The sequence below is a fragment of the Nocardioides dubius genome, assembly GCF_039528155.1.
Taxonomy (GTDB): Bacteria; Actinomycetota; Actinomycetes; order Propionibacteriales; family Nocardioidaceae; genus Nocardioides; species Nocardioides dubius.
In genome coordinates this window covers 66,646-122,426 of the sequence record NZ_BAAALG010000006.1, presented here as the reverse complement: position 1 = coordinate 122,426, position 55,781 = coordinate 66,646, and the positions used below count along the sequence as shown (strand labels likewise).

The window sequence follows — 55,781 nt, the reverse complement described above, 5'->3', positions numbered from 1 at the left end:
GTTGTCGGGTCTGATCCGGGCCGGTCGCCCGGCAGCGGAGCTGCTGGTCGGTGAGAAGCGCCCCGAGCGTGCCGCCGAGCTGATCGATCGGTACGGCGTCCGCGTCGTCGACAACCTGGAGGCCGCGCGCGCCGCCGACACCGTCGCCCTGGTGGTCAAGCCGCAGGACATGGGCGCCGTGCTGGCCGAGATCGCCGGCGTGCTGCGCCCCGGCCAGCTGCTGGTCTCGCTGGCTGCCGGCATCACCACCGCCTTCATCGAGGAGCACGTGCCGACCGGTGTCGCCGTGGTCCGGGTGATGCCGAACACGCCGGCCCTGGTGGACGCGGGGATGGCGGCGATCTCGCCCGGCAGCCACTGCGACGACGAGCACCTCGACGTCGCCGAGTCGCTGCTCTCCGCCACCGGCAAGGTGCTGCGGGTCCCCGAGCACCAGATGGACGCCGTCACCGCGATCTCCGGCTCCGGTCCGGCGTATGTCTTCTACGTGGTCGAGTCGATGATCGAGGCGGGCGTCCACCTCGGCCTGCCGCGGGCGATCTCCACCGAGCTCGTGGTGCAGACCCTGGTCGGGTCGGGGAAGATGCTCGCCGAGACGGGCACCCACCCCACCGTGCTGCGCGAGCAGGTCACCTCCCCGGCAGGCACCACCGCCGCTGCTCTGCGCGAGCTCGAGGTTCACTCGGTGCGCGCTGCCTTCCTGGCGGCGATGGAGGCCGCCCGGGATCGCTCACAGGAGCTCGCCGGCTCCTGAGCCCGCACGCGCGCGAGCACGCGCGGGGTTCGTGGACAGGACCAGGAAGTCCCCGTGCGTGCCGTAGCCGGCGACCCGGCCTGCGGTCGGGGTGCCGTCGAAGGTCAGCATCAGCCAGCCGTCGTCGACCTCGAGCAGGGTCGGCCAGGGCAGGTTGCTGGGGTAGAGGGCGACCAGGGTGCCGACCTCGCGCATCGTCAGGTCGAAGACGGGGAACCGGCGACGAAGCGCCGGAGCGCTGTCCGGGCCGTCGCTCGCCAGCACCCGCCACTCGTCGTCCAGGCGCAGGATCTGGGTGCCCTCGCTGGCCGTCCGGCCCTCGGCCTCGCCGAGCAATTCCCAGTCTGACAAGGCGTCCGGCCGTCGCGCGCGCAACAGCGCGGGCCCGAAGACGAAGAACTCCGAGGCGACCACGAGGGCGAGATGCCAGTGGCCGTCGATCAGGGTGAGGTGCGGGTCCCAGGCCCCGACGCCGCGCACCGCGTCGTCGAGGTCGAGGGGCACGGTGGGCACCACGTGCTCGCCCGCGAGCAGGTCCGCCTCGCTGCTGCCCCAGGCGATGCCGACGTCGTCGTGGTCGAAGTCGCCCCAGGTGCTGGTCGCCAGCAGCCAGCGATCACGGTGCCGCACCAGGTGCACCGCATGGTCGCCGTGCACCGCGCCGTCCCGCTCGAACCACAGGGTGGCGCGGTGCTCCAGCCGATGGCTGAGCGGGTCGAAGGCCCAGACGCCGCAGTGCGCGGTGCCGAAGAACCCGGGCCCGGCATGGGTGAGGGTGAGGAAGGCCCAGCCGTCGCGGGTGAACGGGGTGCCGTCGTCGTGGGTCACCAGATGCAGGTCGCGGACGCCGAGCTGGCCGAAGCGACCCTGGGCGCGGATGGCTGCGTTGCTGTGCACCCGGAGCGCGTCGCCGAGCTCCGCCGGCAGCGGGGCACGGGCCCGAGCGGTCCAGGCGCGGCCGTCGTGGGTGAGCACCGTCGCCTGGTCGCCGGTCACGGTGACGCCGACGCGCACCGCCGAGTGCGGGGACCGGCCGCTGCGCCGGCTGCGATGCGTCGTGCGCACTCCGTCGGCGTCGACCAGGTCGAGTCCGGTGTGCCCGGTCTCGAGGTCGTGCCAGCCCTCGATCCGATGCGCGCCGTCGGTGAAGCCGGCCACCACGGTCGCGGAGCCCTCGCAGGCGACCTCGACGGCGTGGCAGCGCGGGCGAGGGTCGGCGCCGGGTGGCAGATCGGCCACCAACTGCAGCGGCCGCGAGCGGTGCACCCGGTGGAACGGGCCTGGCAGCACCTAGCCTCCGATGTCGGACGTGGGGCCGGGATCCGCGCCGGCCGGGGCGGGCGCCAGCCGCTCCTCGGGGCTGTTGGGCAGGAACTGGGCAGCGATCACCGGCCACGCGGCGTCGATCAGCTCGACCAGGGGGATCCGCCGGGCCCGCTGTACGTGGGGCTTCTCCAGCTCGCGGGCGACGAAGCGCATGATGAAGCGCCGCAGCTCGCCGTCCAGGCCCGAGACCCGTTGCAGGACAGCGGATCGCACCTTCTCGGTGCTCACCTGCAGGTGGATCTCCTGCTCCGTCGGCGGGCGGATGTCCCAGACGATGGTGAGCGGGTCCTCGAGGTGCATGGTGACGGTGAGCGGCAGCACGACGTCGGCCAGGAAGCGCATCGAGTCGACGCTCAGGTGCAGGTCGAAGACGACCGAGACCGGCACGAAGATCTGGTACCCGGGGACGTCGCCTTCGAGAGGGTGACCGTAGGAGGGCTTGTAGGTGCCGGTGGCGGTGGCCTTGGCCAGCTTGCGCCCGGGGCCGGCGCCGATCGGTCCGAGCGCGAAGGTGTCGCCGAGGACCCGGTCGATGGACTGGGTGACGCGATCCTTGTGCAGGATCAGGCGCATGAAGTCCGGGCCGAACCGGCTGAAGTCGGTGCGGTCGCCGGTCTCCGGGCTGGTCTCCGGCAAGGGTTGGGTCACAACGCCGACCCTAACCGACCTGCGGGTGCTGGCTGGGGCGAAATGACTCCGGGGCCGTGGACGATGTCCACGGCCCCGGAGGAGGGTGGCCAGGGGCGGGGTCGAACCGCCGACCTACCGATTTTCAGTCGGTCGCTCGTACCAACTGAGCTACCTGGCCGCGCCGCGCAGAACCATACCCCAGCAGGGGTCTGGGTGCGAAACCGTGGGGCTTTGGCACCCGGTGCGCGTGGCCCTTATGCTGTGCGAGCACGAACGGGCGGCCTCGGCCGGCCGGGAGAGCAGGCCCCCATCGTCTAGTGGCCTAGGACGTCGCCCTTTCACGGCGGTAGCACGGGTTCGAATCCCGTTGGGGGTGCTGGAACCAGCGCAGCAAGACCCCGATTTGGGAATCACCCGGGGTCGTGGGTTAAGGTTCTACCGCTTCGGAACGGAGCAAACGCAACAAAGCAAGGCCCCGTAGCGCAGTTGGTTAGCGCGCCGCCCTGTCACGGCGGAGGCCGCGGGTTCGAGTCCCGTCGGGGTCGCAGATGAGGTCCGGCAGAGAGATCTGCCGGGCCTCGCGTCATTTCCGGGTTGTGTGCTCACGTAGGTTCGGCTCTGTGATCGAGATGGAGCGCGCCGAGTTCGAGGAGCTCGTGGACCGAGCCCTCGACCAGATCCCCGACGAGATCGCGGCCCTGGTCGAGAACGTGGTGGTCCTGGTCGAGGACGACGCCCCCGCTCACGATCCCGATCTGCTCGGTCTGTACGACGGCGTCGCCCTCACCGAGCGCTCGGCTAACCATGCGCTGGAGCTGCCGGACCGGATCTTCATCTACCGCAACCCGCTGCTGGACTACTGCCACGACGCGGCGGACCTCGAGGAGCAGGTGACGATCACGGTGGTGCACGAGATCGCCCACCACTTCGGCATCGACGACGCCCGGCTGCACGAGCTGGGCTACGCCTAGCCGGACGCTAGTGGTGCCCGGGCTGGTTCGCGACCGGTGAGCGCGGGCAGGAAGTCGGCAGGTCGCCGGCCGGCTGCCGGACCAGCTCGGTGAAGAGCCAGCGCTGGAGGGCGGCCTGGTCCGCGGTGGTGGCCAGGGTCAGCATCCGCTCGTTGCGGCAGAAGGCGTCCGCCAGCTCCAGGACGTCGATCATCCGGCTCATCATCGCCGGGGCGCTGGCGGAGATCGAGACGGTGAGGTCGAGGACCCGGGGGTCGTCCTCGGTGGCGCCGTCCAGGAGCTCCAGGCCGCGGGCCTTGCTCCACTCCTCGCCGAAGGTGCCGAACAGGTCCGAGAGCACCCGGGCGGTGGGGTAGGCCGCGGCGTGGGCGAGCGCGAGCAGCCGCAGCTCGCGGCTGAGGTCGCGGAAGTGGCGGGCCCAGGCGGCGAAGCGGCCGACCGGCAGCCCGAGCAGGTGGACCTGGTGGCCGTCCCCGGGCGCCACCTTCGGGTGCTGCAACGCGGAGGCCTCGTAGACCTCGCCGAAGACGCTCGGGTCCTCGGCGAGCGTGGTGGCCGGCTCGAACCAGACCGTCTTGCCGTCGCGCTGCAGATAGGCGCCCCAGGCGCTCGAGCACATCGCCACCATGCCCAGGCCGCGCCCGATCGTGGAGAGCAGCTCGTCGTCGTCACCCATCCGGGGGTTGGGCACCGGCGGCTTTGCCGAGCCGTCGGAGACCTCGATGCGGGGGTGCAGGCGGGTGCCGCGGATCCGCAGCCCGATCGGCGGCTCGGCGTGCAGCAACGCGTTGGTGACCAACTCGGAGACACCGATCTCCGCGCACTCGATGAGGTCCTCGCGACCGAGCTCCTGGCACGCCTGGGATACCCAGCGCCGCGCGTCCTGGACGGACCGGGGGTTGGGCTCCAGCGTCAGTGTCGGCTTGGTCAGCGGCAATCCAGCTCTCCTGCACGCGGCCTAGGTGCAGCCATGTTGTGCCAGTTCGGAACGTCCATACCCCGATCTGCGCCAGGTGAAACATCGATTTTTCCGGGAACCGGCGGACCGCAGGTCCCGATTCCACTCAGCGGACACGAAGTGGGATCATGGAGGGGACAACCGGTACCAGGAAAGGCCCCCAGGGGATGTCAACCGACAAGCAGAACAGGCACCAAGTCGTCGTCATCGGGTCCGGCTTCGGCGGACTCTTCGTCACCAAGGCGCTCAAGCGCGCCGACGTCGACGTGACGATGGTCGCCAAGACCACGCACCACCTGTTCCAGCCCCTGCTCTACCAGGTCGCCACCGGCATCCTGTCCCAGGGCGAGATCGCTCCGCCCACCCGCGAGGTGCTGGCTCGCCAGAAGAACGCGCAGGTCCTGCTCGGCGAGGTCACCGCGATCGACCTCGAGTCGCGCACCGTGACCCACAACGTGCTGGGCCGCGAGACGGTCACCTCCTACGACTCCCTCGTGGTCGCCGCCGGTGCCAGCCAGTCCTACTTCGGCAACGACCACTTCGCCGAGTTCGCGCCCGGCATGAAGAGCATCGACGACGCGCTCGAGCTGCGCGGCCGGATCTTCGGCGCCTTCGAGATGGCCGAGAACGCCGCGTCGCGTGGCGAGCCCACCGACCACCTGCTCACCTTCGTGGTGGTCGGCGCCGGCCCGACCGGCGTGGAGATGGCCGGTCAGATCGCCGAGCTCGCCCACAAGACGCTGCGCAAGGACTTCCGTGCCATCGACACCCGCGACTCGCGGGTGATCCTGCTCGACGCCGCGCCCCAGGTGCTGCCTCCCTTCGGTGCCAAGCTGGGCGCCAAGGCGAAGGCCGAGCTGGAGAAGATCGGCGTCGAGGTCCAGCTCGGTGCGATGGTGACCGCCGTCGACGAGCGTGGCCTGGAGGTCAAGGAGAAGGACGGCAGCGTCCGCCGGATCGACTCGGTGGCGAAGATCTGGGCCGCCGGCGTGCAGGCCAACCCGCTGGGTCGCACCCTCTCGGAGCAGACCGGCGCGCCGCTGGACCGGGCCGGCCGGATCGCCGTCAACCCGGACCTGACGCTGCCGGGGCACCCCGAGGTCTTCGTCCTCGGCGACATGATCAGCCTCGACCACCTGCCCGGTGTCGCGCAGGTCGCCATCCAGGGTGGCAAGTTCGCTGCCCGGGAGATCGACAACCGCCTCAACGGCAAGGCGCCGCAGGGCCCCTTCAAGTACTTCGACAAGGGCTCGATGGCGATCATCAGCAAGTTCCGCGCTGTCGCCAGCGTGGGCAAGCTGAAGCTCAGCGGCTTCGTGGCCTGGCTGATGTGGCTGGCGGTGCACCTGATGTACCTGACCGGCTTCAAGAGCCGGATCGGTGCGCTGCTCAGCTGGGCGATCACCTTCATCGGCAACGACCGCTCCGAGCGGACCGTCACCGAGCAGCAGATCTTCGCCCGGGTCGCCCTGGAGCGTCTCGACGGCGGAACCCGCGAGCTGGTCAGCGATCCCGGCGAGATGGACGCCATCATCGAGGCGCGCCGCGCCGAGTTGGAGGCCGTTGCCGAGGAGGAGTCGCGGCTCACCGACACCGGTGCCCGCGGCGTCCCGGACGAGAAGGCTCCCGAGGGCCAGTCCGAGGCATCCGCCACCTCCTGAGGCGCCCGCCCTTTCCCGATAGTCCCTGACGTTCGGCCCCTGAAATCGAGGATTTCAGGGGCCGAACGTTCGTCAGCGACGCCGCAGTGGCGCCAAGCCGCGACTTGCGGCCGGGCTCACTCGAAGCGGGTCGGGGTCTGGCTCTGCTCCCGCGCCCAGCGCGGCAGGATGAAGAGGCCCTCGGCCTCGACGGTGACGCCCTCGGCGTCCTTGAGGTGACCCTTCACCGTGGTCTTGTAGCCCTCGACCTTCTCGATCCAGGCCTCGCCGTGCAGGTCGCCCAACGGCGTGCCGCGGCGGTAGCGCAGGGTGAGCGTGCCGGTCATGCCGGGAGCTCCGCCCGCGGCGGCTGCCTCACCCGCCAACTGGTCGAGGATCAGGGCGCTGACACCGCCGTGGACGAGGCCGGGCGGGCCCTCGTAGGCAGCGCCGAGATGGAAGTCGGACCAGGCACGACCCTCCGGCTCCTGGGTGATCACCAGGGGCGGCGCGATCGCGTTGCGCAGGCCGATGACCGCATTGCCCTGGGCGCGGACGTCGCCGGAGCCGGCCCGGTTGACGCCGAACGAGCCCTCCATCTGGCTGACCCGCAGGCGGGCGACGAGGCGGTCGATCTCCTCGCGCACGGCGATCAGCTCGGGGTCGTCGACCGTGCTGCGGATGACGGCGTCGACCAGGTCACGGGTGGAGGCCGCGAGCCCGCCGCGGACGGCGAGCTCCCGCTCCACCTCCTCGGGCGAGCGGGGGTCCTCTTCAGTTGTGTCGAACATGCCAGCACTCTAGGCGGCGCTCGGACCTCCGGTGAGCTGCGGTACCGCTCGGTGAGGCCCGCACCGCAGGCGGCTCACTGTCCGTGGTGCCGGCGGTCGGAGTCGGTGGCCCGGCGGCGAGCCTCGGCGCGGCAGACCTCCAGGACCGGCATGAACTCCCGGCCGTCGACCATGGTGGAGTCGATCACGAAGGCGCGCATGCTCTTGCGGTGGATGCTGACCTTCCAGTTGCGCCGTCCCGGGGTGCCGGTGGCGACCAGGTCGGTGTAGGGGCTGGTCAGGTCGAAGCGGTGGTGACTGTCCTTGCTCCGCACCTCGAGCGTGCCGTGCTCGATCTTGACCCGCGGCGGCGCGGCGGTCGAGTGCGCGCTCCACAGGATCAGCATCAGCACCCCGCAGAACGCGGCGATCGCGATCTCGGTGATGCCGCGGCTGTCGTAGGCCAGGTAGCCGGTGCCGATGGTGGCGACGACGCTGAGGAAGAGGAACATCGCCAGCAGGTGCTGGGTCGAGCGCTGCGGGTCGAACTCGACCAGCGCGGGGACGCCGCTGCCCACCGTGAGCGGGCGCTCCGGCGGGCGATGCTTGCGGGGCAGGTCGCCGTCGTCATGCGGCTGGGGGGAGTGGGGCTCCGGCGTTCGGCGCTCCTGCGGCGGCACGGGCGTCGCCGGCACGGGCTTCGCCGGGCGGGTGGTGGCAGCCGGGGGCGTGACGGGGGCCTCGGGTGCGGCGGGCTTGACCGTCGAGGCCGGGGACGCCGTGGTCGGAGCGGGCGCGGTGCCGCCCTCGGCGCGTAGGACCGCCTCCAGAGCGATCGCCATGATCGCGTCGTCCGCGGCCGGGTTGGGCGGCGGTGCGTCGACCTTGGCGCGTCGCTTGCCGGCCTGCACCGGCTTCGGCGCCTCCGCATCTGTGGTGATGTCGGCCGCCGGGTCGGGCCCGGCCGAGTGGGCGCCACCCTGGCGGGGCGGGTCCAACGACGGCGTGGTCGCGGCGGGCTCGGCAGCCGTTTCCGTCGTACTCGGGGCGGGCATTCCGTGCGCGTCGCGCAGCGGTGCCAACACGTCGACGGGTGCGTCGAGGGGCTTCTTCGGCGGGCTGGCGACGGAGTCGCGCAACGAGGCGAAGACGTCGACCCCGGCAGGGATCTCCGGTGCGTCGAAGGTGGCCGGCGTGGTCGGTGTCGGTGTGGCGGGCCCTTGGGATGCGGTGGTGAGGGACGCCAGTGGGTCGATGGGGGGAGTCGGTGCTGGATTGGCTGGTGTCTCGGCGGGCGGTGCGGCAGGGGTGGCGAGGGTTGCCAGCGGGTCGATACGGGGAGCCGGTCGCGGCGGGAGCTGCGGTTCGCCCAATGCAGCCGGCGGGGCAGCAGGAACCGGTGCGATGACAGGCTCCGTGACCGGAGCCTCGGCCACGGGCTGCTCCTCCGCGCGCGCGGTCTGCGGCGCGGGAGCGGGCTCCGGCTCGCCACCACGTCGGCTGCGCACCATCCGGGCCAGTCGCTCGGCTCGCTCGTCCCGCTCGGGCACGGAGCCGGCGACCGCGAGTGCTGCGTCGGGCACCACGGGGACGGCCTCCGCCGGGGCGACTTCTGCGGGTGCGACCTCTGCCGGTGCGATCGGAGCGAGGGCAGCGGACTCCGCGCCCTGCGTGGCGTCGGCGTGCTCCGATTCCGGCGCCTCTGCGCCGGCGACCGCCCGGTCGGGCTCGGCGTGCGTCGGGGTCTGCTCGCCACCCGATGCGGCGTCGCGCTCGGCGTCGCGCTCGGCCACGTATGCAACCGGGGTGATCGGCTCCTGCGCCGGCGTGGCGATCCTGGCCGATGCATCGTCGTCCGGTGCAGGGAGGGGCGCGGGCTCGGAGACCAACGACTCCAGCCCCGCGATCCGGGTGTCGAGGGGGTCGAACCCTGCTTCCTTGCGGCGCGCCCGCAACCCGGCAAGGGAGAGCCGGCCCGCAGGCTGCTCCACCGGCGAGGCCGCAGCGGCCACGTCAGCGAGATCGACAACGGGCGCGGCGCTGGAGGACGGGACCGGCTCATCGGTGTGCGGCCTCGTGCGCTGCGCGTCCGCGGGCTCAGGGTGCTCGGTGACCCGTGCCGCGACGACGTCGTCGGAAGGAGGGGTCGCGCTCTGCGTGCTGGGGGCATCGCCGAGTGCGCCGAGGATCTCGGCAGCGAAGTCGCGGGGCTGGCCGCCGCGCGCCGCGCGACGCTCGGCGAGGCGGGAGAGCGCCGAGCGGGGGCCGTCGCCACGGGTCCGAGCGGGCGCAGACTGCACGGTGCCCGGCGGCTCCTCATGCGGGCTCGCCGACGTGTGCCCCTCGGCAGCCGCGTCGTCGTCCGCCGTGCGGGTGGCGAGCCAACGATCGATCAGGCCGCTTCGTGGCGTTCCCTCTGCTGCCGAAGCCTGCTCCTCCATATGCAGCAAACTACGCAACTTCCCTGTTCGTTACGCATGAACTCGGAAAAGGATCACCCGGGGCACGGGTGCCGCGCGGTGCTGCCCGGCCGGCGCAGGCCCGCTACCGGCGCTGCCGCAGCGGTGGGGGAGGCAGGTGGTAGGCCCTGTGGGACTCGAACCCACAACCAACGGATTAAAAGTCCGGAGCTCTGCCAATTGAGCTAAGGGCCCACCCGGGAGCCTAGCCCGCCGTCGCGCTCGGCGGGGGCGAGGGTCGTCGAACTCCGGCGCGGCGGCCCCGGTGGCAGCCAGAACCTGCCAGGTGGCAGGCCGAAACACTCATTAACGCAGAAGTTCCACAGGGTTCACTTCCGCAGATGGTTCCCTTTGAGCCCGAAGTTGGTAGTGTCTGGCGTGCAACGGTGCAAGTTCCAGCAAGGCTGACGCCCCAGGGAGTTTGTGATCCAAAGGCGTTTCTTCTCGTGGGATGTCTCACTAGTCGGAGCGACGTGTCACCGCATCTGTTGTGGGGCCGTCGAAGTGGCGGCCTCTCGCCCCGATTAAGGAGTAACGAGCAATGGCTCAGGGCACCGTGAAGTGGTTCAACGCTGAGAAGGGCTTCGGCTTCATCGCGCAGGAGGACGGCGGCGACGACGTCTTCGTGCACTACTCGGCGATTCAGACCCAGGGCTACAAGTCCCTGGACGAGAACCAGAAGGTCGAGTTCGACGTCACCCAGGGCCCGAAGGGCCCGCAGGCGGAGAACGTTCGCCCGGTCTGATCGGCTTTTGCTGATCGACATCCCGAACGAGGGCCAGCTGGCCTGACTTCAGCGGAGGTCCCAGTCCACACGGACTGGGACCTTCGTGGCATTTCTGGGTCATTTTCCGCTCCAGGGGTTTGGAGCTGGGTGGCCCGGGGGATGATGGGGATGCAGGTGCGCCTCAGGGGTGGAGGTGCCCGGCAGCCAGGCGAGATTCGGGGGAGGAGGAGTGTCGTGCAGGACCAGTTCGATGTGACCCTCGAGGACGGCGAGCTCCTCGTAGAGGTCGAGATGACCGCCAACCTCATCGTCGCCGCCAGTGAGTCCGACGGGCCTCTGTCGCAGGAGCAGATCGACGCCATCCTGGGCGTCACGCCCGTACGCCCCCCGGAGCCGCGGGACGACGTCGAGGCCGATCCCGGCCCCTCCGCGTAGCCGCGCGGGCATGTCGCGAACCGCCCGATGGACCCGCAGTTGGGCGACACGCCGCAAGACGCCCTAGCATGTTCGCGTTCTTCTCCTCCTCATCAGGAGTTCTCCGTGGCTTTCCGCTTTCGACCGGTAGACGCTTCGTTCTACGACCTCTTCTCAGAATCGGCGCAGCACCTCGTCCGGGGAGCAGAACTGCTCGCCGAGATGCTGTCCGACACCTCTGACCGGCCCACAGTCGCAGCTGCGATGCGTGACGCCGAGCACGCGGCTGACGAGACCACCCACGCCATCGTGCGCCGGGTGAACAGCACCTTCGTGACGCCCTTCGACCGTGAGGACATCTACGACCTCGCCTCCGGCCTTGACGACGTCATGGACGAGATGGACGAGGCCGTCGACCTGATCCTGCTCTACGAGGTCGGCACGCTGCCGGCGGAGCTCTCCGCGCAGGTGGAGGTGCTCCAGCGCTGTGCGGAGCTCACCGCCGAGGCGATGCCTCGTCTGCAGGCGATGCAGTCGCTCGACGAGTACTGGATCGAGATCAACCGCCTCGAGAACACCGGTGACAAGTCGCACCGACGGATCCTGGCGAGCCTCTTCAGCGGCAAGTACGAGGCGCTGGAGGTGCTGAAGCTCAAGGACATCACCGAGGCGCTCGAGGGCGCCATCGACGCGTTCGAGACGGTGGCCAACATCGTCGAGCAGATCGCCGTCAAGGAGTCCTGAGTCCGTGGAACTCGCGATCGTCATCGCGGTTGTCGTCGTTGCCCTCGTCTTCGACTACACCAACGGCTTCCACGACGCCGCCAACGCAATTGCGACGTCGGTCTCCACGCGGGCGCTGACCCCGCGGGTGGCCCTGCTGATGGCAGCGGTGATGAACTTCATCGGTGCCTTCCTCGGCCAGGAGGTCGCCAACACGGTCGGCTCGGTGATCACGCCAGGTGACGGCACGCACGGCCTGGTGATCGTGATGGCCGGCCTGTTGGGCGCCATCGCCTGGAACATGATCACCTGGTACTACGGTCTGCCGTCGTCGTCCTCGCACGCACTGATCGGCGGCCTGGTCGGCTCGGCCGTCGCTGCCGGGGTGACTGTGAAGTGGGACGTCATCGTGGAGAAGGTCGTCATCCCGATGATCTTCTCGCCGCTCTTCGGCTTCGCTGCTGCGTTCTTGCTGATGCTGGCGATCATGTGGATCTTCCGCCGCGCCAACCCACACAAGGCGCAGCGCACCTTCCGGATGCTGCAGACGGTCTCCGCGGCCGGCATGGCGCTGGGTCACGGCCTGCAGGACGCCCAGAAGACGATGGGCGTCATCGTGCTGGCGTTGATCGCGGGTGGCTTCCACTCGGCGGACAGCGACTCGATCCCGTTCTGGGTCGTGGTCTCCGCGGCCGGTGCGATCTCGCTGGGTACCTACTCCGGCGGTTGGCGGATCATGCGCACCCTCGGTCGCCGGATCATCCACCTGGACCCGGCACGTGGCTTCGCCTCCGAGGCGGTGGCGGCGGGTGTCCTGTACACGACGGCCTTCGCCTTCCACGCTCCGATCTCGACCACCCACACGATCACCTCCGCGGTGATGGGCGCCGGTGCCACCAAGCGGTTCTCCGCGGTGCGCTGGGGCGTCGCGAAGTCGATCGTGACCGCCTGGGTGCTCACCTTCCCGGCAGCCGGTGCCGTGGCCGCAGTGGCCTACTACCTGTGCCACTTCTTCCTCGAGGTCATCTGATCCTCACCGATCGTCCCTAACGTTCTGGTCGTTCAGCCGCCGTCGCGGCAACCAAAACGTTAGGGACGACGCTGATTTGAAGGCGGACGTCGGCTGCCTGTGGATAGCCGGCCGAAGGGCGCGTCGGTCGGTCAGCATGAGGCATGACCACCTCGCCGCTCCCCAACCCGTCGACGGCGGGTGGCAGCGGGCCGTGGCGGGCACCGGCCCCCGGACTTCGCGCCTGTGCACTGCCGGGACCGAGCTGGGCCGGCACGTTGACCCTGCCGGTCCGAGTCGACCCTACGGGGCGCTCCGGACCCACCCGGGCCCAGTCACGCGGACCGCTGTGGCGTTGCAGCTCGCGCGGCCGCTATGTCCCGCGAAGTGTCGACGCTGCCCGCCCCGAGCAGCGGATCCTTGAGGCGTCGATGACCCTGCGCTCCGGCGCCGGCGTCACCGGCTGGGCAGCGCTGCGCTGGCTCGGCGGACGTTGGTTCACCGGTCGTGGACCGGATGGGTTCTCCCTGCTGCCGGTTCCGATCGCCAGTGCCTTGCACATGCGGCAGCAACGGGGAACGCAGGTGACCCAGGAACGCATCTCACCGCGCGATCTCACCGTCCATGAAGGCGTGGTTCTGACGACGGCGGTGCGGTCGGTCTTCCAGGGGATGCGGGCAGCGAGCACCGACCTGGACGCAGCGATCGTGGCCGAGATGGCGATGTTCAACGACCTGGTGAGCCGCGACGAGCTGACCAGGTACGTGCTCGCCCACGGCCGATTCCACGGGATCGCGCGAGCGCGCTCCTGCCTCGCGTGCCTCGACGAGAACTCCTGGTCGCCCCAAGAGGTCCGGATGAGGTGGATCTGGCTTGCAGCGGAACTGCCGAGGCCACTGTGCAATACGCCGGTCTTCACCCGCGACGGGCACCTGGTCGGTGTGCCCGACCTGTTGGACGAGGAAGCGGGGCTCATCGGCGAGTACGACGGTGCGCATCACCTCGATGTCGCACAGCGCCGGCGCGACATCCAACGAGAGGCGGAGTTCCGGCGTCTGGGGCTTGAGTACGTGACGATGGTGGCCGGCGAGGACCCGGCACGGGTGGCGGACCGGTTGCGCGCCGCACGCGCACGCTGTGCCCACCGCGCGCCGTCAGCGAGAGCGTGGAGCCTCGAGCCGCCGTCGTGGTGGATCCAAACCGACTCGGTGGTCGCGCGTCGCGAGCTCTACGGCACCCGTCACGAGCATCGCCTCGGCCACCGTCGGATCATCTGACCTCTGGGCTCCGGGCTCCTCGCCGTTGAATTGCAATCGTCCCTAACGTTTTGGCTGTGCCGGACGCGTATCGGCAGCCAAAACGTTAGGGACGATCCGCCGCCCCACGGAGACGCGGCAAGGGGAGGGTCAGCCGAAGCGGCCCGAGATGTAGGCCTCGGTGGACTCGTTGTCGGGATTGGAGAACATCTTCTTGGTGGGGTTGAACTCGACCAGGTGGCCGGGCTCGCCGACGGCCTTGAGGTTGAAGAAGCCGGTGTCGTCGGAGACGCGGGCGGCTTGCTGCATGTTGTGGGTGACGATCACGATCGTGTAGTCGGACTTGAGCTCGTGGATCAGGTCCTCCACCGCCGCGGTCGAGATCGGGTCGAGGGCCGAGCAGGGCTCGTCCATCAGCAGCACCTGCGGCTCCACGGCGATCGCGCGGGCGATGCAGAGTCGCTGCTGCTGGCCGCCGGAGAGGCCCATGCCGGGCTTGCCGAGACGGTCCTTGACCTCGTTCCACAGGTTCGCGCCGCGCAGCGACTTCTCCACGATGGCGTCGGCCTCGGACTTTTTCATCCGCTTCGAGTTCAACCGGTTGCCGGCCAGCACGTTCTCGTAGATCGACATCGTCGGGAACGGGTTGGGCCGCTGGAAGACCATGCCGATCTCACGACGGACCGCGACCGGGTCGATGCCCGGGTCGTAGAGCGACTGGCCGTCGACGACGACCTTGCCCTCGACCCGCGCCCCCGGGATCACCTCGTGCATCCGGTTCAGCGAGCGCAGGAAGGTGGACTTGCCGCAGCCGGACGGCCCGATGAAGGCGGTCACCGCGCGGGCCCGGATCGTCATGTTGACGTCCTGGACGGCGAGGAAGTCGCCGTAGTAGATGTTCAGGTCGGAGACGTCGATGCTCTTTGCCATGTCAGTTGCTTTCCTTGTGGTGCCGCGCGCTCAACGCTTGGTCTTGGGGGCGAAGAACCGGCCGACGGCGCGAGCCAGGAGGTTCAGGAACAGGACGAGGACGATCAGGACCAGGGCGGCGCCCCAGGCCCGCTCTTGGCCGAACTCGGGCGGAACCCCGGGCTGCATGTAGCTGTAGTAGATGAAGACCGGCAGCGAGGCCATCCGCTCCGAGAAGGCGTCGAAGTTCACCGAGTCGGTCTTGCCGGCGATGATCAGCAGGGGAGCGGTCTCGCCGGCGACCCGGGCGATGGCGAGGGTCACGCCGGTGATGATGCCGCCCAGCGACGTCGGCAGCACCACCTTGGTCACCGTGCGCCACTTCGGGACGCCGAGTGCGTAGGAGGCCTCGCGGAGCTCGTGCGGCACCAGCTTCAGCATCTCCTCGGTGGCGCGCACCACGATCGGGATCATCAGCACGGCGAGTGCGACCGAGCCGCCGAAGCCCATCCGGACGCCGGGCCCGAAGAAGAGCACGAACAGCGCGTAGGCGAAGAGGCCGGCGACGATCGAGGGGATGCCGGTCATCACGTCGACCAGGAAGGTGATGATCCGGGCCGGGAGCCGGTTGTTGCCGTACTCGACGAGGTAGATCGCCGTCATCACGCCGATCGGCACCGAGATCACGGTGGCCCAGGCGGTGATGATCAGCGTGCCGACGATGGCGTGGTAGATGCCGCCACCCTCGCCGACGACGTTGCGCATGCTGTAGGTCAGGAACTCCGCGCTCAGCGCGGGAGCTCCGTTCTCCACGACCTGCCAGATCAGGGTGACCAGCGGGATCAGCGCGATCCCGAACGTCGACCAGATCAGGATCGTGGCGAGGCGGTCCTTGCTGCGGCGTGCGCCCTCGACGCCGCGCGACCAGGCCGGCAGCACGATGGCGAACAGGAGCACGGTGACGAAGGCGGCTGCGTACAGGCCCCAGCCCGCGAGCAGGCTGACCAGCCCGGCCACCGAGCCCGAGATCAGCAGCGCGATCAGCGGTGCCCACTTGGGCAGCTGCGGCGCGACCAGGGGCAGGGCCGTGTAGGTCTTCTCCGGAGCGGTCTCAACGGCGTTCATGGCAGATCAGCCCTTCACCTGGCCGCGGCCCGCGATCCAGCGGCCGAGGAAGTTCACCAGGAACGTGACGACGAACAGCACCAGGCCGCTGAAGATCAGCACGTTGACGGAGATCCCGGAGGCCTCCGGGAACTTCAACGCGATGTTCGCGGCGATGGTGGAGGGGTTCTGGGTGGAGATCAGGTTGAAGGTCACCACACCGGTGGCCGAGAGCACCATCGCGATCGCCATGGTCTCGCCCAGGGCGCGACCCAGGCCGAGCAGCACGGCGGAGATGACGCCGGAGCGACCGTAGGGGAAGACCGTCATCCGGATCATCTCCCAGCGGGTGGCACCGAGCGCCAGGGCGGCCTCCTGGTGCAGCGTCGGCGTCTGCAGGAAGACCTCGCGGCTGATCGAGGTGATGATCGGTAGCGCCATCACCGCCAGCACGATGGCGGCGGTGAGGATGGTGCGGCCGGAGGTGGCCGGACCCTCGAAGAAAGGCAGAAAGCCCAGACGCTCCTGGAGCGTCTGGTAGAAGGGCAACACCTTCGGAGCGAGGAACTGGATGCCCCACAGTCCGTAGACCACGCTGGGCACCGCGGCCAGCAGGTCGATCAGCCCGCCGACGATCCCGGCCACCCGCCGCGGCGCGTAGTGGGAGATCACCAGCGCGACGCCGATCGCCAGCGGCGCGGCCATCAGCATGGCCAGGGCCGCGGCCAGCAGCGTGCCGAAGAGCAGCGGCCAGACGTAGACGATGATGTTCGACTCGCCGATCTCCTCGGGGCTCGCCGTGATCGCCGGCCAGCCCTCCAGGGTCAAGAAGATCGCGACGCCGGCAAGGGCGACCAGGATGGTGAAGGCCGCTCCGGTGGCGAGGCCGGCGAAGATCGTGTCGCCTGGCCGACGGGCCGAACGGGTGCTCTGTTCGGCGCTGCTCTGGGTAGTGCTCACGTGAGTTGACTCCTAGGACCCGCGTAGGGGCGAGGCACCTGCCCCGCCCCTACGCGCTTGGTCACTTGGCCGAGATGGCAGAGATGATCTTGGTGGCCTCGTCGGACAGCGTCGCGGAGAGCGGCGCCGAGCCGGCGTTCTCAGCTGCGGTCTTCTGGCCCTCGCTGCTGACGACGTAGGTCAGGTAGCCCTTGACCAGGTCGGCCGTGGCGGCGTCCTCGTAGGTCTGGCAGGCCAGCAGGTAGGAGGTCAGCACGATCGGGTAGACGCCGGCCTCCTGGGTCTTGTGATCGAGGTCGACCGCCATGTCGACGGCCGGGCGACCCTCGACGCGGGGCGAGACCTCGAGGATCTTCGCGGCGGCCTCGGGGCTCGGCGCGACGAACTCCGTGCCGACCTGGACCTTGACGGTGCCGAGGTCGCCGGCCTGGCTGGCGTCGGCGTAGCCGATGCTGTTCGGGTTGTCGGTGACCGCGCTGATCACGCCCGAGGTGCCGGTGGCGCCCTCGCCGTGCTTGATCGGCCAGGTCTCGACCTCGCCGTGCGGCCAGGCGTCGGGGGCGACCACGCTCAGGTAGTGGGTGAAGTTCTCGGTGGTGCCCGAGTCGTCGGCGCGGTGCACGGCGTTGATGTCAGCGTCCGGCAGCTTGACGCCCTCGTTGAGGTCGGCGATCGCCTGGTCGTTCCACTTGGCGATCTTGCCGTTGAAGATCTGGCTGATCACGTCGGCGCTCAGGTTGAGCTCGTCGACGCCGTCGATGTTGAAGACGACGGCGATCGGGCTGACGTAGGCCGGGACCTCGATCGGGTCGGCGCCACAGTTGGCCGCCGCGTCGGTGAGCTCCTGGTCCGCGAGGTAGGAGTCAGAGCCGGCGAAGGCGAAGCCGCCGGAGATGAAGCTCTCCCGGCCACCGCCCGAGCCGACCGGGTCGTAGTTGACCGTGACGCCGGAGCCGTTGGCGCTCTGGAAGCCGGCGCGCCATGCGGTCTGCGCGGCCTCCTGCGAGCTGGCGCCGCCACCGTTGAGCGTGCCGGACAGGCCGCTGTCGCCGCCGGTGTCCCCGTTGTCCTCGTTCGCGGCACCGCAGGCGGCGGTCAGCGAGATGGCCGCGATCGCGGCCACGGCCGGAGCGACGCCCCGGCGGAAAGAAGTGCGCTTCACTTCGTACTCCTGGTTCTTTGATCACTTGTCGATCCTGAAACTAGGAAGGCCAAGTGACCGAACCTGGCGGCCTTGGTGAACGGATGGTGAACGTCATTTGGCGCTTTGGTCACCGGACGGCGGAGATGCGACGGCCATCACGTGAACGACGGCGTGACGGGGTTGACCCCGGCTGTTAACGCACCCACCAGATCTCGGTGGCCACGACCTTGCCCTCGCGGTGGTGGACGACGAGCATCTCGCCGGGCTCCAGGCCCGGGTCGGGCACGTCGAGTGCCTTGAACACGTCGGGGAGCACGGGCCGGTGGCTGCACAGCACCGTGCGGCGGCCGTCCTCCAGGAGTCGCGCCACCACGTCGCCGACCGAGGCAGCAGTGGCCTCCTCCTCGCTGAGCGCGGGCACCGTGTGGATGGTGCGGTCGGTGGCGTCGGCGTAGGGAACCAGGGTGGTGACACAGCGCGTGCTCGGCGAGGAGACGAGCCGCCTGACGTCGTAGGAGGCGAGCAGCGGCACCGCCCGCTTGGCCTGGGCGTCGCCGGCCACCAGCAGGGGCCGGAAGCGATCGTCGCTGCGCCACCGCGATCGCGAGCGCGCGCGGGCGTGGCGGAGCACGACCAGGGTGTGGGTCTTCGCCGCGCGCCCAACCGCCTCCTCGAGCGTCTCCCGGTCACGGGAGTGGGTGAGCAGGTCGGCGGCCTCGGCGAAGCCGACCCAGCGGACCGCGTCGATCTCGGCGTTGGCCTGGTAGCCGGAGACGTCGGTGCTGCCGACCGCTCGCCCGACCCAGTAGTGCACCAGCTTGTCGCGACCGTTGACGAAGTAGTGCTGGCGCCCCAAGGGGCGGCCGAGCCGGATGTCGAGCCCGGTCTCCTCGCCCACCTCGCGCACCGCGCAGGCCGTGACGTGTTCGCCGCGATCCAGTTTCCCCTTGGGAAAGGACCAGTCGTCGTAGCGCGGACGGTGCACCAGCAGTACCTCGCCCGGCTTCCGGACGACGACTGCGCCTGCGGCAATGATCTCGGCCTGCGGCATACGGCTAGTCTCACATCACCCATCGACCTCCAGGAGCATGGCCCGTGAAGTTTCTCCAGACGCGCGCGCGGCGGTGGACCCTCGTCGTGGTGGTCGTGGCACTGCTCGCAGCCGCCGCCGGCGTGGCCTGGTGGATGTGGCCGCGCCCGACCACGTTGCAGGAGGCCGCCCGGCTGCTGCCGGCCGACATGCAGCGGGTGAGCTTCACCGACTGGGCGGCGATCCGTGCGGAGCAGGGCGTCGACGATGTCAGCGGCGAGGCAGGGGAGGCGCTGGTGGCCGAGGCCCTGGACGCCGAGCTGACCAACTCCGCGCTGGCGCCGTCGTCGGCGATGTTGGAGCAGGGCCTGGGCCTCAATCCGCTCGCGGCGCAGTGGGAGGTGCTGGGGCAGTCGAAGGCCGGTCAGGTGGTGATCCTGCGCACCGACGAGAGCCTGGCCGCAGTTCGTACCGCGATCACCGAGCTCGGCTTCTCCGAGCCGGACGACGACGCCACCTCCGGTGGGGTCTGGCAGGGCGGCCCGGACGCGATCGCGGAGGTCAGTGGGCTGGCCACCTACGAGCTCTCCCACCTGGCCTTCCTCGACGACGAGGGCCTGTTGCTGGGCTCGGACTCCCCGGATTTCCTGGCCACCGCGGTCGAGGTGGCGCAAGGCGACGAGGACGGGCTCGACCAGGACGACCTGATGGCGGCTGCCGGTGAGCCGTTGACGGCGACCGTGCTGCTCGGTGAGCAGGCCTGCGGTGAGCTGAGCATGGCGAAGGCCGATGCCAGTGCGCGGGCGGAGACCCGTCGGCTGGTCGAGGAGGTGGGCGGCGTCTCGCCGCTGACCGGCTATCTGGTGGCGATCGGGCCGGGCGGCGATCTCACCGTCGGCTTCGGCTTCGAGGACGACGAGCAGGCGGCCGACGACAAGGGCCCCCGCTCGGCGCTGGCCAAGGCGGAGGACCCGGGCCAGTTGCTCGCCTATCCGGAGGTCTTCGCCTTCGACTCCGCCGAGGTCGACGGCAGCGTGCTGGCGATCCGAGGAGAGCTGCAGCCGGACGCCTTCCCGCTCTCCGCCCTCGCCGCTGGACCGGTCCTGCTCGCCACCTGCTGAAACCTCCGGGCTAGCGGCGGCGGTGGCTGGCGATCAGCAGGGACTGCAGGTGCTGGGTGCCCGGGGTGCGGGTCCAGGTGCCGTCGGCGTCGAGCTCCCAGGCATCGGTCTCGGGGTCGAAGGCGCGGTCGAAGAGCTCCTCGAGGTCGCTGACCAGCTCGGGGCGCGGCAGCCGCACCAGCACCTCGACCCGGCGGTCCAGGTTGCGGTGCATCATGTCGGCCGAGCCGATCCAGGCCACCGGCTCGCCACCGCCGGCGAACCAGAAGATCCGGCTGTGCTCGAGGAAGCGGCCGAGCACCGAGCGCACGGTGATCGTCTCCGACAGGCCCGGCACGCCCGGTCGCAGCGAGCAGATCCCGCGGACCAGGAGTCGTACCGACACCCCCGCCCGCGAGGCCAGGTAGAGCGCGTCGATCACGGCCTCGTCGACCACGGAGTTCGCCTTGATCCAGACCGCCGCAGGCCGGCCCTCGCGGTGGTGGGCGATCTCGGCGTGGATCTGGGCGATCAGGCCGTCGCGGACCGAGTCGGGTGCCACCAGCAGTTGGTCGTAGGAGGCGTTGCGCGAGTAGCCGGAGAGATTGTTGAACAGGTGCGCGACGTCCTCGCCGATCACCTGGTCGCTGGTCAGCAGGCCGAGGTCCTCGTAGCTGCGTGCCGTCTTGGGGTTGTAGTTGCCGGTGCCGATGTGGGTGTAGCGGCGGATGCCCTCGGGCTCGTCGCGCACCACCATCGCCAGCTTGCAGTGCGTCTTCAGCCCGACCTGCCCGTAGACCACGTGGCAGCCGGCGTGCTCCAGCTTGCGCGCCCAGCGGATGTTGTTGGTCTCGTCGAAGCGGGCCTTGATCTCCACGATCACCAGCACCTGCTTGCCGGCCTCGGCGGCGTCGATCAGGGCGTCGATGATCGGCGAGTCGCCGGAGGTGCGGTAGAGCGTCTGCTTGATCGCCAGCACGTGCGGGTCCGCCGCGGCCTGCTCGATGAAGCGCTGCACCGACGTCGCGAACGAGTCGTAGGGGTGGTGCAGCAGCACGTCGTTGCGGCGCACCGACTTGAAGACGTCGACCGGGCTCGCCGACTCCACCGGAGCGAGCAGCGGATGGGTGGTCGGCACGAACGCGTCGTACTTGAGGTCGTCACGGTCCAGATCGGCGATGTCGTGCAGCCCGCGCAGGTCGAGCGGACCGGGCAGGCGCACCACCTCGCCCTCGGTGACCCCGAGCTCGTTGACCAGCAGCTCCAGCACCTCGGGATCGATCGACTCCTCGACCTCGAGCCGCACCGGCGGCCCGAACTTGCGGCGCAGCAGCCCCTTCTCCAAGGCGGCGAGGAGGTTCTCCGCGTCGTCCTCCTCGACCTCCAGGTCCTCGTTGCGGGTGACCCGGAAGGTGTGCGTCTTGAGCACCTCCATGCCGGGGAAGAGCCGCTTGAGGTGCTCGCCGATCACGTCCTCCAGCGGCACGAAGCGCTGGTTGCCCAGGGCGACGAAGCGGTTGAAGTTCGAGGGCACCTTGACCCGGGCGAAGTGCTCCTTGCCGGTGCGCGGGTTGCGGACCAGAACCGCGATGTTCAGCGACAGCCCGGAGATGTAGGGGAACGGGTGCGCCGGGTCGACCGCAAGCGGGGTGAGCACCGGGAAGACCCGTTCCTTGAACAGCCGCTTGCAGTACTTCTGCTCCTCGCGGTCGAGCTCGTCCCAGCGCAGCAGCTCGATCCCCTCCTGGCGCAGCGAGGGAACGACGTCGTCGCTGAAGACGGCGGCATGCCGGCTCATCAGCTCCGAGGTGGTCTGCCAGATGGTGTCGAGGACCTCACGAGGCCGTTGCCCCGACGCCGTGCGGACCGCGACCCCGGCCGCGATCCGGCGCTTGAGGCCGGCGACGCGGACCATGAAGAACTCGTCCAGGTTGCTGGCGAAGATGGCCAGGAACCGGGTCCGCTCCAGGAGCGGGAGGGCGGTGTCCTCCGCGAGCTCCAGCACGCGCTGGTTGAAGCGCAGCCAGGAGAGCTCGCGGTCGGCGAACCGGTCGGCGAACGCCTCGAGGTCGGCCACGTCGGCGGCGGCGGCCAGGTACGGCGGGTCGACGTCGAAGGTGTCGGTGTGCACGGACAGCACGTCGTCGCTCGGCCCCTCGGAGAAGGGATCGACGGCGTGAGTGGGCAGGCCCTCGGCGCTCATGGCGGTCAGTGTGGCACCTGGTGGTGAACAGCAGGTGACGTCCAGCGGTGGTGGGCGGGCCGGAGTAGGGTCGCCTCATGTCGACAGCCGGAGCAGTTGCCGCTCGAGCCCACCGGGTCCAACAGGCCGCGGAGCGTGGCGCCGTCCGGGCGCTGTTCGCTCTGCCGGAGCGCGCCAAGCGGCTGCTGGCCGGTGCACCGGTGGTCATCGACGGGCAGACCCTGGACGTGAGCACCCAGCTGCTGCTGCGGGTGCAGCGGCTCAGCCGCAAGCCCGGCGCGGAGACCTTCCCGATCCCGCAGGGGCGGGTGGTCCTCGCCGAGCAGAGCGAGCTGCTGGGCGAGGCGTTCGCGATGGGCGCGATCAGCGACACCGAGGCGGGCGGCGTGCCGGTCCGGGTCTACGTGCCGCGTGAGCTGCTGGACGCCGCGGCCCGGCCGACCCTGGTCTTCATCCACGGCGGCGGCTTCATCTACGGCGACCGGCACTCCACCCACGACAGCGTCTGCCGGTTCCTGGCCGACCGGGCCGGCGTCCAGGTGATCTCGGTCGACTACCGACTCGCTCCGGAGGCGCCGTTCCCGGCTGCCTTCGAGGACTCGCTGGCGGTCTACCGAGCCGTGCTCGGCGACCCCGAGCAGTGGCGCGTGGACGCCGACCGGATGGCGGTCGGGGGTGACTCCGCCGGTGGCAACCTGTCCGCAGCACTCGCCCTCGCCGCTGCTCGCGAGGGGCTGCCGCTCGCGTTCCAGCTGCTGATCTACCCGGTCACCGACTCGTTCGGCGAGAGCGCCAGCCGCCAGCTCTTCGGTCGGGGCTTCTTCCTCACCCACGAGTTCATGGACCTGGCGATCGACGCCTACGTCCCAGATCACGCGCTGCGCCCGGACCCGCGGGTGCACCTGCTCGGCGCCGAGATCCCGGACGGCGTCGCCCCCGCTCTGGTCGTCACTGCCGGGTTCGACCCGCTGCGGGATGAGGGCGAGGCGTACGCACGCCGGCTGGTCGAGGCCGGCGTCGACGTCGAGCTGCGCCGTGAGACCGGTCTGATCCACGGTTTCCTGAACTGGCTGGGCGCACCGTGTGCGGCGCGCGACGCGGTCGGCGTGATGGCCGAGCAGCTCTCTGCGGCGTTGAAGCGGTGACCACAGCAGCCTTGGCACAGTGGTTCGATCAGCGCACCCGGCGGTGGCAGGAGTGGACGCTCCCGCAGCTGCTGGCTGCGAAGGGTGACACGAAGGTCAGTCTCGTGGTGCCGGCGCGCAACGAGGCAGCCACCGTCGGCGACGTCGTCTCGCGGGTGCGGGATGCGCTGGTCGACACCGTGCAGCTCCTCGACGAGGTCGTGGTGATCGACTCGGACTCCACCGACGACACCTTCTCGGTGGCCAGCGACGCCGGCGCCCGGGTGCATCGGGCCGCCGAGATCAGGCCGGACCTGGGCTCCTTCCCCGGCAAGGGCGAGGCGATGTGGAAGTCGCTCTTCGTGACCACCGGCGACATCGTCGTCTTCATGGACGCCGACCTGCTCGACTGGGACACCCACTTCGTCCCGGGCCTGCTCGGGCCGTTGCTGACCGACCCGGGCGTCGAGCTGGTGAAGGGCTTCTACGAGCGCCCGCTGCTCACCGCCAAGGCGCTGCCCGACGGCGGCGCCTACGAGGGCGGTCGGGTCACCGAGCTGGTCGCCCGGCCGTTGATCGCGCTGCACTTTCCGGAGCTGGCAGGGCTGGTGCAGCCGCTGGCCGGCGAGTGGGCGATCCGCCGCGAGCTCTTCGCCTCGCTCTCGGTGCCGACCGGCTACGCGGTCGAGCTGGCGGCGTTGGTCGACACCCTGCGGCTGCGCGGCGCCGACGCGATCGCCCAGGTCGACCTCGGCCGGCGAGCGCACCGGCACCAGGCCCTGCGCGACCTGGGCGGGATGGCCGCCCAGATCCTTGCCGCGGCGCATACCCGGGCGGGCGGACCCCTCCGTGCGGATGATGGACTCTCCCTGCGTCAGTTCCGCTCGGACGCCTCCGGCTCGGTGCCGGTGGACCGGTTAGTGCCGACCAACGAGCGGCCCCCGGCGCGGGACTATCTGGAAGGAGCCCGATGACCCTGAAGCTGGGTCGCCACGAGTTCGACGACCAGCAGACGTTGATGATGGCGATCGTCAACCGCACGCCGGACTCCTTCTACGACAAGGGCGCCACCTGGGCCGAGGACAAGGCCTTCGACCGGGTGACGCAGGTCGTCGAGCAGGGTGCCGAGATCGTCGACATCGGCGGGATCAAGGCGGCACCGGGCGTCGAGATCGACGCCGCCGAGGAGATCCGCCGGGTGGGCTCGTTCGTGGGCCGGGTGCGCGCCGCGTTCCCGGACCTGGTGATCTCGGTCGACACCTGGCGCGCCGAGGTGGGCCGGGTGGTCTGCGCCGAGGGCGCGGACCTGCTCAACGACGCCTGGGGCGGCGCGGACCCAGAGCTGGTCGACGTGGCCGCCGAGTACGGCGCCGCGATCGTCTGCACGCACACCGGCGGGGTGAGGGTGCGGACCCGTCCGCACCGGATCGAGTACGCCGACGTCGTCGCCTCGGCGATCACCGACACCGTTGCGTACGCCGAGCGGGCACTGGCCGCTGGCGTGGACCGGCGCTCGATCATCATCGATCCCGCGCATGACTTCGGGAAGAACTCCTTCCACTCCCTGGAACTGACCCAGCGCCTGGACGAGATGGTGGCGACCGGCTGGCCGGTGCTGGTCTCCCTTTCCAACAAGGACTTCGTGGGTGAGGCGCTCGACCTCCCGGTCGGCGAGCGGCTGCTCGGCACCCTGGCGGCGAGCGCGATCAGCGCCTGGCACGGGGCTCGGATCTACCGGGTGCACGAGGTGGTCGAGACCCGCCAGGTGGTCGACATGGCGAACGTGATCGCCGGCCGGCTGGCGCCGAAGCGAGCGATTCGAGGACTCTCATGAAGGTCGCCGTCGTGGCCGGGGCACCGGCGCTGCTGGCGCAGTACGCGGGTCGCGTAGACCCGATCGCCGAGGTCCGCGAGGCGTGCCTGGCAGCGGTCGGCTGGCTGTGCGCCGACGCCGACGCGGTGCGCGTGGTCGCCCGGCCCGCCGATCAGGCTGAGCGTGCGCACGGCATCGAGGTCGGCTACCAGGAGCGGGTGGCCCGTGAGCTGTTGGCCGGCTTCGCGGGAACGGTCGAGGTCGTCACGCCTGAGGCATTCGTGCTGGACGCGAGGCCGACGCTGCTCGTGGCAGACGGCTCCGCCCGGCGCGGCGAGAAGGCGCCCGGCCACCTCGACGAGCGCAGCTTCGCCGTCGACGAGGCGATCGAGCGGTCCCTGAAGGCAGGCGATCCGACCGACCTCGCCCTACTGGACCTCACCCTGGCCGAGGAGCTGTTGATCGCCGGGGCACCCGCGCTGCGGCGTCTCGGCGAGCTCGACCCGCAGGTGCGCAGCGCCGAGCTGGACTACGCGGGCGACCCGTTCGGCGTCCGCTACTGGGTGGCGCGCTGGGAGATCGGCTGACGGATCTCGCAGCGGCCGATCTCCCCTGAGCGGGCGACTATGTCGCGGATCCCGTTCGAGCCGTAGCCGGACGCCGGGTGTCGGTGTCCGGTCCGGCCGCGGCGGACGGTCGCTGACCGGCGAGAACGCCGCCCAGGACCAGTGCCATGCCGAGCGCCTGGACCGCGCCGAACGGCTCGGCGGCGAAGGCGACCCCGAGTGCGGTGCCGACCACCGGGTTCACCAACCCGATCAGGGCGACCGCGCCGGCCGGCATCAGCTGGAGACCACGGAACCAGCACACGTAGGCGACGCCGGTGCCGACGATCGCGATCCAGGCCAGGCCCCCGACGGCCGGAGCGTCCAGCGCGGGCGGGGCCCCTTCGACGATCAGCGCCACCGGGGTCAGCACGAGGCCGCCGACCACCAGCTGCCAGGAGGTCAGGGTGATCATGTCGACCGGCGGCGTCCACTTCTTGACCAGGGTGAAGCCGAGGGCCGCCACGGTGACCGAGGCGAACGCCGCGAAGAGTCCGACGGGGTCGGTGCCATCGGGATTGCGCAGCACCAGCAGGGTGACGCCGGCCAGCCCGACGAGGGCCGCGCCGACCCGGACGGCGGTGGGACGCTCGGCGATCAGCGGCCATGCCAGCGCCATCACCACCAGTGGCAGCAGGGCCTGGATGGTGGCGGCCAGACCGCCGGGCAGGTGGTAGGCCGAGAGGAAGATGAGCGGGAAGAAGAGGCCGAAGTTGAGCAGGCCGAGAGTGATCGCCTTGAGCCGCCATCCCGGCGGCGGCAGCTGGCGACGCCAGGCGAGCAGCACCAGGCCGGCGGGCAGAGCGCGAACGGCGGCGGCGAAGAGCGGGCGGTCCGGGGGCAGCCACTGCTCAGTGACCAGATAGGTCGTGCCCCAGGCCGCCGGAGCGATCATCGTGATGAGCACGTTGCGCGTCGAGATTCCTTCCATGGAAGCAATAATGCCTTCCTGGGAAGGTATATTCCTGATCTGTGGACCAGGACCGCGTGGATCGCATCATCGAGCAGTGGCAGCGCGAGCGCCCCGACCTCGACGTCTCGCCCCTGGGCGCGATCGGTCGCCTGCACCGTGTGGGTGCCCAGTTGGAGCGCGAGCTGCTGCCGATCTTCGCCGAGGAGGGCCTCGGCCAGGGCGACTTCGACGTCCTGGCCACGCTGCGGCGCGCCGGCGAGCCGTACGAGGCGACGCCGAGCCGGATCGCCGCGACCAGCATGATCACCTCGGGCGCGGCGACCAAGCGGATTGCGCGCCTGGAGCGGGCCGGGCTGGTGACGCGTCGCGCCTCCGAGTCGGATGGCCGTGTTCAGGTGATCGGGCTGACGCCCGAGGGCAGGGAGCTCATGGACCGCCTCGTCGAGCGCCATGTGGCCAATGAGCATCGCCTGGTGGGGATGCTGGAGCCCGCCGACCGCGAGCACCTCGCCCGCATCCTGCGCTCGTGGGCGTTGGCGCTGGGCGACGGCGAGGGCTGAGCGCTCAGATCGCGCAGGCCTCGGCGGTCAACCGAAGCTGACGGCGCTTGTGGGCGATCGCCTCGGCGGTGAAGACGATCAGCGCCGCCCAGACCAGGGCGAAGCCGATCCAGCGGGCGGTCGGCATGCTCTCGTCGAAGATCCAGACCCCGATCGCGAACTGCAGGATCGGCGCGAGGTACTGCAGCAGGCCGAGGGTGACCAGTGGCAGGCGGGTGGCGGCGCCGCCGAAGCAGAGCAGCGGCACGGCGGTCACAATGCCGGTGCCGACCAGCAGCAGCGCGTGCAACGTTCCCTCGGTGCCGAAGTGGTTCTCGCCCTGTGCGCTCAGCCAGGCGACGTAGCCGAGGGCGATCGGGGCGAGGGCCAGGGTCTCGAAGGTGAGCGTCTCGACCGCGCCGGCGTTGGCCTGCTTCTTGGCCAGGCCGTAGGTGCCGAAGCTGAGCGCGAGCACGATCGCGACCCACGGTGGACGGCCGTAGTCGATGGTCAGCACGATCACGGCCGCTGCGGCCACGCCGAGCGCCCACCACTGCAGGGAGCGCATCCCCTCCCCGAGGACCAGCACGCCCATCAGCACGGTGACCAGCGGGTTGATGAAGTACCCGAGTGAGGTCTCCACGACATGACCGTGATTGACCGCCCAGATGAAGGTGCTCCAGTTGACCGCGATCACCACGGCGGCGACCAGCAGCAGGTAGCGGGTGCGCGCGACCCGCCAGAGCCGGACGACGGCCGGCCACTTGCGCATCAGCAGGACGACGGCACCCATCGCCAGCATCGACCACAGCACCCGGTGGGCCAGGATCTCGATCGCACCGGCCGGCTCCAGCAGCGGCCAGTAGAGGGGGAAGAGGCCCCACATCACGTAGGCGGCCACGCCCAGGAGCAGTCCGCGCTTCTCATCAGCCACGCTCAGCAGCGTACGCCCCGGCCGCCACCGGTTTTTGCATCGAAGTTTGTGTACACGGCAAGGTTTAGCCGGTGGGGCCGCGCGGTACAAGGAGTGCGGACTTCACACCCATCGTCAGCCCGTGGGGGGCTGCTGACTACCCCGAGGAATCACTATGAGTATCAAGCGTTTCGTCACCGGCGCGGTTGCCGCCGGTCTGCTCGGCCTCACGCCGATCGCCCTGGCCGCTGCACCGGCCCAGGCTGCCACTCCGTCGGCCACCGCCATCGCCGGCCAGATCTCCAAGAGCAAGACCGAGTACGGCGACTCCTTCTACATCAGCGGCAACGTGCAGTCCGAGTTCGGCTACCCGACCGGCACGCTGACCCTGTCGCGCAAGCTTGCCGGCGAGTCGTCCTACAAGGTCGTCGGCACCGACACCTCGCCGGGCTACTTCTGGTTCGACCTCAAGGCCGCGGGCAACGCCACCTACGTGCTCTCGTTCAGCGGTGGCAGCGACTCCCAGTACGACTACCAGCCGTCGTCGATCTCGACCAAGCAGTCCGTCTTCCGCAAGGTGACGGTCAAGACCAACAGCCGCACCATGACCGCCAAGGGCAAGGTCACGCCGAGCTTCGGCAAGAAGAAGATCCTCGTCCAGATCAAGAAGGGCGGCTGGAAGACCTTCAAGCGGGTCAAGACCGACAAGGCCGGCAAGTACTCGGTCCGCCTGCCCGGAAAGCGCGGCAAGGGCAACAAGTACCGCCTCGTCATCAAGGCCGACAAGCGCTTCGTGACGAACAACTACCACACGATCACCTCGCGCATCTACTGACGCGAATGAGCGAAGCGCCCGACCGGATCTCCGGTCGGGCGCTTCTGCTTTGCCGCTCGATGTGACCTCAGCGCGCTGTTTCGGTGGTTTTGTGAGCGCTGAGGTCACATTGGGGTTAGACGGTCCAGGTGTCGTTGCCGTTGATGAGGGCTTGGAGGCGGGCCTTGGCGTCGGTGGGGTTGTCGCCTTGGGCGGTGCGGACCTGGGCGCGGGCCTCGTCGTCGTAGGTGGGGCGTTCGACCTGGCGGAAGATGCCGATGGGGCTCTGGTGGAGGTAGCCGGCGTCGGTGAGGCGGCTGATCGCGAACGCGGTGGAGGGGTCGGGGTTGTGTGCGTCGTGGGTGAGGATCGCCTCGGTGGCGACGTCGGCGACGGGGACGACCTCGATGGCTCCGGTGGTGGTGCGGATCAGGGCCTTGTCCCCGAGGCCGGTGTCGGCGTCGCGGGGGCCGAAGGTGATCGGCTCGCCGTGCACGAGCGGGATGATCGCGTCGGCCTTGGTGTCCGGGGACTTGATGGCGTCGAAGGCGCCGTCGTTGAAGATCGGGCAGTTCTGGTAGATCTCGACCAGGGAGGTGCCGCGGTGGGCGGCGGCTGCGGTGAGCACGGAGGTGAGGTGCTTGCGGTCGCTGTCGATGGTGCGGGCGACGAAGGTGGCCTCGGCGCCCAGGGCCAGGGAGACCGGGTTGAACGGGTGGTCCAGGGATCCCATGGGGGAGGTCTTGGTGACCTTGCCGGTCTCGCTGGTGGGGGAGTACTGGCCCTTGGTGAGGCCGTAGATGCGGTTGTTGAACAGCAGGATCGTCATGTTGACGTTGCGGCGCAGGGCGTGGATGAGGTGGTTGCCGCCGATGGACAGCGCGTCGCCGTCGCCGGTGACGACGAAGACGTGGAGGTCTTCTCTAGCGGTGGCCAGGCCGGTCGCGATGGACGGTGCGCGGCCGTGGATGGAGTGCATGCCGTAGGTGTCGAGGTAGTAGGGGAACCTCGAGGAGCAGCCGATGCCGGAGATGAAGACGACGTTCTCGCGGCGGATGTTGAGCTCGGGCAGGAACCCCTGGACGGCCTTGAGGACGGCGTAGTCGCCGCAGCCGGGGCACCAGCGGACCTCCTGGTCGGAGGTGAAGTCCTTGCCGGTGAGCTTCTCGCCTTCGGCGAGGGTCGGCACGCCGTCGGTGCCGCGCAGGGTGGGGAGACCGAGATCGGTGCTCACGAGATCGCCTCCTGGCTGTTCTGGGTGAGGTCCACGCTGATGCCCTCGGCTTCGGCGACGAGGTCGCCGATGGCGTGGGCGAGGTCGGCTGCTTTGAGGGGCAGGCCGCGGACTTGGTTGTAGCCCTGGGCGTCGACGAGGTATTTGGCGCGCAGCAGCATCGAGAGTTGGCCGAGGTTCATCTCGGGGACGAGGACCTTGTCGTAGCGCTTGAGGATGTCGCCGAGGTCCTTGGGGAACGGGTTGAGGTGCCGCAGGTGGGTCTGGGCGACCTTGTAGCCGGCCTTGCGGACCCGGCGCACACCGGCACCGATCGGGCCGTAGGTGGAGCCCCACCCGATGACGAGCACCTTGGCGTCGCCGGTGGGGTCGTCGACCTCGAGCGGGGGCAGGGAGTCGGCGATGGCGTCGATCTTGGCCTGGCGGGTGCGGACCATGTGATCGTGGTTGGCGGGGTCGTAGGAGATGTTCCCGTGACCGGCGCCCTTCTCCAGGCCACCGATGCGGTGCTCGAGACCCTTGGTGCCGGGGATCGCCCAGGGCCGGGCCAGCGTCTCGGGGTCGCGGGCGTAGGGCTCGAACTCGGCGCCGCTCTTCCCCTCAGCTGCGAGGGTGTCGAGGGTGGTGAAGTTGGGGTCGATGAGCGGGAGGTCGTCGATGGCGGGGATCGACCAGGGCTCGGAGCCGTTGGCGAGGTAGCCGTCGGAGAGCAGCATGACGGGGGTGCGGTAGGTGATCGCGATCCGGGCGGCCTCGACGGCGGCGTTGAAGCAGTCGCCGGGGGTGGCGGGTGCGACGATCGGGACCGGGGATTCGCCGTTGCGTCCGTACATGGCCTGGAGCAGGTCGGATTGTTCGGTCTTGGTGGGCAGTCCGGTGGAGGGGCCGCCGCGTTGCACGTTGACCACCAGCAGCGGCAGCTCGGTCATCACCGCGAGGCCGATGGCTTCGCCCTTGAGTGCGACGCCGGGGCCGGAGGTGGTGGTGACGCCGAGCTGGCCGGCGAAGGAGGCGCCGATGGCGGAGCCGACGCCGGCGATCTCGTCTTCGGCTTGGAAGGTGGTGACGCCGAAGGACTTGTGCTTGGACAGCTCGTGGAGGATGTCGGTGGCCGGGGTGATCGGGTAGGAGCCGAGGAACACCGGGAGGCCGGAGCGGACGCCGGCGGCGACCAGGCCGTAGGACAGGGCGAGGTTGCCGGTGATGTTGCGGTAGGTGCCGGCCGGCATGACGGCGGGCTTGACCTCGTATTGGACGGCGAAGGTCTCGGTGGTCTCGCCGTAGTTCCAGCCGGTCTTGAAGGCGGTGATGTTGGCGTCGCGGATGGCGGGTGCCTTGGCGAACTTCTTGGACAAGAAGTCGATGGTGGTCTCGGTGGGGCGTCCGTACATCCACGACAGCAGCCCGAGGGCGAACATGTTCTTGGCGCGGGCGGCGTCCTTGCGGGAGAGCCCGAACTCTGCCACCGATGCGACCGTCATGCCGGTCAGGTCGACCGGTTGGACGTTGTAGTCGCCGAGCATGTCGTTGGCGTCGCCCAGCAGGTCGAGGGGGTTGACGTCGTAGCCGGCCTTGTCGAGGTTGCGCTTGGAGAAGTCGTGGGTGTCGACGATGATCGTGGCGCCCTTGGGCAGGTCGCCGAGGTTGGCCTTCAACGCGGCGGGGTTCATCGCGACCAGCACGTCGGGGGCATCGCCGGCGGTGAGGATGTCGTGGTCGGCGAAGTGGACCTGGAACGACGAGACGCCGGGGATGGTGCCCTGGGGGGCGCGGATCTCGGCGGGGAAGTTCGGCAGCGTGACGAGGTCGTTGCCGAACGCCGCTGACTCCTGGGTGAACCGATCACCGGTGAGCTGCATGCCGTCACCGGAGTCGCCAGCGAAACGGATGATCACTCGGTCGAGCTGCTTGACCTGCTTGGTCACCGCCACAACCTTCTTCCTGCGCAGATGGATGTCAAACGTACTGAGGGTATGTCAAAAGTGGAACCTGTTCCACTTTTTCGTCGAACCGGCCCGAGGTCGCGCCTTCTCCCGCGGGAGCCGAGCTGCAGTCCTCAAATATACGGATTTCTTCTCTCCCATTCTGGACCCGCCCTGGTCGGGCCGCACGCCGGGGTGCGCCATGCGGACAGTTCGCGGCTGTGATCGGGGCCACATCTCGATAAATGCAGTCTTTTTCGCTAAAGTCGGCTAATCTCCTCGACATTAACGAGAAACGCCCTCGGGGGAGGGTGGGAAAGAGTGGTCATGAGGAACAAGTTCAAGGCAGCTGTGGTGGCATCGCTTCTTGGTGCGCTGACCTTGGCCGGTTGCAGCAGTGCAGGCGGCAGCGATGATGACAAGACGATCAACCTGGTGGGCTTCGCGGTTCCGCAGGCCGCCAACGAGGCGATCGAAGACGCCTTCCGGGAGACCGACGAGGGCGACGGCGTCAAGGTGTCCGGCTCGTACGGCGCCTCCGGTGAGCAGAGCCGCAAGGTCGCGGACACCAAGGGCAAGGACGTCGACTACGTCCACTTCTCCCTGGAGTCCGACGTCACCCGCCTGGTCGACGCCGGCCTCGTCGCCGAGGACTGGAACGCCGGCGCCAACAAGGGCATCGTCTCCGCGTCGATCGCGGTCATCGCCGTCGAGAAGGGCAACCCCCTCGGCATCAAGGGCTGGGAGGACCTGACCCGCAAGGACGTCAAGGTGATCACCGCCGACCCCGCCTCCTCGGGCGCGGCGCGTTGGAACATCCTGGCGCTCTACACCTACGCCAAGCAGCAGGGACTCTCCGAGGCTGAGGCCGATGAGTACCTGAAGAAGGTCTTCGGCAACGTCACCTCCTGGGCCGCCAGCGGTCGTGAGGCCACCGAGGCGTTCAAGAAGGGCGTCGGCAACGTGCTGATCACCTACGAGAACGAGGCGATCCTGGCCAAGCAGAACGGCGAGGAGCTCGACTACATCGTCCCCGACCACTCCTTCCTGATCGAGAACCCGGGTGCCGTGCTCAAGGACGCCGACCCGGTTGCGACCGACTGGCTCGACTTCGTGCTCAGCGACGCCGGTCAGACGGAGTTCGTGAAGAAGGGCTTCCGGCCCGTCGGTGACCTCGACATCTCCGGCATCCAGGTCGACGGCGCCAACGACCCGAGCAACCCGTTCCCGGTTCCGGCCTCGCTCGACACCATCACCGACCTCGGCGGCTGGAAGGCCGTCGCCGACGAGTGGTTCGGCAAGGACGGCGTCAAGCTGCGCTTCGACAAGCTGTATGCCGAGGCAACTGCAAAGTGACGACTGAGGTTGTCACACCCCCTGGAGGACCGACGCGCAAGCGCCGGTCCTCCGGTGGCTTGTTCCGGCTCTCGGCAGCCTCGGGCCTCGGCCTGGGGCTGGGCGTGCTCTGGTTCAGCGTCCTGGTCCTGATCCCGCTGGCAGCCGTCGTTGGCGCGGCAGCGGCAGGTGGCTGGGGCGCGTTCTTCGACACGCTCACCGAGCAGCAGACCTTCAACGCGCTGAAGCTGACGGTCTTCCAGGCCTTCGGCGTCACCGTCGTCAACGCCTTCGTCGGCACCCTGGTCGCCTGGGTGCTGGTGCGAGACGACTTCGTCGGCAAGCGACTCCTGGACATCGTCATCGACATCCCGTTCGCGTTGCCCACGATCGTCGCCGGTCTGGTCCTGCTGAGCCTCTACGGTCCCGACAGCCCTGTCGGGATCAACATCGTGAACACCCGCGAGGGCATCTTCCTCGCGCTGCTGTTCGTGACCCTCCCGTTCGTGGTCCGCACCGTGCAGCCGGTGCTCCTGGAGATGGAGGCCGAGGCCGAGGAGGCGGCGGCTTCCCTCGGCGCCTCGCGGTTCACCACCTTCCGGCGGATCATCCTGCCCAGCCTGGTGCCTGCGATCACCGCCGGCTCCTCGCTCGGCTTCGCGCGAGCGATCTCCGAGTTCGGCTCGCTGGTGCTGATCTCCGGCAACACGCCCAACCAGACCGAGGTCGCCTCGCTGAAGATCCTCAAGTTCCTGGAGAGCGACAACCAGGCCGGGGCCGCCGCGGTCGCCGTCCTGCTGCTGTTGGTCGCGGTCGTGGTGATCGTCGCGCTGGACGTCTTCTCGAGAAGGGTGGCGCGCCGTGCCTGACGTCAAGCAGATCCGTCGCCAGAAGGGGCCGGTCACGTACCTGCTCCGGATCTTCGTGATCACCTATCTCTTCGTCCTGGTGGTGTGGCCGCTCAGCGAGGTGGTCAAGCTGACCTTCGCCCCGGTGGAGGCCAACGCCGAGGGTGGGTTCGCCGCGTTCTGGGAGCGCCTCCAGGACCCGGCCGTCACCTACGCCTTCGGCCTCACCCTGACCTGCGCCTTCTGGGCGGTGCTGATCAACCTGGTCTTCGGCGTCGGGATCTCGCTGCTCCTGGTGCGGTACGAGTTCCCGGGACGCCGGATCCTGTCGGTGCTGGTGGACCTGCCGATGTCCGTCTCCCCGGTCGTCGTCGGCCTGGCGCTGGTGCTCGCCTACTCGAGCGGCTCCGGCTGGTTCGGCGAGTCCCTGGAGTCGGTCGGCATCTTCATCATCGGCTCCACGCCGGGGATGATCATGGCCACCGCCTTCGTCAGCCTGCCGCTGGTGATCCGCGAGATCATCCCGGTGCTGGAGGAGATCGGCACCGACGCCGAGGTTGCCGCGAGCAGCCTGGGCGCCAACGCCTGGCAGACCTTCCGCCGGATCACGCTGCCGAGCATCAAGTGGGCGATCGCCTACGGCGTCGTGCTCAGCCTGGCCCGGTCGCTCGGCGAGTTCGGCGCGGTGAAGATCGTCAGCCCCGGCGCCGAGTTCCGTGGCGAGACCGCCACCCTCCTCATCCAGAACCGCTATACCGGCTATGACGAGTCGACCGCGTACGCAGCAGCCTTCGTGCTGGTGCTCGCCGCCGTCCTCGCGCTGGTGGTGGTGACCTTCATCCGCCGTCCGGAGGACCGCACATGAGCATCGAAGTGACAGGGATCAACAAGAAGTTCGGCGACTTCGTCGCCTTGGAGGACATCAACGTCTCGCTGCCCACGGGCCAGCTGACGGCGCTGCTCGGGCCCTCGGGCGGCGGCAAGTCCACGCTGCTGCGGATCATCGCGGGTCTCGACTCGGCGGACTCCGGTGCGGTGAGCATCGAGGGCGTCGACGCGACCTCGCTGCCGCCGCAGAAGCGCAACGTGGGCTTCGTCTTCCAGCACTACGCCGTCTTCAAGCACATGACGGTGGCGAAGAACGTCGCCTTCGGCCTGGAGATCCGCAAGCGGCCCAAGGCCGAGATCGCCGAGCGGGTGAACGAGCTGCTGAAGCTGGTGCACCTGGAGCAGTTCGCCAAGCGCCTGCCCTCGCAGCTCTCCGGCGGCCAGCGCCAGCGGCTGGCGTTGGCGCGTGCGCTCGCCGTCGAGCCGTCGGTGCTGCTGCTCGACGAGCCGTTCGGTGCGCTGGACGCCAAGGTCCGCAAGGAGCTGCGCGACTGGCTGCGCCGGCTGCACGACGAGGTGCACGTGACCACGGTCTTCGTCACCCACGACCAGGAGGAGGCGTTGGAGGTCGCCGACCAGATCGTGGTGATCAACCAGGGCCGTGTGGAGCAGATCGGCACGCCCGACGAGCTCTACGACGAGCCGGCGAACGACTTCGTGATGTCGTTCCTCGGCGAGGTGACCTCGCTGTCGGGTCGGCTCGTGCGCCCGCACGACATCGCGGTCAGCACCACCCCGGCCCTCCCCGAATCGGTCGAGGGGCAGGTCAGTCGCCTGCTGCGCGTCGGGTTCGAGGTGCGCGCCACGGTGCTCACCGACGAGGGCGAGACGGTCAGCGCCACGATGACCCGGACCCAAGCCCGGGCCCTCGGCCTGCGCGAGGGGCAGAGCGTCTGGCTCGACGCCGTCCCCGGCGCCACCACGGTTTCGCCTCCTGGACGTCGGGTCGCCGCCGGCCTGTAGGCAGCTGGCGCACGCTCGGCTGCTGACGGCATCATGTGCCGAGATCGGCCCCCGAGGCAGTTGCTTCGGGGGCCGATCGGTGTCTCGGTGCGACGATGTTGACGGCCACGCGGCGGCCACTGACGGCACCACGGGATAGGACTGAATGGCGGCCAGCAGACGCGACGCTGGAGAACGAAGAGTCCCTGACGCAGTCGACGTTATTTTCGCCTCAGTCGCGAAACAGCAGGTGCGTTGGCCGACCGCCGACCGGATCGATCACCTGGAAACCGCCCCGCCGAGCACCCTCTGCGGACGTGTATCGATACTCGAGCTGCTGGAGCCGCACTCCGTAGCGATCCTTGATCTCGCGGTAGCGCTCATGCGGATGAACGTTCCATCCGAGGTCCCCGCAGTACTCGGTGCATGCGATGGGGAACAACACGGCAGATGCCAAGATGTCAGCGATCTGCAACGGGACATGCGTATCACTGTGCCCGAAGACTGGCGACTCGACTAGGTGGGGATACGCGCTGCCCCCGGTTCGGTACCTACGCGTCGTGATACCCATGACGCTCGGCACGTTCTTCACCTTGGTGCGAGCATCCAAGATCATCATGCCGGGGGTATCGGCTGCGGCGAGCTGCGCTTGGAAGGTCTCAGCCATCTCGGCGATCGCCCGGCTGTAGACGGCACGGTCAGTTTTTGGCTTCGGCGCGTCCGGGACCTTGACGACGATCTTCCCTACAAGTTGACACCCATGTTTTTCGAGCAGTGCGAAGATCTTGTCGAGAACTCGATGAGCGCGGCGCCGATGGTTGCGCCCTGCGGTTGGCCGGTGGAAGTCCTTGCGAAGGGTGGAACCCTTCATCTCGAACTCGATGAGGTCGCTGAGCATTGCCGAGTCGCGATGCAGTGAGGGGTTGAGTTCCTTCTTCAACTGGAGGAAGTCCCAGGTCAGCTCGGCTACGTTCGAGGAGGCGACCGTCAGCCCCACGAGGACAAAGACCGGCGTCGAGTTTGGGATTGAGACCCTCAGCGCCTCCGCGTCGCCTGACTCATCGATGTAGCACAGGTGCACGCGGTCTCCAAGAAACAACTATGGCCGCCCAACGGGCGGCCATAGGACTTGTTGCACCGCGTGCAACGTTCGCGTCACTGACGCAAGACCAAGGAAACCATGTGGGAGCGAAAAGTTCAATGTGGACCAGAAGATACATGCATGTAGTTCTTGGACGAGGCACGTCCGCCAGCGTTTCGACCACTGTACGCGGTGCAGGCATGGCGTCGGAGGCCCGTTCCTCCCGGATCGCGACCGACGCCATGTGCATCCCGCAACGATCCGGACCAAGTCGTTGCCGGGCGCGTATGGCCCGGGAGGTACCGGAAGGCTTGCCTTCCCGAAGCGATGGATGGGCCCAACGCTGGCGGCGACGGCGAAACGACAGAAGGCGTTCCGGCACCGCTTCGCCTGTGGCCCGGTCGCGGCCGGCTGTGACGTCGTGACGGTTTCAGCGGCCGTAGGGAACGGCGGCCCGACGATCACGCTGTCGATGTATAGCCACCTACGGCCCACTGCCGAGCATAAGATCAAGGGCCGCCCAACTGAACTGATCCGCGCATCCTTGCCGGATTTGCGGACGGACTCGTTGCGGGCTGGGCGGCCCAGCGAACCCCTTGTTGGCGATAACAGGAAGTGTCAGCGGTAGTTCGTGAACTGGACGGCGAAGTCGTAGTCCTGGGACTTCACCAGCTGCTGGACGGCCTGGAGGTCGTCGCGCTTCTTGGAGGAGACGCGGAGCTCGTCGCCCTGGATCTGGGCCTTGACGCCCTTGGGGCCCTCGTCGCGGATCAGCTTGGAGATCTTCTTGGCGTCCTCGGAGGTGATGCCCTCCTTGAGGCTCACGGTGATCTTGGAGACCTGGCCGGACTGGCGGGGCTCGCTGGCGTCCACGATCTTCAGGCTCTGGTTGCGCTTGACCAGCTTGCCCTGGAACACGTCCAGCACGGCCGAGGCGCGGTCGTCGGCGGAGGCCTCGATCTCGATCACGGCCTCGCCGTTCCACTCGATCTTCGCGCCGGTGCCCTTGAAGTCGAACCGGGTGGCGATCTCGCGGGCGGTCTGGCCCAGTGCGTTGTCGACCTCCTGGCGATCGATCTTGCTCACGATGTCGAACGACGAGTCAGCCATGGGTACTCCTTCTTCCTCGCCCGGTCAGTAGCGGGCAAGCGGTTCGGTTCGGTTCGGCGCCCTCGGTTTTCGCCTCGGGCGGCCACTGCGCTATTGTTGCTGCTTGCTACGGCCCGGCCAAGCCGGGGGTGGCGTGCGGCAGATTGCCCGAGCGGCCAATGGGAGCGGACTGTAAATCCGTCGGGAAACCTTCGAAGGTTCGAATCCTTCATCTGCCACACAGAGCCGGCCTGTGAACTGCGAGAGCAGGGAGCAGGCCGGTTCGCATTTGCGCCCTGACTGATCGCCGAACACCCGGCGAGAGACAATGGCGCAGGCAGACGGAGGGAACACAGGTGGACGGCGAGACGCGCGAGCTGCGCTATCCGCTGGGACAGGCCCGGGCGTTCGTGGTCTGGGCGCTGGCGCTGGCCGTCTACGTGATGGCGGTCTTCCACCGCACCTCGCTGGGCGTCGCCGGCCTGCTCGCCACCGACCGCTTCGAGATCTCCAACTCCGAGCTCGCCGCCTTCACCGTGCTGCAGCTGCTGGTCTATGCGGCGATGCAGGTGCCGGTCGGGGTGATGCTGGACCGCTACGGCCCGCGCGTGCTCCTGGTGGCGGGTGGCGTCCTGATGAGCCTCGGGCAGCTCGCCTTCGCCGTCGTCGAGGGGTTCGGGCCGGCTCTGGTCGCTCGCGGCGTGGTCGGCGCCGGCGACGCGATGATCTTCGCCAGCGTGATCCGGCTGGCGAACTGGTGGTTCACCCCGCGTCAGGTGCCGATGGTCGTTCAGGTCACCGGGATGGTGGGCCAGCTCGGCTCGGTGCTGGCCTCGGTGCCGCTGACCCTGCTGCTGCGCGAGTACGGCTGGAGTCGCACCTTCGCCACCGCCGCCACGGTGGGCCTGGTGATCCTGATCGGCGTGCTGCTGGTGGTGCGCGACTCGCCCTACCTCGAGCGGCAGGTCAGCGAGATCGACCTCGGCGCGCTGGTGCGCTCGCTGCCCGGGGTGTGGCGCAGCCCCGGCACCCAGGTGGGCTTCTGGGCGCACTTCACCTCCCAGTTCGGCGTCAACTGCTTCGCCCTGCTGTGGGGCTTCCCGTTCCTCGTCGAGGGTCAAGGACTCTCCGAGGAGACGGCGTCCACCGTGCTGTTGGTGATGGTCGCCTCGGTGCTCGTCGTGGGCATCGTGATCGCCAAGCTGATCGAGCGCTTCCCCTTCTACCGCTCGCTGCTGGTCTTCGCGGTGGTGGTCGCGATCGCGACCGTGTGGGCCGTCGTCCTGCTCTGGCCCGGGCAGAGCCCGCTGTGGCTGCTGTTGGTGATGGGCGTGGTGACGGCGGTCGGCGGGCCCGCGTCGATGGTCGCCTTCGACGTCGCCCGCACCTTCACCTCGCCGCAGGCGGTGGGCCGGGTGACCGGGGTGGTCAACGTGGGTGGCTACCTGGCCACCCTGCTGGTGACGGCGCTGATCGGCCTGATCCTCGACCTGCATGCGCGCGACGGCTCGACCCGGACCCTCGTCGACTTCAAGCTGGCGATGTCGGTTCAGTTCCTGTTCTGGATCGGCGGCAGCGTGCAGATGCTGCGCTGGCGCCGCCGGGCGATCATCGCGCTGAACCAGGACGACGACACGCACGTTCCGCGGCTGCGCCAGGGCGATCAGGTCTCCGCGCCGCTGATCTGAGGATCTGTCCCGAAGGGCTAGATTGCTGAGATGGGCGATCAGTCAGTGCCGGCGAACACCCGGCAGATCGAGGAGTCGGTGGTCACCGACTTCAGCGATCGGATGAGCTATGGCGGCTACCTGGACCTGGCCACGCTGCTCGCGGCACAACGCCCGCTGTCGCAGCCCGAGCATCACGACGAGCTGCTCTTCATCGTCCAGCACCAGACCACCGAGCTCTGGCTGAAGCTGGTGCTGCACGAGCTCACCGATGCCTGCGCCCGGCTGCGCGCCGACGACCTGGGGCACGCGCTGAAGAACATCGCCCGGGTCAAGCACGTGCAGAAGACCCTTGCCGAGCAGTGGTCGGTGCTGGCCACGCTGACCCCCAGCGAGTACGCCGAGTTCCGCGGCGTGCTGGGCAACTCCAGCGGGTTCCAGTCCTGGCAGTACCGCGCCGTCGAGTTCACTCTGGGCAACAAGAACGCCGCCATGCTCAAGGTCTTCGAGGCCGATCCGCAGGCGCATGCGGTGGTTGCCGAGGCGCTGGACCAGCCGTCGCTCTACGACGAGTTCCTGCGCTACCTGGCCCGCGCCGGCTATCCGGTGCCGGCCTCGGTGCTGGAGCGCGACGTGCGCACCGCCTGGTCCTTCCATGAGGAGCTGGTGCCGGTCTTCGCCGCCATCTACGCCGACACCGCGCAGCACTGGGCGGCGTACGAGACCTGCGAGGAGCTGGTCGACCTGGAGGACAACTTCCAGCTGTGGCGCTTCCGGCACCTGAAGACGGTGGAGCGGATCATCGGGCTCAAGCCCGGCACCGGAGGAAGCAGCGGTGCTCCCTTCCTCCGGCGCGCGCTCGAGCTGACCTTCTTCCCCGAGCTCTACGCGGTGCGCACCGCGCTGTGAGCCGTCGGCCTCAGCCGAACTCCGCCCGGACGGCGTCCGTGTGCGCACCCAGCTCCGGGCCGGCGCTGCGGATGGTTCCCGGGGTTCCGGTGAAGCGCGGCACCACGCTCGGCATCGGCATCGGCTCCGGGTAGCCGGGCGCCTCGATCCGGGTCACCATCTCCCGGGCCCGGTACTGCTCGTCGGCGACGATGTCGGCCGGGGTGAAGATCCGGCCGCGCGGGATCTCGTAGCGGTCGATGGCGGCCTCCACGGCCTCGCTGGGCAGGTGCGAGGTCCACTCCTCGATCAGGGCGTCGAGTGCGACCGCATTCACTCCTCGCGCCTGGTGGGTGGCGAACCGCTCGTCCTCGATCAGCTCGGGCCGGCCCATCGCCTCGGCCAGGCGACGGAAGAGGGAGTCGCTGTTCGCGGCGATCAGGACCTCGACGCCGTCCTGGGTCGAGTAGACGTTGGACGGCGCGACGCCGGGCAGGGTGCTGCCCGCGCGCTGCTTGCTGATCCCGCCGACCTCCCAGTCGGCGACCAGGGACTCGGTGAGGGCGAAGACGCTCTCGTAGAGCGCGACGTCGACCTCCTGGCCCTTGCCGGTGCGGTGCCGCTCGTTGAGCGCTGCCATCGCCCCGCTGACCGCGAAGAGCGCCGCCGTCGAGTCGCCGAGGCTGATCCCGGCCCGGACCGGCGGACGGTCGCCGAAGCCCATCAGTGCCCGCAGCCCGCCCATCGCCTCGGCGACGCTGCCGAAGCCGCGGTCGCTCGCCCGCGGACCGTCCTGGCCGAAGCCGGAGACGTGCACCATGATCAGGCCGGGGTTCTCCGCTGCCAGGGAGGCGTAGTCGAGCCCCCAGCCCTGCATCCGGCCGGGCGCGAAGTTCTCCAGCACGATGTCGGCCTGCGCGCAGATCGAGCGGGCCAGGGCGCGGTCGGCCTCGGCCTTGAGGTCGAGGACCACCGACTCCTTGTTGCGCGCGATCGCCGGCCACCAGAGGCTCTTGCCGTCCTGGAGCACGCCCCAGGTGCGCATCGGGTCACCGGTCGGCGGCTCGATCTTGATCACCCGCGCGCCGTAGTCGCCGAGCAGCTGGCCCGCGAACGGCCCCGCGATGAAGCCGCCGAGCTCGACCACCGTGACCCCGTCCAGGGGCCCCCGGCTCATCGCCGGCCCCCGGCGGGGGAGTGGTCAGTGCGTGGCGCCGTTGCCGTAGACCGTGCGGTACCAGATCGCGCTGAGGATGTCGACGGCCGAGTCGTCGTCAGGAGTCTCGACATCCTCATCGCCTCCCGCCGCGAGCCAGACCCAGCAGAAGCCCTCGAGCATCGAGACGATCGCCGACGCCAGCTGCCGCTCGGGCAGCCCGGGGTTGTGCCCGGCCCGCTCCGCGTTGTGCAGCGTGGTGATCACCTCGCGGATGCCTGCCCCGCGGATCCGTCGCCACCGCGCCGTGTAGGCGTCGTCGCGCATCGACATCTGGAAGACGCCGATCAGCTCCGGCAGGTACTTGCGATACGAGTTCCAGTAGGTGCGCACCGCGCCGCGGATGTCCTGCTCCGGGTCGCCGGTCTGTGCAAGCAGCGAGCCCTTGAGCACCTCGTCGGTGAACTCCTCGAGCAGCGCCTCGAGCAGCTGCTCCTTGTTCTCGTAGTAGTTGTAGAACGATCCCGCCGAGCGGCCGGCCGCCGCTGCGATGTCCGAGATCTTGGCGTTGAAGTAGCCCACTTCGGCGAACGTCGTGCGCGCGGCTTGCAGGAACGCTGCCTCGGTCCGCTGGCCCTTGGAGGTTCCGGACATGCTGATTCGCCCTTTCGTGGGGTTGGGAGGCTCGGGTGGCCGATGAGGCCGCTGACGAGTCTTGTCGCCGCATGAGCATATTCATTTCCTCCTGGGGGGTTGCGCAAACTCAATTCTGAATCTAACGTCAGAATCAAGTTTTCGGAACCCCCAGACCTGAGGAGAGATCGGCATGGCGATGATGAACGGGGCCCAGTACCTGGCGTCCTTGCAGGACGGACGGCGCATCTTCGCCGAGGGCGAGGAGATCAAGGTCCTGGCCGAGCACCCCCAGTTCGCCAAGTCGTTGCGCCTGGTCGCGGAGGGCTACGACGCCCACTACCAGCCCGGCGCCGACGCCAGCGGCCCGTACTTCAAGATCCCGCGCAGCAAGGAGCAGCTCAAGGAGCTGCTGACCGAGCTGATGGAGTGGGACATGGTCACCGTGACCACCAGCCAGGGCCTGCTCGCGCTGCTCACCGCAGCGGCTCGGATGCGCGAGGACCTGCCGGAGTACGCGGAGCGGATCGAGCGGTACTTCGCCTACTGCCAGGAGAACGACCTGCGGTGCGTGCAGGCGATCACGGACGCCAAGGGCGACCGCAAGTTCTCGCCCGGCAAGCAGAGCGACGAGGACTCCTACACCCACATCGTCGAGCGCCGCGAGGACGGCATCGTGATCCGCGGCGCCAAGCTGCACATCTCTTCGGCCGCGGTCAGCCACGAGCTCGTGGTGATGCCGACCAAGGCGATGAAGGAGGGCGAGGAGCAGTACGCCGTCGCCTGCGCGATCCCGGTCAACGCCCCCGGCGTCAAGATCGTCAACACCAGCTACGCGCCGCGCGAGCGGATCGAGGACTTCCCGGCCAGCAGCGAGCACAACATGCCCGAGGGCTTCATCATCCTCGACGACGTCTTCGTGCCCAACGAGCGGATCTTCCTGGCCGGCGAGACCAAGCACTCGCCGACCTTCGCCCACGCACTCGGCCTGTGGGAGCGGCTCGGCGGCACCGCCCACATGGCGGAGTTCGGCGACACGCTGGTCGGCCTGGCCCAGCTCATCGCCGAGGCCAACGGCACCGAGAAGATCGTGCACATCAAGGAGAAGATCGCCGAGATGGTGATCTACTCCACCCTCGTGCGCTCCGGCCTCGAGGCGGCGATCGCCAACGCCGCCCCCAGCCCGGAGGGCTGGTACTTCCCCAGCGAGCTGTACACCAACGCGGCCAAGCACTACGCGGCCTCCGAGTACGGCCTGATGACGCGGCACCTGCACGACATCGGCGGCGGCTCGATCGTCACCGCTCCCTCGATCGCGGACCTGGAGAACGAGGAGGTGGGCCCGGCGATCCGCAAGTACATGTCCGGCAAGGACGGGATCGACGGCGAGTACCGGCTGCGGCTGTTCCACGCCATCCGCGACTTCACCGCGGACGCCTACGGCGGTTGGCAGCTGGTCACCATGATCCAGTCCGGCGGCGGCCTCTACGCCCAGCGGATCGTGGCCCGCAAGCACTACGACATGGAGAACGCCAAGGCGCTCGGGCGGAAGCTCGCGGGGCTGGCATGACCACTCTGGCCGTCCCCACGGACCTGGCGGCGTTCGCCGATCACGTCCGCGAGCAGCTCCAGGCGCTGGCGCCGGCGTTCGTCGGCGAGCCCTCGGCGCTCGAGGACGACGACCGGATCGCCTCCGTCGAGGAGCTCCGCGACGGGCACGAGGAGGAGGTCGCGCAGGTCCGTGCCCTGCAGGCGGCCCTCTTCGACGCCGGCATCGCCTGGCCGAGCGGACCCGTCGAGCTCGGCGGGCTGGGCCTGACGCCGGCCCACGACGCCGTGCTCGAGGCCGGCCTCTCCGACCTCGGCTTCCCGGGCCGCGACGCGCTCTTCGTCGGTCTCAACATCGTCGCGCCGGCGCTGCGCCACCACGCCCAGCCGCAGGTCCGCGAGGCCGAGCTGGTCGCGCTGTACCGCGGCGACAAGATCGGCTGCCAGCTCTTCTCCGAGCCGGGCTCCGGCTCCGACCTGGCCAGCGTCTCCACCAAGGCGGTGCGCGACGGCGACGACTGGGTGCTCACCGGCCAGAAGGTGTGGACCTCGATGGGGCACCTGGCCGACGTCGGCGAGGCCCTGGTGCGCACCGACCCGACCGTGGCCAAGCACGCGGGCCTGACGATGTTCCTCGTCGACATGCACGCGCCGGGCGTGACCGTGCGGCCGATCCGACAGATGACCGGCGGTGCGGCGTTCAACGAGGTCTTCCTCGACGGCGTCCGGGTGCCCGACAGCCACCGGATCGGCGAGCTGGGCCAGGGCTGGCGGGTGGCCAACACCAGCCTGGGCTCGGAGCGCTCCACGATGAGCGGTGCCTCCGGGCCGCTGACGCCCTACGTGCTGGAGCGGCTGACCGCGCTGGTGCGCCGGCTCGAGTCCGAGAGCGACCCGGTGCACCAGCCGCAGATCGCGCGCACGGTCGCTGCGGTCACCGCGATGCGCGCGGCCGCCGGCCTGAGCGCGGGCTCCTGGACCCACCAGCTCGAGCCGGTCGCGGGATCGGTGCTCAAGATGCTGATGGTCCGCGCGCTCGACGAGATCGTCCGGCTGGTCCAGGCGGTCCTCGGCGAGCGGCTCGCGGTCGACCACGGCGAGCCGGACACCTTCGCGTGGTCCGAGTTCGTGCTCGGCGTGCCCGCGCTGCACCTGGCCGGCGGCACCGACGAGATCCAGCGCAACGTGATCGCGCAGCGGGGCCTCGGGCTGCCGCGTCGCTGAACCTGGGCCCGGTCCGCACCGCGACCACGGCCCGTCCACCACCCACCCTGAGTTGTAAGGAGCCGCACCATGGAATCGTTCGTCCAGCTCCGTAGCGGTCGGACGCCTCGCCAGATCCACCGCGACGTCGAGGACCTGAAGGACGACGAGCTGGGGCGCTTCGGCTTCAGCGGCCGCGTCGCCCACCTGTACCGCAAGAACGACCCCACCAAGTTCCGCCTCGAGGGCGATCTGGGCGGCGTCGACACCGACACCTTCGCGCTCTCCCCGAGTGACGAGAGCGACCCCAGCGGTGAGCCGCTGCTGATGTTCTTCAACGACGACTGCCGGATCCTGCTCAGCAAGCGGGCCGAGGCGGCACCGCACTGGAGCCGCAACGTCGACGGCGACGAGCTGGCCTTCGTGCACCAGGGCAGCGGCTACTTCGAGACTGAGTTCGGCCGGCTGCCCTACCGCACCGGCGACTGGGTCTACCTGCCCAAGTCCTGCACCTACCGGCAGGTGCCCGCGGAGCGCACGCATCTGCTGATCGTCGAGGCCACCGACGACTTCCGGGTGCCCCGCGACGCCTACCTGGGCCGGTTCTTCCCCTTCGACTCCTCGCTGATCGCGATCCCCGAGGCGGAGGCGTTCCCCGAGGACGGGCGCGAGGAGTACGAGGTCAGGTTCAAGCAGCGCAGCGGCCAGACCCGCCTGTTCTATGGGTTCCACCCCCTCGACGTCGAAGGGTGGAAGGGCGACAATTTCCCCTTCACCTTCAACATCGAGGACTACGACGTGCTCGGCTCCGACGACGTCCACCTGCCGCCCACGGTGCACCTGTTCATGGAGGCCACCGGCGTCTACGTGATGAACTTCCTGCCCCGCCCGGCCGAGGGGAAGCAGGGCGTCGAGCGGATCCCCTGGTACCACCGCAACGTCGACTACGACGAGATCGCGTTCTACCACGGCGGCAGCGTCTTCGGCATCGACATGCCTGCCGGGCTGATCAGTCACGCACCACAGGGGTTGCACCACGGCATCCCCGAGCGCGCCCGTGAGCGCGCCCGTCGTCGTCACGACGAGGACAAGACCGTGGAATGGAAGGTCATCGCCATCGACACCCGACGTCGACTCACCGCCACTGCCGCCATGTCGGCAGCGGTCCAGGTCGAGGTCCCCGAGGAGGTCCGGGTATGAGCACGAAGCACGCGTATGAGCGGATCCCCTATCTGGTGGTCTTCGCGGACAACTCCGCGTTCCGCGACACCTACGGCGGCGTCACCGAGGACGTCGTCCTGGAGAGCTATCTCCTGCGGCCCACGGATCACTCCTCCGACACGGTGATCGTCTTCATGCACCCGATCGGCGGCGGCGCCTACCTGCCGATGAGCAACGCACTGCCGCGCGCCGGGCATCACGTGATCTACGCGAACTCCCGCTACCGCGGGCAGGACTACGGCCTGATCATGGAGAAGGTCGTCCAGGACCTCGGTGCGGTGATCTCGGACGCCCGCGAGCGCCTGGGCTACAAGAACGTGATCCTGGCCGGCTGGAGCGGGGGCGGCTCGCTCTCGCTCTACTACCAGCAGCAGGCGCAGCACGCCACGGTCACCTCGACGCCCGCCGGCGACGGCCCCAACCTCACCGAGCTGGACCTGCCGCCCGCCGACGGGATGATGCTGCTGGCCGCCCACGTGAGCCGGGCCGGCACGCTGACCGAGTGGATGGACCCGTCGATCCTCGACGAGAGCGACCCGACCAAGCGCGACCCCGAGCTCGACATCTACAACCCCGACAACCCCAACCAGCCGCCGTACTCGCCTGAGTTCATCGAGCGCTACCGGGCGGCGCAGATCGAGCGGAACCGCAAGATCACCCGCTGGGTCAAGGAGCAGCTGGCCGAGTACAAGGCCAACGGCGAGCCGTTGATGGAGCGCGGCTTCGTGGTGCACGGCACGATGGCCGACCCGCGCTGGCTGGACCCCACCCTCGACCCCAACGATCGGGTGCCGGGACGCTGCTACCTGGGCGATCCGCGGATCGTGAACATGGGACCGGTCGGCCTGGCCCGCTTCTCCACGCTGCGCAGCTGGCTGTCGCAGTGGAGCTGGGACGACGCCCACGGTGACGGCCCGGTCTGCGCGGCCGACCTGAAGGTGCCGACCCTGGTGATCGGCAACTCCGCGGACGACGCCTGCACCCCGAGCCACACCCAGCGGCTCTTCGACGGTGTCGGGCACCCGGACAAGGAGCTGCACACCATCGAGGGCGCGACCCACTACTACTCGGGCAAGGCGCAGGTGCCGTACCTCAACCAGGCCGTCGACGTGATCACCGAGTGGCTGGCGGCCCGTGGGTGGGCAGCACGGTGACCTCCGAGCTCACCGCGCCGATGCCGCCGGTCCTGCTGGAGCAGGTGTTGCGCAGCAACGCCCGCCAGATGCCGGACCATGTGGCCGTGGTCGGCACTCAGGTCCCGGTGACCTGGGCGCAGCTCGACGCCGGCGCCGACCGGGTGGCCGGGATCATCGCGGACACCGGCGGAGCCGGCTCCCAGGTGGCCTTCTTCGGTGCCAACGACTTCGGCTACCCGATGGTGCTGGTGGGTGCCCATCGCCAGCGCTCCGCGCTGGTGGGTATCAACTGGCGCCTGCCGGACGAGTCGATCCGCGCCTCCTGCCAGCAGGTCGGCGTGACCCACGTCTTCACCTCGGTCGCGTTCGCCGAGCGGGCTCGGGCGATCATCGCGGACAGCGAGATCCACCTCGTGGTGATCGACCAGAGCACGGCCGAGCCCTGGCCGGAACAGGCACCGGGAGCGACCCTCCCAGCAGAGCCGGACGACGTCGCGATGGTCTTCTTCACCTCGGGATCGACCGGTGTGCCGAAGGCGGTTCCCTACACCCGCAAGGCGTTCGAGATCGGCGCGTCGACCCCGGTCGTGCACGGCTTCACCAACGACTCGACGCTGCTGGTGGTGCCGCCGACGTTCCACCTGGCCGGCTCCTACTGGGCGCAGTACGGGATCCTCTACGGCGCGCGGCAGGTCTATCTTGCCGATGCCTCGCCCGCGGCCCTGGTGGCCGGCATGGTCGAGCACGAGGTCACCCATGCGGTGCTCGTGCCCACCCTGATCCGGATGCTCCTGGACCAGCTCGCGGCGCAGGGCACCAGCCTGCCCGCGTTCCGGCACCTCGCCTACGGCGCCTCGCCGATGCCGGTGCCGATGATCCGTGAGGCGCTGGCGGTGATCGGCTGCGAGATGTGCCAGGTGTTCGGGATGACCGAGGCCGGCGGCGTCGTCACCTACCTGCCGCCCGAGGACCACGTGGTCGGCGGGCCCCATGCCGCGCGGCTCGGCTCCGCCGGGCGGCCGACCGCGGGCGTCGAGGTCGAGGTCCGCGACCTGGTGCTCGATGAGCCGGTGCCGGTCGGCACCTCGGGCAACCTGTGGTTCCGCACCACCTTCATGGCCGACCACTACCTCGGCCAGCCGCAGGCCTCGGCAGCGGTCTTCGTCGACGGCTGGCTGAACTCCCGCGACGTCGGCCGACTCGACGCGGACGGCTACGTCTACGTCGAGGGCCGCTCCGACGACATGATCATCACCGGCGGCGAGAACGTGCACCCGAACGAGGTCGAGTCGGTCATCACCGAGCTGGCCGAGGTCGTCGAGGTGACGGTCTTCGCGACACCGGATCCGCAGTGGACCCACAAGGTCAACGCCGCCGTGGTGCGACGCGACGAGTCGCTGAGCGCGGAGCAGGTGCGCGAGCACTGCCGGAGCCGGATGGCCGGCTACAAGGTGCCCAAGGAGATCCACTTCCTCGAGGCACTGCCCAAGACAGCAACCGGCAAGGTGTCGCGCTCCGCCGTGGTCGCCGCCGTCCAGGAGGAGGTCCGATGACCGACGAGCTGACCCCCGACGAGATCCGCCAGGCACTGCGTGAGGTCTTCGCCGATCAGGGCGGTCTGGTGGAGGTGCGCGGCGCCCGCGACGGCCACGACCGGCAGACCCCGCTGGCCGTAGCCGGCTTCGACCCCGAGCGCTGGGCCACCCTGGCCGAGCAGGTGGGGCTGGCCGCGCTGGCCGCCCCGGAGCAGTGGGGCGGGCTCGGGCTCGGCCTCGCCGCACTCACCGCAGCCGTCGAGGAGTGCGGAGCGAGCCTCTACCCGGGGCCGGTGAGCGCTGCCCTGCAGGTCGGCCTCGCGCTGCGTGGGGCCGACCCGGCCAGCACCGACGCGGAGATCGTCGACGCTGTCGAGGCGATGCTCGCCGGCCGGATCGCGGCAGGCTTCGGCAACGGCGAGGGAACCCTCGTCGACGGCCGCTTCGACGGCACCCTGCACCGGGTGACCCACGGTGCGGTCGCGGGGCTGGCGCTGGCCGAGGTGCGGTTGCCTCAGGGCACGGCGCTGGTCCTGGCGGTCGTGCCCGAGGGAAGCGATCGTCGCCGGGTCGAGGCGATCGACCTGACCACGCCGCGTGCCGATCTGGGCCTGCGCAACGCCCCGGCCGTCGTCCTGGCCATGGGCAGCGACAAGCCGGCCCGCACCAGCCACGTCACCGCCGGCCGGCTGCTGTTGGCGGCCGAGCAGGTCGGCGGCATCGAGGGGTGCCTTGCCCAGATGGTCGACTACGCCAAGGTCCGCGAGCAGTTCGGCGCGCTGATCGGCAGCTACCAGGCGATCCAGCACCGGTGCGCCGAGACCGCCATCGACGCGGCGTCCTCGCGGGCGCTGGTCGCGGCGGGTGCCGAGGCCTTCGACCGCGACGAGGTCGCCGTCGCCTACCGGTACACGCTGCTCGCCCAGGCCGAGGCCGCCAGCCGGTTCGTGGCCGCCTCCGACAGCCTGATCCAGGTCTGTGGCGGCATCGGCTTCACCTGGGAGCACGACGCTCACCTGTTCTTCCGCCGCGCCCGCGCGATCGCGCCCCGCGGCGGCGCGCCCGAGGCGCTGCGGCACCGCGCGGTCGAGGCCGGATGCCTCGACCTGCTCGCCCCCGCCTGACCGTTCCGTACGAGAGGACCTCCATGTCTACAGCAGTAATCGTCCAAGCCGTCAGGACACCGATCGGCAAGCGGTTCGGCTCCCTGTCCGGCTGGCATCCGGTCGAGCTCGCGGCCGAGGTGATCGCCGCCGTCGTCGAGCGCTCCGGCGTCGACCCGGCCAGCATCGACGACGTGATCATGGGCTGCGTGAGCCAGGTCGGCCCGCAGTCCACCAACATCGCCCGCAACGCCGCGCTGGCCGCCGGGCTCCCGCAGACGGTGCCCGGCACCACCATCGACCGGCAGTGCGGGTCGTCGCAGCAGGCCATCCACTTCGCGGCCCAGGCCGTGCTCTCCGGCGCCCAGGACATCGTGCTCGCTGCCGGCGTGGAGTGCATGAGCACCGTGCCGATGTTCTCCAACGCACCCGGCGGAGACATCCGTGCCGTCTACGGGGAGCGGCTGATGTCGCGCTACGCCGACCGGGAGACCTTCGGTGTCGCCGGTCTGGTGCCCCAGGGGCTCTCCGCGGAGTCGATCGTGGCGAAGTGGAGCCTGTCGCGCGAGCAGCTCGACGGCTACGCGCTGGCCAGCCAGCAGCGCGCTGCTGCGGCGCGCGCCGAGGGCCGCTTCGAGCGCGAGATCGTGCCGGTGCAGCGCAAGGTGCGGGACCGCGAGACCGGCGAGGTGACCGTCCACGACGAGCTGTTCAGCGTCGACGAGTGCATCCGGGAGAGCACCGCCGAGGCGCTTGCCGGCCTCAAGCCGTCCTTCCTGCCCGACGGCAAGGTGACCGCCGGAAACGCCTCCCAGATCGTCGACGGCGCCGCCGCCCTGCTGGTGATGCGCGAGGAGACCGCCCGCGAGCTGGGCCTGGAGCCGATCGCGGCGATCCGGCAGATGAGCGTGATCGGTGCCGACCCGGTGGAGATGCTCACCGCCCCGATCCCGGCCACCCAGCTGGCGCTGCGCAAGGCCGGCATGAGTGCCGACGAGATCGACCTCTACGAGGTGAACGAGGCGTTCGCCCCCGTCGTCCTGGCCTGGCAGCAGGAGATCGGCGTCGGCTCCGAGAAGGTGAACGTCAACGGCGGCGGCATCTCGCTGGGCCACCCGCTGGGTGCCTCCGGCGCGCGGCTGATGGTCACCCTGATCCACGAGCTGCAGCGCACCGCGGGCCGCTTCGGCCTGCAGACCATGTGCGAGGGCGGCGGCATGGCCAACGCCACGATCGTCGAGCGCCTGTCGTGACGCTGACCGCCGACCTCAGTGGCCGGGTGGCCGTGGTCACCGGTGCCTCCTCGGGCATCGGGCGCCACTTCTGCTCGCTTCTGAGCCGCAGCGGCGCCACCGTGGTGGCCGCCGCGCGCCGCCTCGAACGGCTGCAGGAGCTCGCGGACGGCGAGCCGGGGATCGTGCCGCAGGCGTGCGATGTGACGCAGGCCGACGACGTCGCCCGGCTGATCGAGACCGCGATCGTGCACGGCGGCCCGCACGTGGTGATCAACGCCGCCGGGTTCGGCGAGGCGACGCCGGCCGCCGAGACGTCGATCGCCGACTTCCAGCGCACGCTGGAGGTCGACCTGACCGCCACCTTCGCCGTGGCGCAGGCCGCAGCAGCGGCGATGCCCGAGGGCGGGTCGATCATCAACATCGCCTCGATCCTCGGCCTCTCCGGCTCCTGGCCGGTCACCCAGGCCGCCTACTGCGCGGCCAAGGGCGGCGTCGTCAACCTGACCCGCCAGCTCGGTGCGGAGTGGGCGCGCGACGGGATCCGGGTCAACGCGATCGCTCCCGGCTGGTTCCCCAGCGAGCAGACCGACGAGATGTTCGCCAACGAGCGCTCGCTGAGCTGGGTCAAGCGGAACACCCCGGTCGGGCGCCCGGGGCGGCTCGACGAGCTCGACGGCGCACTCCTCCTGCTGTCCTCGGACGCCAGCAGCTACATCACCGGGCAGATCCTCGCCGTCGATGGCGGCTGGACCGCCCACTGAACCGGAACGAAAGGACAGCACGGTGCGCCGCACCCTCTACGAACAGACCCACGAGGACTTCCGGGCGAGCTTCCGCACCTTCGTCGCGACCGAGATCGTGCCGCATCACGAGCGCTGGGAGCAGCAGGGCCGCGTCGACCGGGAGATGTTCCTCAAGGCCGGCGAGCAGGGCTTCCTGTGCATGGCCGTGCCCGAGGAGTACGGCGGCCTCGGCGAGAACGACTTCCGCTACAACGCGATCATCGGCGAAGAGCTGCAACGGGCCGGAGTGATCGGCTCCGGCATGTGCATCACGCTGCACAACGACGTGATGCTGCCGTACCTGATGGAGGCGACCGACGAGGAGCAGCGCAAGCGCTGGCTGCCCGGCATGGTCACCGGAGAGATCATGGCGGCCATCTCGATGACCGAGCCCGGGGCCGGATCCGACCTCGCCGCGCTGCGCACCTCGGCCCGGCTCGACGGCGACGAGTACGTGCTCAACGGTGCCAAGACCTTCGTCACCAACGGCCTCAACGCGAACCTCTACGTGGTCGCGGTGCGCACCAACGCGGCCGAGAAGCACAAGGGGATCAGCCTGATCGCGGTCGAGGAACCGACTCCCGGCTTCGACCGCGGCCGTCACCTCGACAAGATCGGGTTGCGCAGCCAGGACACCGCCGAGCTCTTCTTCGACGACGCCCGGGTGCCGGCCGCCAACCTGATCGGCGAGGAGGGGCGTGGCTTCACGATCCTGATGGAGAACCTCGCCCAGGAGCGGCTGGGACTGTGCGTCTCGGCGATCTCGGCCAGCCGCACCGCGCTGTCGTGGACGGTCGACTACTGCGCCCAGCGCGAGGCCTTCGGCACCCGCGTGCTTGACATGCAGAACACCCGCTTCACGCTGGCCGAGCTGGCCGCGCGGATCGATGCCACCCAGGTCTTCGTCGATCACCTGATCGCCTTGCACAACAGGGGCGAGCTGAACAGCGTGGACGCCGCCAAGGGCAAGCTGCTCACCACCTCCCTGCAACGCGAGGTGGTCGGCGAGTGCCTGCAGCTGCACGGTGGCTACGGCTTCATGCGCGAGTACCCGATCGCGCGGGCCTACCTCGACGCCCCGATCCAGACCATCTTCGGCGGCACCAACGAGATCATGCGCGAGATCATCGGCCGCACCCTGGAGGGCGAGCACGGTCGCGCGGCACTGGACGGACGGTCGGCATGAGCATCCGGATCGCGCGCAGCGAGGGGGTCGTCGAGATCACCTTGGACCGTCCCGAGAAGCGCAACGCGATGACCGACGCGATGTGGGCGCAGCTGGAGGCTCATCTCGCCTCCATCGACCCCGCGTCCGGCGACCGGGTGCTGGTGATCACCGGTGCCGGCGAGGCCTTCTGCGGCGGCTCCGACGTGGACGGCCTGCTCGACGATCTGCCGTCGCTCCCGGCCCGGATCGACGTCTCGAACCGCTGCGTGCTGGCGATGCGCGAGCTGCCGATCCCGACCATCGCCAAGGTCGACGGGATCGCCGCGGGCTCGGCGCTGAACCTGGCGCTGGCCTGCGACCTGCTCTACGCCAGCGACCGGGCGCGCTTCGCCCAGCTCTTCGTGCACATCGGGCTCTCCGTGGACAGCGGTGCGAGCTGGCTCCTGCCCCGGCTGGTGGGGGAGCGCAAGGCGCGCGAGCTGTGCCTGCTCGGCGAGCAGGTCTCGGCAGCCGACGCGCTGGCGATCGGCATGATCAGCAAGGTCGTGCCCGCCGCCGAGCTCGCCGCGACGGTCGCCGAGGTGGCGAGCCGCCTGGCCGGCTACAACCCGGCCGCTCTGGCCGGCACCAAGCGGATGGTGAACCAGACCTGGCAGCTGGACCTCGCGGGCGCACTGCGCGCCGAGACCAGCAACCAGGTCGCGGTGATCCGGACCGACCATGCCCGCACGCTGATCGAGCGATTCACCCGTCGTTGAGGAGGCTCGGATGACCACCCCACCCCAGGCCGTGCGGATCGTCGAGGTCGCACCGCGCGACGGCCTGCAGAACGAGTCGGTGCTGTTGAGCACCGAGCAGAAGAGCACGCTGGTGCAGCACGCGATCGCCGCGGGCGCCACCAACGTCGAGGTGACCAGCTTCGTGCATCCCAAGGCCGTGCCGGCGATGGCCGACGCCGAGGCGCTGCTCGCGATGCTGGAGCCGGTCGACGGCGTCACCTTCAGTGCGCTGATCCTCAATGAGCGCGGGCTCGACCGGGCCCTGGCTGCCGGGGTGCGCGAGGTGAACATGGTCGTGCACTGCACCGAGACGTTCAGCCAGCGCAACCAGGGCACCGACATCGCCGGCGGGATCGCGATGTGGGGCAGGGTCGCGGCGACGGCCCGCGCCGAGGGCGTGCGCGCGAACCTCACCCTGGCGGTCGCCTTCGGCTGCCCCTTCGAGGGCGAGGTCGCGGCCGAGGTGGTGCGCGAGGTCGCCTCCCGCGCCGTCGAGGCCGGTGCTCCGGCGGAGCTCTCGCTGGCCGACACCATCGGCGTCGCGGTGCCCCGCGACGTCACCACCCGCTTCGCCCTGGCGGTCGGCGTCGTCGGCGCCGGCACCGCGCTGCGTGCGCACTTCCACAACACCCGCAATGCCGGGGTGGCCAACGCCCTGGCCGCCGTCGAGGCGGGGGTGGGCATCCTCGACGCCAGCCTCGGCGGCATCGGTGGCTGTCCCTTCGCGCCGGGCGCCACCGGCAACGTCGCCACCGAGGACCTCGCCTACGCCCTGCAGCGCAGCGGCATCGCCCATGGCCTCGACGACGCCGCGTTGCGCGCCGGCGGGCTGTGGCTGAGCGAGCAGCTGGGGCGGCGACTGCCGTCCATGGTGCTCGCCGCCGGGGGCTTCCCGCAGCCCGCCGCGGGCTGAGCCGTCCCGCCGTCCTGAACCGCGGTCCTTCCGCACCCCATCCCAAGGAGCCGACACGTGCCTGAGCTCACCTCCTTCACCGTGACCACCCACGACCAGATCGTTCTCGCCACGCTCGACGTGCCGGGGCGGAGCATGAACGTGATCGACCAGGCGGTGCTGCGCGAGCTGCGCCTCGTCGTCGAGTCGTTCCTCGCCGACGACGAGCAGCAGGGCCTGGTGCTGGCGTCGGGGAAGAGCGGCTCCTTCGGCGGCGGCGCGGACCTCCGCACGCTGCCCGCGCTCGCCGACGATCCGGGCACGCCGGAGTTCCTGGCGCAGACCCATGCCCTGATGGAGCTGATGGCGGACGCCGAGAAGCCGATCGTGGTGGCCATCGACGGCTACGCCTTGGGCGGCGCGCTGGAGGTGGCGCTCGGCGGCAGCAGCATCGTGGCCACCGATCGCTCGCAGCTCGGACTTCCCGAGTCGACGCTCGGCCTGATCCCCGGCGGTGGTGGCACCCAGCTGGTGCTCGACCGGGTGCCGGCCGCGGTCGCCGTCGAGCTGATGGTCAGCGGCCGCACCCTGACCGCGGCGCAGGCGCTGGAGGTGGGGCTCGTCGACGAGATCGTCCCTGCCGAGAAGCTGCTCGATGCCGCCCTGGAGCGGGCCCGCGGCGCGCGGG

Annotated in this window: 52 protein-coding genes and 5 tRNA genes (1 of these 57 running past the window's edge); 36 read left to right on the top strand and 21 right to left on the bottom strand. The window is 69.7% G+C overall.

Translation table 11 applies throughout. The features are described 5' to 3' along the window. Positions 1–754, top strand: partial view of a pyrroline-5-carboxylate reductase gene (gene proC, locus ABD151_RS08020; RefSeq protein ID WP_343993093.1) — the 3' portion only. The gene continues 47 nt to the left of window position 1, outside the view; 754 of the gene's 801 nt are visible here — the last part of the coding sequence; the start codon falls outside the window, past its left edge; its stop codon occupies positions 752–754. Here proC and ABD151_RS08015 read toward each other — a convergent pair. From ABD151_RS08015 to ABD151_RS08005, 3 genes are all read right to left on the bottom strand, one after another. Beyond that, positions 731–2,044, bottom strand: coding sequence for a hypothetical protein (locus ABD151_RS08015; protein ID WP_343993091.1), 1,314 nt, complete (start codon positions 2,042–2,044; stop codon positions 731–733). The two genes, proC and ABD151_RS08015, sit on opposite strands and share 24 nt — an antisense overlap. Beyond that, positions 2,045–2,728 (bottom strand): hypothetical protein, encoded by a 684-nt coding sequence (locus tag ABD151_RS08010; RefSeq protein ID WP_343993089.1) that lies wholly within the window; start codon positions 2,726–2,728, stop codon positions 2,045–2,047. It lies immediately after the preceding gene. Between the two features lie 86 nt (positions 2,729–2,814). Further along, a tRNA-Phe gene (locus ABD151_RS08005) sits at positions 2,815–2,888 on the bottom strand. Positions 2,889–3,013: 125 nt separating this feature from the next. Between ABD151_RS08005 and ABD151_RS08000 the strand changes: the two genes are divergently transcribed. From ABD151_RS08000 to ABD151_RS07990, 3 genes are all read left to right on the top strand, one after another. Further along, positions 3,014–3,086, top strand: a tRNA-Glu gene (locus ABD151_RS08000). Positions 3,087–3,181: 95 nt separating this feature from the next. Continuing rightward, positions 3,182–3,255: transfer RNA gene (locus ABD151_RS07995), tRNA-Asp, on the top strand. Between the two features lie 84 nt (positions 3,256–3,339). After that, positions 3,340–3,681, top strand: coding sequence for a metallopeptidase family protein (locus tag ABD151_RS07990; RefSeq protein WP_343993386.1), 342 nt, complete (start codon positions 3,340–3,342; stop codon positions 3,679–3,681). 7 nt (positions 3,682–3,688) lie between these two features. On the opposite strand, the gene ABD151_RS07985 is transcribed toward ABD151_RS07990, so the two are convergent. Next, positions 3,689–4,618, bottom strand: a complete 930-nt coding sequence (locus ABD151_RS07985) for an ATP-binding protein (protein ID WP_343993087.1) — start codon at positions 4,616–4,618, stop codon at positions 3,689–3,691. Positions 4,619–4,806: 188 nt separating this feature from the next. Between ABD151_RS07985 and ABD151_RS07980 the strand changes: the two genes are divergently transcribed. Then, the gene (locus ABD151_RS07980) at positions 4,807–6,300 is read left to right on the top strand and encodes an NAD(P)/FAD-dependent oxidoreductase (RefSeq protein WP_343993085.1); all 1,494 of its coding nucleotides are present in this window, start codon (positions 4,807–4,809) and stop codon (positions 6,298–6,300) included. 116 nt (positions 6,301–6,416) lie between these two features. Here the strand turns inward: ABD151_RS07980 and ABD151_RS07975 are convergent, their stop codons facing one another. The 3 genes from ABD151_RS07975 to ABD151_RS07965 all read right to left on the bottom strand — a co-directional run bounded on the left by ABD151_RS07975 (position 6,417) and on the right by ABD151_RS07965 (position 9,703). After that, complete coding sequence (locus ABD151_RS07975; protein WP_343993083.1) at positions 6,417–7,070, bottom strand: PaaI family thioesterase; 654 nt, start codon at positions 7,068–7,070, stop codon at positions 6,417–6,419. A gap of 74 nt (positions 7,071–7,144) precedes the next feature. Beyond that, positions 7,145–9,490: a hypothetical protein gene (locus ABD151_RS07970; RefSeq protein ID WP_343993081.1), complete on the bottom strand. Its 2,346-nt coding sequence runs from the start codon at positions 9,488–9,490 to the stop codon at positions 7,145–7,147. A gap of 137 nt (positions 9,491–9,627) precedes the next feature. Further along, positions 9,628–9,703 (bottom strand) — tRNA-Lys (locus tag ABD151_RS07965). A gap of 346 nt (positions 9,704–10,049) precedes the next feature. Here ABD151_RS07965 and ABD151_RS07960 point away from each other — a divergent pair. The 5 genes from ABD151_RS07960 (at position 10,050) to ABD151_RS07940 (ending at position 13,658) form a co-directional block, all read left to right on the top strand. After that, positions 10,050–10,253, top strand: coding sequence for a cold-shock protein (locus ABD151_RS07960; protein ID WP_056863399.1), 204 nt, complete (start codon positions 10,050–10,052; stop codon positions 10,251–10,253). A gap of 216 nt (positions 10,254–10,469) precedes the next feature. Next, on the top strand, positions 10,470–10,670 hold the full coding sequence (locus ABD151_RS07955) for a hypothetical protein (RefSeq protein WP_343993071.1): 201 nt from the start codon (positions 10,470–10,472) through the stop codon (positions 10,668–10,670). Between the two features lie 27 nt (positions 10,671–10,697). Further along, complete coding sequence (locus ABD151_RS07950; RefSeq protein WP_343993069.1) at positions 10,698–11,393, top strand: DUF47 domain-containing protein; 696 nt, start codon at positions 10,698–10,700, stop codon at positions 11,391–11,393. 4 nt (positions 11,394–11,397) lie between these two features. After that, positions 11,398–12,402 carry an inorganic phosphate transporter gene (locus ABD151_RS07945; protein ID WP_343993067.1) on the top strand — a complete coding sequence of 335 codons (1,005 nt, stop codon included), beginning with the start codon at positions 11,398–11,400 and terminating at the stop codon, positions 12,400–12,402. A gap of 410 nt (positions 12,403–12,812) precedes the next feature. Continuing rightward, the gene (locus ABD151_RS07940; RefSeq protein ID WP_343993065.1) at positions 12,813–13,658 is read left to right on the top strand and encodes a hypothetical protein; all 846 of its coding nucleotides are present in this window, start codon (positions 12,813–12,815) and stop codon (positions 13,656–13,658) included. Positions 13,659–13,787: 129 nt separating this feature from the next. On the opposite strand, the gene pstB is transcribed toward ABD151_RS07940, so the two are convergent. From pstB to ABD151_RS07915, 5 genes are all read right to left on the bottom strand, one after another. After that, positions 13,788–14,567 (bottom strand): phosphate ABC transporter ATP-binding protein PstB, encoded by a 780-nt coding sequence (gene pstB, locus ABD151_RS07935; protein WP_343993063.1) that lies wholly within the window; start codon positions 14,565–14,567, stop codon positions 13,788–13,790. A 30-nt stretch (positions 14,568–14,597) separates the two neighbouring features. Further along, the gene (pstA, locus tag ABD151_RS07930) at positions 14,598–15,671 is read right to left on the bottom strand and encodes a phosphate ABC transporter permease PstA (protein ID WP_343993061.1); all 1,074 of its coding nucleotides are present in this window, start codon (positions 15,669–15,671) and stop codon (positions 14,598–14,600) included. 6 nt (positions 15,672–15,677) lie between these two features. Further along, the gene (gene pstC / locus ABD151_RS07925) at positions 15,678–16,610 is read right to left on the bottom strand and encodes a phosphate ABC transporter permease subunit PstC (protein ID WP_343993059.1); all 933 of its coding nucleotides are present in this window, start codon (positions 16,608–16,610) and stop codon (positions 15,678–15,680) included. A gap of 61 nt (positions 16,611–16,671) precedes the next feature. Further along, entirely contained in the window at positions 16,672–17,772 is a 1,101-nt protein-coding gene (pstS, locus tag ABD151_RS07920) for a phosphate ABC transporter substrate-binding protein PstS (protein WP_343993057.1), read from the bottom strand. Between the two features lie 175 nt (positions 17,773–17,947). Continuing rightward, positions 17,948–18,805, bottom strand: coding sequence for an NUDIX hydrolase (locus ABD151_RS07915; protein ID WP_343993055.1), 858 nt, complete (start codon positions 18,803–18,805; stop codon positions 17,948–17,950). A 44-nt stretch (positions 18,806–18,849) separates the two neighbouring features. On the opposite strand from ABD151_RS07915, the gene ABD151_RS07910 reads away from it, so the two are divergent. After that, entirely contained in the window at positions 18,850–19,905 is a 1,056-nt protein-coding gene (locus tag ABD151_RS07910; RefSeq protein ID WP_343993053.1) for a hypothetical protein, read from the top strand. Positions 19,906–19,915: 10 nt separating this feature from the next. Here the strand turns inward: ABD151_RS07910 and ABD151_RS07905 are convergent, their stop codons facing one another. Continuing rightward, complete coding sequence (locus ABD151_RS07905; protein WP_343993051.1) at positions 19,916–22,087, bottom strand: RNA degradosome polyphosphate kinase; 2,172 nt, start codon at positions 22,085–22,087, stop codon at positions 19,916–19,918. Between the two features lie 77 nt (positions 22,088–22,164). Between ABD151_RS07905 and ABD151_RS07900 the strand changes: the two genes are divergently transcribed. From ABD151_RS07900 to ABD151_RS07885, 4 genes are read left to right on the top strand one after another with little or no spacing between them, the layout of a single operon-like run. After that, positions 22,165–23,232: an alpha/beta hydrolase gene (locus tag ABD151_RS07900; protein WP_343993049.1), complete on the top strand. Its 1,068-nt coding sequence runs from the start codon at positions 22,165–22,167 to the stop codon at positions 23,230–23,232. After that, positions 23,229–24,185: a glucosyl-3-phosphoglycerate synthase gene (locus ABD151_RS07895; RefSeq protein WP_343993047.1), complete on the top strand. Its 957-nt coding sequence runs from the start codon at positions 23,229–23,231 to the stop codon at positions 24,183–24,185. Before ABD151_RS07900 ends, ABD151_RS07895 begins: the two co-directional genes overlap by 4 nt. Continuing rightward, a complete protein-coding gene (gene folP / locus ABD151_RS07890; protein ID WP_343993045.1) occupies positions 24,182–25,045 on the top strand; it encodes a dihydropteroate synthase in 864 nt (287 codons plus the stop codon). The genes ABD151_RS07895 and folP overlap by 4 nt, the downstream gene beginning before the upstream one ends. Beyond that, positions 25,042–25,611 carry a class III extradiol ring-cleavage dioxygenase family protein gene (locus ABD151_RS07885; RefSeq protein WP_343993043.1) on the top strand — a complete coding sequence of 190 codons (570 nt, stop codon included), beginning with the start codon at positions 25,042–25,044 and terminating at the stop codon, positions 25,609–25,611. The genes folP and ABD151_RS07885 overlap by 4 nt, the downstream gene beginning before the upstream one ends. Before the next feature lie 37 nt (positions 25,612–25,648). Here the strand turns inward: ABD151_RS07885 and ABD151_RS07880 are convergent, their stop codons facing one another. Further along, complete coding sequence (locus ABD151_RS07880; RefSeq protein ID WP_343993041.1) at positions 25,649–26,560, bottom strand: EamA family transporter; 912 nt, start codon at positions 26,558–26,560, stop codon at positions 25,649–25,651. 56 nt (positions 26,561–26,616) lie between these two features. Here ABD151_RS07880 and ABD151_RS07875 point away from each other — a divergent pair, with 56 nt between their 5' ends. Next, positions 26,617–27,102 (top strand): MarR family winged helix-turn-helix transcriptional regulator, encoded by a 486-nt coding sequence (locus ABD151_RS07875; protein WP_343993039.1) that lies wholly within the window; start codon positions 26,617–26,619, stop codon positions 27,100–27,102. Positions 27,103–27,106: 4 nt separating this feature from the next. On the opposite strand, the gene rarD is transcribed toward ABD151_RS07875, so the two are convergent. Then, positions 27,107–28,015, bottom strand: a complete 909-nt coding sequence (gene rarD, locus ABD151_RS07870) for an EamA family transporter RarD (RefSeq protein ID WP_343993037.1) — start codon at positions 28,013–28,015, stop codon at positions 27,107–27,109. Between the two features lie 154 nt (positions 28,016–28,169). Here rarD and ABD151_RS07865 point away from each other — a divergent pair, with 154 nt between their 5' ends. Further along, positions 28,170–28,829 (top strand): hypothetical protein, encoded by a 660-nt coding sequence (locus ABD151_RS07865; protein ID WP_343993035.1) that lies wholly within the window; start codon positions 28,170–28,172, stop codon positions 28,827–28,829. 115 nt (positions 28,830–28,944) lie between these two features. Here ABD151_RS07865 and ABD151_RS07860 read toward each other — a convergent pair whose 3' ends face one another. Both ABD151_RS07860 and ABD151_RS07855 read right to left on the bottom strand, forming a co-directional pair. Next, on the bottom strand, positions 28,945–30,042 hold the full coding sequence (locus tag ABD151_RS07860; RefSeq protein WP_415629974.1) for a 2-oxoacid:ferredoxin oxidoreductase subunit beta: 1,098 nt from the start codon (positions 30,040–30,042) through the stop codon (positions 28,945–28,947). Then, positions 30,039–31,901, bottom strand: a complete 1,863-nt coding sequence (locus ABD151_RS07855; RefSeq protein ID WP_415629983.1) for a 2-oxoacid:acceptor oxidoreductase subunit alpha — start codon at positions 31,899–31,901, stop codon at positions 30,039–30,041. Before ABD151_RS07855 ends, ABD151_RS07860 begins: the two co-directional genes overlap by 4 nt. 390 nt (positions 31,902–32,291) lie before the next feature. Here ABD151_RS07855 and ABD151_RS07850 point away from each other — a divergent pair, with 390 nt between their 5' ends. The 4 genes from ABD151_RS07850 to ABD151_RS07835 are packed head-to-tail and all read left to right on the top strand — an operon-like array spanning position 32,292 to position 35,998. After that, positions 32,292–33,320: an extracellular solute-binding protein gene (locus tag ABD151_RS07850; RefSeq protein ID WP_343993031.1), complete on the top strand. Its 1,029-nt coding sequence runs from the start codon at positions 32,292–32,294 to the stop codon at positions 33,318–33,320. A gap of 59 nt (positions 33,321–33,379) precedes the next feature. Further along, complete coding sequence (gene cysT, locus ABD151_RS07845; RefSeq protein ID WP_343993029.1) at positions 33,380–34,168, top strand: sulfate ABC transporter permease subunit CysT; 789 nt, start codon at positions 33,380–33,382, stop codon at positions 34,166–34,168. Further along, positions 34,161–35,012: a sulfate ABC transporter permease subunit gene (locus ABD151_RS07840; protein ID WP_343993027.1), complete on the top strand. Its 852-nt coding sequence runs from the start codon at positions 34,161–34,163 to the stop codon at positions 35,010–35,012. Before cysT ends, ABD151_RS07840 begins: the two co-directional genes overlap by 8 nt. Further along, positions 35,009–35,998, top strand: coding sequence for a sulfate/molybdate ABC transporter ATP-binding protein (locus ABD151_RS07835; RefSeq protein WP_343993025.1), 990 nt, complete (start codon positions 35,009–35,011; stop codon positions 35,996–35,998). Before ABD151_RS07840 ends, ABD151_RS07835 begins: the two co-directional genes overlap by 4 nt. 211 nt (positions 35,999–36,209) lie before the next feature. Here the strand turns inward: ABD151_RS07835 and ABD151_RS07830 are convergent, their stop codons facing one another. Together ABD151_RS07830 and ABD151_RS07825 are read right to left on the bottom strand one after the other, a co-directional pair. Next, complete coding sequence (locus ABD151_RS07830) at positions 36,210–37,058, bottom strand: DUF3800 domain-containing protein (protein ID WP_343993023.1); 849 nt, start codon at positions 37,056–37,058, stop codon at positions 36,210–36,212. Between the two features lie 618 nt (positions 37,059–37,676). After that, positions 37,677–38,168, bottom strand: a complete 492-nt coding sequence (locus ABD151_RS07825; protein WP_343993022.1) for a YajQ family cyclic di-GMP-binding protein — start codon at positions 38,166–38,168, stop codon at positions 37,677–37,679. A gap of 137 nt (positions 38,169–38,305) precedes the next feature. On the opposite strand from ABD151_RS07825, the gene ABD151_RS07820 reads away from it, so the two are divergent. The 3 genes from ABD151_RS07820 to kynA all read left to right on the top strand — a co-directional run bounded on the left by ABD151_RS07820 (position 38,306) and on the right by kynA (position 40,723). Further along, positions 38,306–38,386: transfer RNA gene (locus ABD151_RS07820), tRNA-Tyr, on the top strand. 117 nt (positions 38,387–38,503) lie between these two features. After that, a complete protein-coding gene (locus ABD151_RS07815; RefSeq protein ID WP_343993020.1) occupies positions 38,504–39,835 on the top strand; it encodes an MFS transporter in 1,332 nt (443 codons plus the stop codon). A 30-nt stretch (positions 39,836–39,865) separates the two neighbouring features. Next, on the top strand, positions 39,866–40,723 hold the full coding sequence (gene kynA / locus ABD151_RS07810; RefSeq protein WP_343993018.1) for a tryptophan 2,3-dioxygenase: 858 nt from the start codon (positions 39,866–39,868) through the stop codon (positions 40,721–40,723). 10 nt (positions 40,724–40,733) lie between these two features. Here kynA and ABD151_RS07805 read toward each other — a convergent pair whose 3' ends face one another. Then, positions 40,734–41,879 carry a CaiB/BaiF CoA transferase family protein gene (locus ABD151_RS07805; RefSeq protein WP_343993016.1) on the bottom strand — a complete coding sequence of 382 codons (1,146 nt, stop codon included), beginning with the start codon at positions 41,877–41,879 and terminating at the stop codon, positions 40,734–40,736. A gap of 24 nt (positions 41,880–41,903) precedes the next feature. Then, positions 41,904–42,512 carry a TetR/AcrR family transcriptional regulator gene (locus ABD151_RS07800; RefSeq protein WP_343993014.1) on the bottom strand — a complete coding sequence of 203 codons (609 nt, stop codon included), beginning with the start codon at positions 42,510–42,512 and terminating at the stop codon, positions 41,904–41,906. Between the two features lie 172 nt (positions 42,513–42,684). Between ABD151_RS07800 and ABD151_RS07795 the strand changes: the two genes are divergently transcribed. The 12 genes from ABD151_RS07795 to ABD151_RS07740 all read left to right on the top strand — a co-directional run. Continuing rightward, on the top strand, positions 42,685–44,061 hold the full coding sequence (locus tag ABD151_RS07795) for a 4-hydroxyphenylacetate 3-hydroxylase N-terminal domain-containing protein (protein ID WP_343993012.1): 1,377 nt from the start codon (positions 42,685–42,687) through the stop codon (positions 44,059–44,061). Beyond that, a complete protein-coding gene (locus ABD151_RS07790; RefSeq protein ID WP_343993010.1) occupies positions 44,058–45,263 on the top strand; it encodes an acyl-CoA dehydrogenase family protein in 1,206 nt (401 codons plus the stop codon). The genes ABD151_RS07795 and ABD151_RS07790 overlap by 4 nt, the downstream gene beginning before the upstream one ends. Before the next feature lie 69 nt (positions 45,264–45,332). Continuing rightward, the gene (locus ABD151_RS07785) at positions 45,333–46,442 is read left to right on the top strand and encodes a homogentisate 1,2-dioxygenase (RefSeq protein WP_343993008.1); all 1,110 of its coding nucleotides are present in this window, start codon (positions 45,333–45,335) and stop codon (positions 46,440–46,442) included. Continuing rightward, positions 46,439–47,617: an alpha/beta hydrolase gene (locus ABD151_RS07780; RefSeq protein WP_343993006.1), complete on the top strand. Its 1,179-nt coding sequence runs from the start codon at positions 46,439–46,441 to the stop codon at positions 47,615–47,617. The genes ABD151_RS07785 and ABD151_RS07780 overlap by 4 nt, the downstream gene beginning before the upstream one ends. Continuing rightward, complete coding sequence (locus tag ABD151_RS07775; protein WP_343993004.1) at positions 47,602–49,152, top strand: class I adenylate-forming enzyme family protein; 1,551 nt, start codon at positions 47,602–47,604, stop codon at positions 49,150–49,152. The genes ABD151_RS07780 and ABD151_RS07775 overlap by 16 nt, the downstream gene beginning before the upstream one ends. Further along, entirely contained in the window at positions 49,149–50,258 is a 1,110-nt protein-coding gene (locus tag ABD151_RS07770; protein ID WP_343993002.1) for an acyl-CoA dehydrogenase family protein, read from the top strand. Before ABD151_RS07775 ends, ABD151_RS07770 begins: the two co-directional genes overlap by 4 nt. Positions 50,259–50,281: 23 nt before the next feature. Next, complete coding sequence (locus ABD151_RS07765; protein WP_343993000.1) at positions 50,282–51,490, top strand: thiolase family protein; 1,209 nt, start codon at positions 50,282–50,284, stop codon at positions 51,488–51,490. Then, positions 51,487–52,233 carry an SDR family NAD(P)-dependent oxidoreductase gene (locus tag ABD151_RS07760; RefSeq protein WP_343992998.1) on the top strand — a complete coding sequence of 249 codons (747 nt, stop codon included), beginning with the start codon at positions 51,487–51,489 and terminating at the stop codon, positions 52,231–52,233. Before ABD151_RS07765 ends, ABD151_RS07760 begins: the two co-directional genes overlap by 4 nt. Positions 52,234–52,255: 22 nt before the next feature. Next, entirely contained in the window at positions 52,256–53,440 is a 1,185-nt protein-coding gene (locus ABD151_RS07755; RefSeq protein ID WP_343992996.1) for an acyl-CoA dehydrogenase family protein, read from the top strand. Beyond that, a complete protein-coding gene (locus ABD151_RS07750) occupies positions 53,437–54,180 on the top strand; it encodes an enoyl-CoA hydratase/isomerase family protein (protein WP_343992994.1) in 744 nt (247 codons plus the stop codon). Before ABD151_RS07755 ends, ABD151_RS07750 begins: the two co-directional genes overlap by 4 nt. Before the next feature lie 10 nt (positions 54,181–54,190). Further along, positions 54,191–55,114, top strand: coding sequence for a hydroxymethylglutaryl-CoA lyase (locus tag ABD151_RS07745; RefSeq protein ID WP_343992992.1), 924 nt, complete (start codon positions 54,191–54,193; stop codon positions 55,112–55,114). A 57-nt stretch (positions 55,115–55,171) separates the two neighbouring features. Beyond that, positions 55,172–55,781, top strand: a 610-nt coding sequence (locus ABD151_RS07740) for an enoyl-CoA hydratase/isomerase family protein (RefSeq protein ID WP_343992990.1), incomplete at its 3' end; no start/stop codon positions are given.

What these genes read in the sequence shown, in the direction of transcription:
- ABD151_RS07990 (WP_343993386.1), top strand. Translation starts at nt 3,340, where the DNA reads ATGGAGCGCGCCGAGTTCGAGGAGCTCGTGGACCGAGCCCTCGACCAG.
- ABD151_RS07980 (WP_343993085.1), top strand. Translation starts at nt 4,807, where the DNA reads ATGTCAACCGACAAGCAGAACAGGCACCAAGTCGTCGTCATCGGGTCC.
- ABD151_RS07975 (WP_343993083.1), bottom strand. Translation starts at nt 7,070, where the DNA reads ATGTTCGACACAACTGAAGAGGACCCCCGCTCGCCCGAGGAGGTGGAG.
- ABD151_RS07970 (WP_343993081.1), bottom strand. Translation starts at nt 9,490, where the DNA reads ATGGAGGAGCAGGCTTCGGCAGCAGAGGGAACGCCACGAAGCGGCCTG.
- ABD151_RS07960 (WP_056863399.1), top strand. Translation starts at nt 10,050, where the DNA reads ATGGCTCAGGGCACCGTGAAGTGGTTCAACGCTGAGAAGGGCTTCGGC.
- ABD151_RS07950 (WP_343993069.1), top strand. Translation starts at nt 10,698, where the DNA reads ATGGACCCGCAGTTGGGCGACACGCCGCAAGACGCCCTAGCATGTTCG.
- ABD151_RS07940 (WP_343993065.1), top strand. Translation starts at nt 12,813, where the DNA reads ATGACCCTGCGCTCCGGCGCCGGCGTCACCGGCTGGGCAGCGCTGCGC.
- pstB (WP_343993063.1), bottom strand. Translation starts at nt 14,567, where the DNA reads ATGGCAAAGAGCATCGACGTCTCCGACCTGAACATCTACTACGGCGAC.
- pstA (WP_343993061.1), bottom strand. Translation starts at nt 15,671, where the DNA reads ATGAACGCCGTTGAGACCGCTCCGGAGAAGACCTACACGGCCCTGCCC.
- ABD151_RS07915 (WP_343993055.1), bottom strand. Translation starts at nt 18,805, where the DNA reads ATGCCGCAGGCCGAGATCATTGCCGCAGGCGCAGTCGTCGTCCGGAAG.
- ABD151_RS07905 (WP_343993051.1), bottom strand. Translation starts at nt 22,087, where the DNA reads ATGAGCGCCGAGGGCCTGCCCACTCACGCCGTCGATCCCTTCTCCGAG.
- ABD151_RS07900 (WP_343993049.1), top strand. Translation starts at nt 22,165, where the DNA reads ATGTCGACAGCCGGAGCAGTTGCCGCTCGAGCCCACCGGGTCCAACAG.
- folP (WP_343993045.1), top strand. Translation starts at nt 24,182, where the DNA reads ATGACCCTGAAGCTGGGTCGCCACGAGTTCGACGACCAGCAGACGTTG.
- ABD151_RS07885 (WP_343993043.1), top strand. Translation starts at nt 25,042, where the DNA reads ATGAAGGTCGCCGTCGTGGCCGGGGCACCGGCGCTGCTGGCGCAGTAC.
- ABD151_RS07880 (WP_343993041.1), bottom strand. Translation starts at nt 26,560, where the DNA reads ATGGAAGGAATCTCGACGCGCAACGTGCTCATCACGATGATCGCTCCG.
- ABD151_RS07865 (WP_343993035.1), top strand. Translation starts at nt 28,170, where the DNA reads ATGAGTATCAAGCGTTTCGTCACCGGCGCGGTTGCCGCCGGTCTGCTC.
- ABD151_RS07855 (WP_415629983.1), bottom strand. Translation starts at nt 31,901, where the DNA reads ATGCAGCTCACCGGTGATCGGTTCACCCAGGAGTCAGCGGCGTTCGGC.
- ABD151_RS07850 (WP_343993031.1), top strand. Translation starts at nt 32,292, where the DNA reads ATGAGGAACAAGTTCAAGGCAGCTGTGGTGGCATCGCTTCTTGGTGCG.
- ABD151_RS07835 (WP_343993025.1), top strand. Translation starts at nt 35,009, where the DNA reads ATGAGCATCGAAGTGACAGGGATCAACAAGAAGTTCGGCGACTTCGTC.
- ABD151_RS07825 (WP_343993022.1), bottom strand. Translation starts at nt 38,168, where the DNA reads ATGGCTGACTCGTCGTTCGACATCGTGAGCAAGATCGATCGCCAGGAG.
- kynA (WP_343993018.1), top strand. Translation starts at nt 39,866, where the DNA reads ATGGGCGATCAGTCAGTGCCGGCGAACACCCGGCAGATCGAGGAGTCG.
- ABD151_RS07805 (WP_343993016.1), bottom strand. Translation starts at nt 41,879, where the DNA reads ATGAGCCGGGGGCCCCTGGACGGGGTCACGGTGGTCGAGCTCGGCGGC.
- ABD151_RS07800 (WP_343993014.1), bottom strand. Translation starts at nt 42,512, where the DNA reads ATGTCCGGAACCTCCAAGGGCCAGCGGACCGAGGCAGCGTTCCTGCAA.
- ABD151_RS07795 (WP_343993012.1), top strand. Translation starts at nt 42,685, where the DNA reads ATGGCGATGATGAACGGGGCCCAGTACCTGGCGTCCTTGCAGGACGGA.
- ABD151_RS07790 (WP_343993010.1), top strand. Translation starts at nt 44,058, where the DNA reads ATGACCACTCTGGCCGTCCCCACGGACCTGGCGGCGTTCGCCGATCAC.
- ABD151_RS07785 (WP_343993008.1), top strand. Translation starts at nt 45,333, where the DNA reads ATGGAATCGTTCGTCCAGCTCCGTAGCGGTCGGACGCCTCGCCAGATC.
- ABD151_RS07780 (WP_343993006.1), top strand. Translation starts at nt 46,439, where the DNA reads ATGAGCACGAAGCACGCGTATGAGCGGATCCCCTATCTGGTGGTCTTC.
- ABD151_RS07770 (WP_343993002.1), top strand. Translation starts at nt 49,149, where the DNA reads ATGACCGACGAGCTGACCCCCGACGAGATCCGCCAGGCACTGCGTGAG.
- ABD151_RS07765 (WP_343993000.1), top strand. Translation starts at nt 50,282, where the DNA reads ATGTCTACAGCAGTAATCGTCCAAGCCGTCAGGACACCGATCGGCAAG.
- ABD151_RS07750 (WP_343992994.1), top strand. Translation starts at nt 53,437, where the DNA reads ATGAGCATCCGGATCGCGCGCAGCGAGGGGGTCGTCGAGATCACCTTG.
- ABD151_RS07745 (WP_343992992.1), top strand. Translation starts at nt 54,191, where the DNA reads ATGACCACCCCACCCCAGGCCGTGCGGATCGTCGAGGTCGCACCGCGC.